This is a genomic window from Pseudonocardia sp. DSM 110487 (assembly GCF_019468565.1).
GTDB lineage: Bacteria > Actinomycetota > Actinomycetes > Mycobacteriales > Pseudonocardiaceae > Pseudonocardia.
On the sequence record NZ_CP080521.1, the window covers coordinates 2,044,526 to 2,099,531 of the forward strand.

Here is a 55,006-nt window from a genome sequence, read left to right on the forward strand (position 1 = left end):
GGCCAGTTGCGAGGCTTGACGGCTCAGGACCTCGAGGTTGGCACGCACATCGCTGTGGGCGGGGTCGAGAGCGACCTGCTCGGCCACCTCCGCGGCCTGCGACACCGCGTCGGCGAACGCGGTACGGGCGGCGTCCAGGCGTTGGGCGATGCGCTTGGCCGGCTCCTCGCGCACCCGGAACCGGAACCACGCCGGCTCGATCGAGTCGCCGACGATCGCCAGCCTGCGCACGGCATCGAGCTCGACGTCGAGCCGCTGTGCGATCTCGCCAAGCCACGTGCGCGCGGGCCCGGCCGGCAGCGCGTAGGTGATCCGGCGGAACCGCGCCACCGATCCCGCGCAGTGGCCGACGTACCCGTTCCAGTAGCGGGACAGGCTGGGAGGTGGGGCGGAGCGTCGGCGCACGGTGACAGAGTGCCGCATGGGTATTCGCCCCACCGCGGGGAGTGCTCGGCTGAAACGGACGAACCCCGGAACCTAACCGACGAACGCGCCGTTCGTCGGAACCAGGTGCGCCTCGGGTGTCTGCGCCGTGAGCGTCGACCTCGTGACGGACGCGGCGTGCGGGGTCAGCAACGAGGCCAGGTGCGCGGCGGCGTCCGTGAGCCGCTCGGCCGGGACGTCGGCACTCACGCGCTCCAGCATGAAGACCGCGGCGGCCGTGTCCTCCCGCACCCGCGTGCGGTGGGCGTCGCGGTGGTTCCAATGCCGGGTGAGCACCTCGGTGCCCTGCGCGTAGACGATCTCCCCGGCGGCGGGTGTCTCCAGCTCGTCGGGCTCGCCGAGGGGCGTGAACCCGTCGTCGACCGTGGCGGGCCGGATCTCCACGTGCGCGTCCAGCCGATCGAGGTCGAACGCGCCCGCCGGCACCGCGAACCGCACGGACGTGGCGTTGTAGGCGTCGACCGCGCCGTTGACGCGGGGGAGCCTGCCCTGCCGCACCAGGCGGCGCAGCAGCGCGTCGACGCTGGGACGGGTGCGGCGCGGGTTGGTGCCGAACGCGCGGTAGGCCGCGTGCCACGACGCGATCGCCGGGTCGTCCTCGGACCAGGTGATGGCACCGGCGGCGGCATCCGCCTCGGCGGCGGACAGCGCGGTCTCTGCCTCCGCCCACTGTGGAGCGTTGTCGAGGCCGGTGGCCACGACCAGCTCCACGCGCAGGTCGGGGAACCGGGCCTGGACATCGGTGTGCACGGCGAGGGTGGGCACGTGCCGACGCTACCGGGCCGCGCCTCGCAGCTCGTGGTGGCGGGCCTTGAGACCGGCGTCCTTGTTGAGCGGGTCGTGCGCCTCGTCGGGTTCGACGCTGTGCGCGATCCCGACGTCGTTGAGCACGCGGAACATCTTGACGAGGTGGGCGATGCGGGCCTCCTGTGCATCAACGGGGCGCTGTGCCCCGCTCGCCAGTGCCAGCGTGGCGTCGACGCAGCGCACCTCGCCGTGCAGGTCGGCCTGCTGCAGCACGTCGACCATCCGCCTGCGCAGCTCTGTCGGGGGTAGCCCGATCCACTGTGGGACCGAGCGCGCGTCGAGCGGGAAGAGGCTGCCGCGCTGCTCGAGGTAGATCAGCTCGACGGCGTAGAGGTGTCCGGTGGAGCAGTAGCGGCAGCCGTTGAAGAGCGAGATGAGGGTGCAGGCCAGATGGGTGCGCAGCGGGCCGAGGATGCGCAGCGTGCGTTCGTACCGTGGCATGTTGCGCACGAACCAGCCGAGCGCCGGCCATGCGCCCAGCCGGGCGACGATCGGAGCCATCAGGCGGGGCGGGAATCCCCACAGCTGTTGACCGATCCGCTCCAGCACGCGGACCGCGAATCGATCCGATCCACGCCCGGCCATGGCCCACTCCTGACTCACGGTGACGTGCATGTTACTCGCACGTGCACCTGCACGAGTGGCCTGTTTCGGTCCGTGATGAGCAGAATGCGCTGCGTGAAATGGCGGTAGAACGGTCAGGCCAAATGGCTCACCGCGCGGCGGGCGCCGATCCGGGCGGCGAGGTCGAACGCGTTGCGGATCGAGCCGGTGTTCGCCGCCCTGCGGCCAACGAGGTCGAACGCGGTGCCGTGGGCCGGCGTGCAGATGGGCACGCGCAGCCCGCCCGCCATGGTCACGCCGCCGTCGAAGCCGATCAGCTTCATCGCGATCTGCCCCTGGTCGTGGTACATCGTGAGGATCCCGTCGAACTCCTCCCGGCGCAGGAAGATCGTGTCGGACGGGAACGGGCCTGCCGCGTCCATGCCCTCGGCCTGCAGCTCCGCCACGGCAGGGGCGATGATGTCGATCTCGTGACGGCCGAACCGGCCGCTCTCACCGGCGTGCGGGTTGAGCGCGCAGACGCCGATGCGCGGCGCGGCGATGCCGGAGTCCCGCAGCACGGTGTGCAGCAGCCGTCCGGCGCCGAGCACGTTCTCGCGGGTGATGCCGTCCGCGACCTCGGCGATCGAGACGTGCGATGTGACCCGGGCCGTCCAGATCGTCGGCAGGACGTTGAGCTCGCAGGTGTAGGCCTCCGCCCCGAGGATCGACTCGAACCAGCGCAGCTCGTCCTTCTCCCGCATGCCCGCCAGGTGCAGCGAGGACTTGTTCAGCGGCGCGAACAGGATCGCGTCGACCTCGCCCGCGTCGGCCAGCCCCAGCGCGACCCGCAGGTTGCTCATCGCCCACCGCCCGCCCGCCTCGGTGGCGACCTTCCGTTCGAAGGTGCCGGGGCGCGCCGCCCCGTTGTCGTGCAGGCGGGGCAGGCCCGCCTCGCCGTAGGAGAACTCGACGCCCGCGTCGTCCTGCGCGTCTGCGAGCTCGCGCTCGTCGGAGATCAGCACGATGTCGGCCGTCTCCGTCGTACTGGGGTCGGCGAGCAGTCGGGCGACGAGCTCCGGGCCGATCCCGGCCGGGTCGCCGAGGGTGACGGCGATCCTGGGCTTGTCGGTCATGAGTTCCCTCCGGTCGGAACGGTTTCGCGGGTGCCGCGGCCACGGACGGCCGAGACGATCGGTGGGCCTGCCACCAGCGCCACCGCCGCCAGCAGGACGACGACGGCGGCGGGGCTCGTCAGCACGAGGCTCGCGACACCGTCGTCGCCCGCAAGCGCCGAGGTCTGCACGAGGGCCTTCTCGAACAACGGGCCGATCACGAGCCCGAGCACGAGTGGCGCAACGGGCAGGTTGAGGCGCTTCATCGCATAGCCCACCACACCGAACACGAGCACCACCCAGATGCTGAACATGCTGGTCTTCACCGAGTAGGCGCCGAGCAGGCTCGTGGCGATGATCAGCGGGTATAGGTAGGCGTAGCGCACGCGCAGCAGCTGCGCGAACACCGGCGCGAGCGGCAGGTTCAGCACCAGCAACATCAGGTTGCCGATGAAGAACGACACGAGCAGACCCCACACGAGCTCGGGCTGGTTCTCGAACAGCAGCGGTCCCGGCTGGATGCCGTAGACCAGCAGCGCGCCGAGCAGCACGGCCGTGGTCGCGCCGCCGGGCACGCCGAGCACCAGCGTGGGCACGAAGTTCGCGTTGGACGCGGCGTTGGTGGCCGCGTCCGGGGCGACGACGCCCTCGATCGCGCCCTTGCCCAGCTCCTTGCGGTGCTTCGAGAAGCGCTTCTCGGCGCCGTAGGCCATGAACGACGCAAGGGTGGTGCCCGCGCCGGGCAGGCAGCCCAGCAGGAAACCCACCACGGTGCCGCGGGCCGTCGGGGCGGCGGCGCGCCGCAGGTCGGCACGGGTGAGGAGCAGGTCCTTGAAGCGCGCACGGATCGGGGCGGCCATGCCGTGGTGGAGCTGGTTGAGCAGCTCGCCCAGCGCGAAAAGCCCGATCATCACCTCGACGAAGGGCACGCCGCCGAACAGGTCCACCTCGCCGAACGTGAAACGGGCGACGCCGCTGCCCACGTCCACGCCGATGCAGGCGATCAGGATCCCGCACAGGCCCATCGCCGCGCCGAGCAGCAGGTTCCGGCCGGAGAACACGACGATGGTGCTCAGGCCGAGGATCATGATCGCGAGCATCTCCGGTGGGCCGAAGTCCAGCGCCAGCCGCGCGAAGAACGGCGCGACGGCCACGAGCACCACGAGCGAGGCCATCGCGGCGACGAACGCGCCGAGCGCCGAGATGGCCAGCGCAGGCCCGGCGCGGCCCTTGCGCGCCATCTGGTAGCCGTCCAGCGTGCTGATCACCGACGACGCCTCGCCTGGCGTCGCGATGAGGATCGCGGTGATCGTCGCGCCGAACTGCGCACCGTGGTAGATCCCCGCGAGCATGATCAGGGCGGTGAGCGGCGAGAACGTCAGTGTGACGGGGATGAGGATTGCGACGCCGGTGGCCGAGCCGAGGCCCGGCAGGATGCCGATCACAGTGCCCAGCAGCACTCCGACGAAGCACCAGAGCACGTTCTCCGGCGTGAGCGCCGACTGGAACCCCAGCAGCAAGTTGTCGATCACAGCAGGCTCCAGACGGCCGGGTCGAACACGCCGTACGGGAGCGGCACCCGCAGCAGCACGACGAAGAGCAGGTGGCCGAGCACTCCGACCCCGGCGGCAACGCCCAGCGACCGCGGCAGCGGCTGGCGCTCGACCACGGCGCACAGGAACAGCGTGAGCAGCGCGAGCGTCGGCAGCAGTCCGGTGATCGGGATCAGCAGCGCGGCGGCGAGCATCGCCGCGAGCACGACGACCAGTTTGCGGCGGGTGCGTTCCGGATCGGGCTCCTCGACGCCCTCCACGACGCCGACCACCTCGTCGTCGCGCTCCGCGCCGGAGCGCACCTCCTGCACCACGAGCGCGACGCCCACCAGCACGAGCAGCAGCCCGGCCGTGCGCGGCAGCACGCCGGCGCCGATCGTGCCGTCGTCGCCCGACCAGTCGTAGGCGAACGAGCCGAGGAAGAACGCCGCGCCCACCGCGATGAGCACCACGCGGCTGACGAGCACCTCGCGCCGCGCCCTCACTTCTCGTCCTCCTCGCGGGGGAAGATCTCCTGCATCTCGCGGTCGTAGCCGTCGAGGAAGGCCGCGAACTCGTCGCCGCTGATGTCGGCGGGGATGAGCAGGTCCTTCGCCAGGTAGGACCGGTAGGTCTCCGACCGCATCGCCTCGTGGATGCGGGCGATCCAGTAGTCGCGCTGCACCGGGGCGATCCCGCCCGCGCCCAGCACCCCGCGCCACATGGTGACCTCGGCGTCCAGACCCTGCTCCTTCGCCGTAGGCACGGTGCCCAGCAGCGGGTCGTCGTAGCGCTGTGGGCTCATCGTGCAGAGCGCGACGAAGTCGCCGCTCTCCAGGTACGGCTTGGCCGCGGCCGCGCTCGCCGGTGCGATCGCGATCTGGCCGCCGAGCAGGGCGGTGAGCACCTCGCCGGTCGAGCCGTACGGCACAACGTCGATCGACGCCCCGGCCTGCGTCAGCTCGTGGACCACGAGCGCGTCGGCCCCGGTTTTGCCGCTCGACCCGGACACGACCCGCGTGCCGGCCGCGGCAGCGGCAACGACGTCGGTGCAGGTCCGATAGGGACTGTCGCGCGGTGCGACGACGATCCGCGAGTCCTTCGCGAACATGACGAGCGGCGTGAAGTCGCGGTAGGTGAACGGCACGTCGTAGACCAGCGGCAGCGTGTTGAGCGCCGTCTCGGCGACGAGCAGGGCGTTGCCGTTGCCCTCCTCGGACAGGAACGTGGCCCAGCCGACGGCCCCCGACCCGCCTTCCTTGTTCTCGACGTTGACGTCGAACCCGGCGTCGAGCTCGTTCAGCGCCTGTGCGATCACGCGGGCCGAGCGGTCGCTGCCGCCGCCGGGCGCGAACGCCACCAGCGCGGAGACCGAGCCCCTCGGGCGCCAGTCGTCGGGGACGGGTGGCCGGGCGCCGTAGAGCGCGCACCCGGAGAGCAGGACGGCCGCGGCCGCTGCCGCCAGCAGCCGCCCGAGCCGTCGGGGGTTGGGCGTCGACATCGTCGTCGGCCTTCCGATCAAAGATCCTATTTGATTCTTGGCCGACGGTAGGTCAGTGGCGGGCCGAGGGCAAGCGATCAGTCCAGACCGCGCGACCGGCTCGCGACCCCCGCAAGGTGCGCGCGCATCGCGGCGGCGGGCGCGGCAGGGTCGCCGGACTCGAACGCAGCGAGGACCGCCGCGTGCTCGGCGACGGCCTGGTCGACGTCGTAGATCTCGTGGTCGATCGTCTGGCGCAGCCGGTGGACGTGGGCGCTCAGCGATTCGGCCATCTGCAGCAGGTACCGGTTGCCGGACCCACGCATGATCACCAGGTGGAAGTTCCAGTCGGCGGCGAAGTACTCCCGCAGGTCGGTGAAGCCCGGCGGCGGCCCCTCCTGGCGCAGCCGCGTGATGCGATGCGCGCTGAGCACGTGGTGGGCGTGCGCGACGCGCAGGTCGGCCAGCAGGTCGGCGTGCCGGGCCACGGACTTCTCGACGGCGGCGAGCTCGATCGCCGCACGCGCGTCGACCAGCTCCTCCATCTGCTCGTCGGACAGCGGGTCGGCGACGCGGTAGCCCTTCAGCGCCACCCTGGACACAAGCCCGGTGTGCTCCATCTGTGCCAACGCCTCCCGGACCGGGGTGGGGGAGACGCCGAGCTGGCGGGCGAGCGAGTCGATGTTGAGCGAGCTGCCGGCCGGGCTCGACCCGTCCATGACGCGCTCGAGGAGCACCTCGTAGACGCTGTCGCGCAGCACGCGCCGGGCGACGGGCCGTCCCGCGGCGTTGGCGATGGCCGGATCTGCGCTCATGACGGGCCAGATTAGCGCAGCGCAAGCCCTGAAGGACGCCGTGCTGTTCCTATAGGATCGACGATCCTTAGATGGGCAGGACGTAGAGGCTGGCCGGGGTCGTGGCGACGGCGAGCGCGGAGAGGGCGATCGCCCAGCGGATCGAGCGGCGGATCGGCGGAGTCGTGCTGTCGAGGCGCGCGATGCGAAGGGCGATCGCGGTGTCCGCGGCCGCGATCGTTCCCGCGGGTGCGGAACGCGCGCCCAGCTCGTCGAAGCGCCGGAGCGCGGCCGTGAGCGGCGCGGGGCCGTGGCGGCGGGCGGCGCGGTCGTCGGCGCACATCTCCACGAGCAGCTCCACGGCCGCGGCCGCGCGGAGCACCGGGCGGATCGGCAGCACGCGGCGCATGGCGTGGAACGGCGCGAGGACGAGGTGGTGGTGGCCGCGCGCATGGGCGTGCTCGTGGGCGAGCACCGCGGCCAGCTCGTGCTCGGTCAGAGCCTCGACGGCACCGGTGCTGACCACCACGCACCCGGCGGGCCCCGGTACGTAGTAGGCCGCGGCGGCGGGGTGGTCGAGCAGGAGCGCGCGGCCATGTGGGGATTGAAACCGCGGGTCGGGTCGTCCGACGAGCCGCAACAACAGGCGATGGCGGGACCTCTGCCGCCACAGCTGCCACGAGCTGTGCGTCTGCGCGCCTACCGCCGCGGCCGCGAGGAGCAGGCCGGCGGCCACGGCGGAGACGTGCACTCCTGTGAGGGGCGGGGTCCGCCCCGTGGCGAGCGCGCCGAGTGCGGGGGCGATGCCGAGGCTGTACGGCTCGAGGCCGGCGCTGAGGAGTAGTCCGACCGCGCCGGTCACGGCGCTGACTGCCGTCGCGTGCCAGAGCAGCAGCGCCAGCCGCGGCGCGCGGACCTGCCAGCGACCCCTGGTAAGCGCCCACGCCGCGCCCGCGGCGATGGCGACGGTCGCGGCGTGGTGGACGACGTAGATCATCGGTCGGGTTCGTCGAGTGCGGCCCGCAGCACCTCCGCGTCGGCCGGGCTCACGGCGCGGGCGAAGCGCACGAGCGCGCCGTCCCGGTCGCCGGTACGGTCCAGCGCGCGCAGCATCAGCTCCGCGACGTAGTCGTCGCGCGAGGCCGCGGGGGAGTAGTGCCAGGTGCGGTCGATGTTGACGCGAGTGACGACCTGCTTGCGGGTGAGCCGTTCGAGCACGGTCTTCACGGTCGTGTACGCGAGCTCGGGGTCGCCGATCGAGCGCAGCACCACCCGCGCGGAGGCCGGTTCCTGGTGCGCCCACAGTGCGGTCATCACGTCCTGTTCGAGCTCGCCCCGTGCCCTGCCCACCGGATCATCCTCGCACCCCCTCCGTCGCACTTGCTTCTACATGTTGTAGTGCTACCTTTTGTAGCATGATTCGCACCCCATCCCCGTGCGGCCCGCCGCGCTGGATGTTCTTGCCGGACGGAGTCGACGGCTGGCTCGTCACCCGGTACGCCGACGCGCGCGCCGTGCTGGCGGACCCGCGCTTCGTCCGCGACCCGGCGCGGGTGGCCGGGCTGCGCGGGCTCCCGGCGCCCCGCGGCGGCCGGGCGCCGACCCTCCTGCACCTGGACGCCCCCGAGCACACCCGGGTGCGCAGGGAGGTGAACCCGGCGTTCACGGCCCGGCGGGCAGAACTGCACGGCTCGCTGATCGACGGGCTGGCGTCGACGCTTGTCGAGCGCTGCCAGGGATCGGGACGCGCCGACCTGGTGTGCGACCTCGCGGTGCCGCTCGCGGTGGCCGTGCTCTGCGAGGTCGCAGGCCTCCCGGCGGGGGACCACGCCCGGTTCGGCCCATGGGTCCGGCAGGTTCATCGGATCGACGGCGGGGCCGAGGCCGGCAGGCGGACCCTCGAGGCGATCGACGCGCTCGACCGCTACCTGCGGGAACGGATAGCCGACGGAGTCATGGGCGAGCTCGTGGCCGCGGAACGGCTCACCGAGGACGAGGTGCTCGCGCTCGGCCGTGACCTCCTCGTCGGTGGGTACGAGAGCACGGCGAACCTGATCTCCGGCGGGCTCGCCCTGCTGCTCGCGGAGCCGGACCGGTACGAGCGGCTGCGCCGTGATCCGGGTCTGGTCGACGCGGTGGTCGAGGAGTGCCTGCGCCAGGTGGCGCCGTTCCCGCTGCTGGAAGCGCGGTACGCGGCCGAGGAGGTGAAGATCGGGGGAGCGGTGTTCGCCCCCGGCGACGCCGTGGTGGTCGATGTTGCCGCGGCCAACCGCGACCCGGACCGGTTCGCCGCGGGGAGCGGCTGGGACCCGAACGGCGCCACCGGGCACCTGTCGTTCGGACACGGTGCACACCACTGCCTCGGCGCGGTGCTCGCCCGACGGGAGGCGCGGGCCGCGTTCCGGGCCGTGCTCGCCTTCTCCGACCTCCGGATCGACTGCCGGCCGGACGACCTCGTGTGGGAGCCCGGGTTCTCCCCGACGCTGCGCGCCTTGCCCGTGCGATTCACGCCCCGAGCCGATGCCTGATCTCCTCGCGTTCCCCGGGCCGGTGGCGTGCCTCGTCGTGCTCGTCCTGCTCGCGGTCGAGTCCGGCCTGCTCGTCGGGGTCCTGCTACCCGGCGACTCGCTGCTGTTCGGCGCGGGCCTGCTCGTGGGTACCGGCCGGATCGACGTGCCGATCGCCGTGCTGGCCGCGTCCGCGTGGCTCGGCGCCGTCCTCGGCGACGCTCTCGGGTACAGCATCGGCCGCTGGCTCGGCCGTCCGTGGGGCCACCGCGGCTGGAGCAGGCGGTTCGTCGATGCGGCCGAACGGATGTACGCGCGCCACGGCTGGTTCGCCGTGGTGATCTGCCGATGGTTCCCCGGCGTCAGGGCGGTCGTGCCGACCCTTGCAGGCGTCGGGCGGATGCACCTGGTCGCCTTCGCCCTCGCGAACGCGACCGGTGCCCTGCTGTGGGCCGTCGGGATGGTCCTGCTCGGCTACGCCGCGGCCGCGGTGCCGCAGGTGCGCGACGTCGCCCTCTGGGCAATGGCCGTGAGCATCGCGCTCACCGTCGCGTACGGCATCGCGGCCGCGGTGCGGGGCCGTCAGGCGAACACGTCGCTCACGTAGCGGGCGTGCTCGTGCTGCATCCGGTCCAGCCAGGCCTCGGCCTCCTCCGCGGACGCGCCCGCCACCTCGCGGTAGATCCGCACGCAGGTGTCGTAGACGGCGGGGGCCATGCGCCTGCCGTCGCCGCAGACGTAGAACGTGGCGCCCTGCTCGACCAGCTCGACGACGCGGTCGCGGTCGGCCCACAGCCGGTCCTGGACGTACGTGACCCCGTCGGTCGGGGCCTCCGAGTAGGCGGGGTGCACCTCGACGATGCCGTCGCGGGCCCACGTGCCGAGCTCGTCGCGGTAGAGGTGGTCGACGTCCGGGTGGTCGCAGCCGAAGAACAGCAGTGCGGGAGCAGGCGCGACGCCCTCGGCCTGCGCGCGCAGCGCCCTGTCCTGCAGGAACCCGCGGAACGGGGCGAGCCCGGTGCCGGCGCAGACCATGACGATCGGTGTCTCGAGGGACTCGGGCGGGTGGAAGCCGACGTTCGACGACCGGACGGTGACGGCCACCCTGGTGCCGGGCCGGGCCTGCGCCAGGTAGGTCGACGCGGCCCCCTCGAAGACGCCGTTGCCGGACAGGGCGGGGGCCTTGACCACGGCGAGGGTCAGCGTGACGTGGTCCGGGTTCCACTGCGGCGACGAGGAGATCGAGTACCGGCGCGGGGTGAGCGGGGAGAGCATCTGCAGGAAGGTCGAGAACGCGAGCTGGCTCGCCGGGTACCGCTCGAGCAGGTCCAGCACGCCGACCCGCTTGTCCAGCACGTCCGTCGTGTAGGCGGCGCCGGTGAGCGCCTCGAGCTCCTTCTTGTGCGGAGGGCACACGGTGGCGTCGGCGATCTCCGCGATCTGCGTGCGGGTGGCGGGCTGGGCCAGCTCGACGTAGCTGGACAGCAGCTCGCCTGCGCTCACCGGGGTGCCGGTGGGCAGGAACGTCCGCGTGCCCTCGCCGACCCGGATGACGACGTTGCTGTCGTAGGCGAGCCCGAACCGGGCCAGTGCCCGGTCGACGAGCGCCGCCGGGTTGAGCGGCAGGACCGCGAGGTAGTCGCCCGTGCGGTAGGTCATGTCCGCCGGGAGCGCGATCTCGACGTGCCGCTTGGAGCGCGCGTTCGGCGCGGACATGTCCACCAGCTCGCGGTTGGCGACCACGGTGCCCAGCTGCAGCTCGTTCTGGCGCAGGATCGGGTCGCGCACGGCGCCGACGAACTCGACCTCCAGCAGCGGGGACGGCGCCGGCGCCTGCGTGGTCTGCCCGAACTCCGCGCCGACGGGCCCCCAGAACCCCGCGTACCAGTCCTCGAAGTCGCCGAAGAAGTCGCCGCGCGCATTGGCCTCGCCGCGTTCGACCAGCCGCTTCGCGCCGGCCAGGGCAAGCTGCTCGTCGATGGCCTTCGGGATCGCCTGGTAGGTGCGGGCCCAGTCCTTGTTGCCGTTGCCGAACACCGCGTACCGGACCCCGTCGAGGGAGCCCGCGGGCAGGCCGTGCACCCACTGCACGAACGACCGCGCGTTGTCCGGCGGCTGCCCTTCGTACGAGGAACACACGATGATCACGGCGCCGTCGGTGGGCAGGTGGCCCGCGCTGCCGTCGAGGGTGTCCACGCCTCCGCTGTAGCCGCGGCGGCGCGCGTCGTTGGCGATGCGCTGGGCGAACGCCTCCGACGTGCCGGCGTTGGAGCCGTAGAGCACGCGGATCGGGATGCCGTTCGCCGTGGCTGCCGGGGCGCGTTGCCCCTGTGCAACCTCCTCCGAACGGCCGGCGTCGATGGTGGTGGCGCGGCGGCGGGCGTGGACGTAGAGGCCGTGGGGCTTGATGGTCAACGTCTGCTGGACGTCCAGCCGGTAGTTCGGGTCCGCCGCGGTGATGTCGAAGCGCTGCAGCATCATCGCGAGGAACAGCGTGGCCTCCTGCAGCGCGAACCCGCGCCCGATGCAGGAGCGCTGCCCGTTGCCGAACGGCTTCCACGCGTTGGGTGGCAGCTGCTCGGCCCGGTCGAAGGCGAACCGGTCGGGGTCGTACACCTCCGGCCAGTCCCACACCGCCGGGTCGCGGTGCAGCTGCGGGATCAGCACGAGCAGCGTCTCGTCCGTGCGGACCGGGTAGCGGCCGCCGATCACGGTGTCCTCGCGGGGCTGCACCGCGAACGCGGGCGCGGTGGGCCACAGCCGCAGCGACTCCTTCAGGATCCGGTCGAGGTGGTCGAGTTTCACCAGGTCCTCGAACCGGGGCGCCCGGTTGCCGAGCACCTCGTCGACGTGCGCCTTGGCCTTCGCCAGTACCTCCGGGTTCCGCAGCAGCTCGTAGATCGTGAACGTCAGCAGGCCGCTGGTGGTCTCGTGCCCCGCGATGAGGAACGTGACGAGCTGGTAGCGCACGTTCTCGTCCGATAGCCGTTCCCCGGTCTGCGGGTCGGAGGCCTCGAGCATCGTGTCGAGGATGTCGTGCTCACCGTCGGGCAGCGGGTGGCGGCGGCGATCGGCGATCAGCTGGTCGGCGATCTCGAACATCAGCCGCTTGTCCTCGTCGTACTGGTGGCGGGTGCGCAGCATCAGCTTGGTCTGCAGGGGAAGCCGCTCACCCCGCTCGCCCGACTCAACGAGTGACCGGACCATCGCCCCGACGAACGGGTGCATCTGGTCGCCGTACATGCTGTTGAAGCGGTAGCTGAACGAGCAGAGCGCGATCGTGTCGAGCGTGAGCCGGGTGGTGTTGTCGCCGACGTCGATGCGGTGCGCCGGGCCCTGCCGCTCCCACTTCAGCAGCAGCTGCTCGGCGATGTCGGTCATGCCGTCGAACATCGTCCGCAACGCGGCCGGGCCGAACGCCGGCATCAACACGCGGTGTGCCGCGCCCCAGTTCGGCTCCTGCGTCTCGGCCGTGAACAGGCCGTCCCCCGCGAAGTCGCGCACGTTCTGCAGCGACCGGTGCAGTTTCTTGTCGAACCGCCGCTCGTCGCACAGCTCGTCCACCAGTTCCTGGGAGCTCACCACCACCAGGTTCTCGCCGGGCAGCTCGAGGCGGTAGATCGGCCCGTACCGCTCCGCCAGCTCCATCAGGCCGAAGATGCCCTTGTCGGCATCGACGTCGATCAGGTTGCCGAGCAAGGGGAGCGGCCTTGGCTGCGGGATGAGCTCGGTCGGCGCGGACATCGGACGGAACCTCCGGACGGCGAGACGGTGTCACGGCCGAGTGTCCGGCGAACGAACGCCTCAGACTTGCCTTCAGGCGACAAGTGTTTACCTTTGTGCGACATGGGTTCAGTCGTTCGGGCCGCGGTGCTGCGCGGGTTCCCCGAGCTCGTCGACCGCCTCGGCGGCGACGGGAAGGCGGTGTTGGCGCGCGTCCGCGTGCCCGACGGCGCGATCGCCAGCGATGACGCACTGCTCCCCGCGCGGGCGGCCGACGCCGCGCTGGAGCTCGCGGCGACCGAGCTGGCGTGCCCGGATCTCGGCCTGCGGATGGCCGAGCAGCAGGACATCGGGGTACTCGGACCACTCGCCCTCGCACTGGAGAGCTCGCCCACCTTCGGGGAGGCGCTCGACTGCGCGAGCCGATTCCTGTTCGCCCACAGCCCCGGCTCCCGGGTGGACCGGATCCCGGATCCGGACGGGGTGGCCGGCGTGGTGGGGCTGCTCTACGAGCACGTCGGCGAGCCGCCGCGGCCACAGGCGGCCGACCACGCGCTGGGGCTCTTCCACCGGATCATCACGCAGCTGCACGACGGTTCCTACGGCCTGCGCGCGGCTCATCTCCCGCACCCGCCGATCGCGCCCGTCTCCCGCTACGCGGCGTTCTTCGGCGCCGATGTCCGGTTCGAGCGTCCCGCCGCCGTGCTGCGCGTCCCCGGCGGGCTGCTGGCCACACCGCTCCCCGGCGCGAACCGAGTGCTGCGCGACATCACCCTCGACTACCTCGCCACCCACTTCACCGGCCCCGGCCGGAGCGTCGGCGACGAGGTGCGGCTGCTGCTGACGCGGGCGCTGGGTACGTCCCCGATCACGATCTCCGCCGTCGCCCGCCTGCTCGCCATGCATCCCCGGACGTTGCAGCGCAGGCTGGCCGCCGAGTCGATCACCTTCGAGGCGATCCTCGACGACGTCCGCCGCGACGCGGCCCTGCGGCTGATCACCGAGACCGATCTTCCGCTGGCGCAGGTGACCGCCCTCGTCGGGCTCACCGAGCAGTCCGCCCTCAGCCGGGCGGGCCGCCGCTGGTTCGGGCAGTCCCCGCGCGCGCTCCGGCGGGGATGAGCGAGTACGCGCGATAAGCAAGTACGCGCGCCGCGTGGGGCCTTCGCAGAGCCCGCGGACCCTGCGAAGACCCCACGCAGCGCGCATTAACTCAGCAATTGAGCAGCTCCGGTTTCTGGTTCAACAGCTGCGCGCGGGGCGAGATGAATTCCTCGTACTCCGCGGTGGCATCCGGACGGAACAAGCCGACGCGGCAGCAGTTCTGGAATGCCAGCTGCACGCCGAAGTGGCGCTGCACGGCACCCCGCATGGAGTCGCTCCCGACCAGGCGGAAGACCTCACCCCAGGCGCGCTCGTCGGGCGGAACCTCCAGGTTCTGCGCGGACGGCGCGCCGCTCGCCTCCAGTTCCTTCGCCAGGCGCTCCACCATCGACCACGCGTATGGAAGTGACTCGCGGATGCAAGCCACGAATTCTTCGTCTTCGACTGTCCCTTCTTGAGCCTTCTCCAACAAGGCTGCCGGAACCGTCAGCGACACCGAACCTCCCGAGCTCGAGCGAACTGGACGCGGGCAAACGCTACGGCGTCCGACGGATCGTGAAAACACCCGATCAGGCGAGCTTCCGGAGCATGCACGAATTCGCACGTGGACTTATCCGACAGTCAGGACGCGTCCGTGATCCGTCGACGATCCTGCAGCTCATGCTCGCGGGCACGATCGACACGTACAGTCGGCCGCATGGCTGACACGGCGGGCGATCTGGTGATACGCGGGCGCCGGCCGGTGCGCGACCGCGCGCTGGTCATGGCGATCGTCAACCGGACCCCCGACTCGTTCTACGACCGGGGCGCGACGTTCGACGACGAGCCGGCGAAGGCCGCCATCGACCGGGCCGTCGCCGAGGGCGCCGACATGATCGACATCGGCGGCGTGGCCGCGAGCCCAGGGGACGACGTGGATGTCGAGGAGGAGATCCGCCGGGTCGTCCCGACCGTCGAGTACATCCGCGAGCGGTACCCGGACATCGTCATCAGCATCGACACGTGGCGGCACGAGGTCGGCGCCGCGGCCTGCCGGGCCGGTGCCGACCTGATGAACGACGCGTGGGCCGGGTTCGACCCCAAGCTGATCGACGTCGCCGCGGAGTTCGGTGCCGGCTACGTGTGCACCCACACCGGGGGCCGCGAGCCGCGCGCCGTACCCGTCCGGCCCGACTACGACGACGTCGTCTCCGCCGTCCTCGACTACACCGTGGAGCTCGCCGAGCTGGCCGAGTCCAGGGGCGTGCCGCGGGAGGGCATCCTGATCGACGCCACCGGGTTCGGCAAGAACACCACCGACCACCTGCAGCTGCTGCGTGCGGTGCCGCGGTTCGTGGAGACCGGGTGGCCCGTGCTCATGGCGCTGTCCAACAAGACGTTCGTCGGTGAGACGCTCGACGTCGGGCTCGGTGAGCGAATGGCCGGCACGCTCGCCGCCACCACCATCGCGGCCCAGGCAGGGGCCCGCGTCTTCCGGGCCCACGAGGTGGAGCCCACCCGGCACGCCCTCGAGATCGTCGCCAGCGTCTTCGACGGGCGGCCGCCCGCCATGGCGTCGGAGTGGATCGCCTGATGCGCCAGATCTGGCCGCCGCGGGAGGACGGCGAGCTCGACGACGAGCGCCTCGAACGGCTCTACACCTACCCGGCGAAGCGCTGGCTCTGCGTCAACTTCGTGTCGAGCGCGGACGGCGCCGTCTCGCTGCACGGGCGGGCGAAGGAGCTGTCCAACGAGCCCGACCAGCGGGTGCTGCGGCTGGGCAGCGACCTGGCCGACGTCCTGCTGGTGGGGGCGACCACGGCGATGGTCGAGGAGTTCCGCGGCGTGCACCCGGACGAGGAGACCGCGGCTCGCCGGGAGCGCCACGGACTCGCCCCGATCCCGCCGACGGCGGTGGTCACCACCGGCAGGTCCCTGCCGGAGGACGCGCCGGTCGTCACCGAGGCGGTCGTGCCCAGCTTCGTGATCACCACCGCGTCGGCGCCCGTGCGCAAGCGCGAGGCGTGGGCCGCGGCAGGCGCCACCGTCGTGATCGCGGGGGAGCGGGAGGTCGACCTGCGCATGGCGGTCGACGCGCTCACCGCGCACGGCCTCGAGCGCGTCGACTCCGAGGGCGGCGCGCACCTGTTCGGTGCGTTGCTCGCGGCGGATCTCGTCGACGAGCTGCGGCTCACCGTCTCGCCGACGCTCGTGTCCGGCGTCGTCGGCCGGATCGCCACCGGCGTCGAGATCGAGCCGGCCCGGCTCGAGCTGCTCTCGGTGGTCGCGGAGAGCGACACGCTGATGATGCGCTACGGCGTGCTGCGCTGATCCTGATCCACGGCGAGTGCCCTGCGGAAGAGCTCGCGCACCCCGGCCGAGAGCCGCTCGGTCTCGTAGGGCACGTCCTGGTGCCAGACGCGGTCGAACGCCAGGTGCAGGGCGCTGCAGAGCAGCATCGCCGTGAGCGGCGGGTCGGCCGTGTTGAACGCTCCGGCCTCGATGCCGCCTTCGATCACGTCGGTCAGGCTGTGGGCGAGGTCGCGCTCCGCGTGCACGCCCTTCGCGTCGTCGGGCAGGACCGGGTGGTGGAAGAGCACGTCGTGCAGCGCACGGTCGGCCGGGTAGTCGGCGAGCGCGGCGTCCACCCAGGTGTGGAGCCGGGCCGCCCAGCTCTCGCCCGCGTCCGCCACCCGGGCGTCGATGCGCTCCACCAGCCTCTGCTCGAAGTCGGCCTGCAGCGCGGCGAGAAGGTGTTCCTTCGAGTCGAAGTGCAGGTAGAAGGTGCCCTTCGCGACGCCGGCGCGCTGGGTGACGTGGTCGAGCGTGGCCGCGGCGACGCCCTTCTCGACGAACACCGCGAGCCCCGCGTCCAGCAGGTCGCGGCGGCGCTGCGCGGCGGGCTTGGTGCGCGGGCTGCCGGAGCGCTGCCGCGGCTGAGCTGGCAGGTCGGCTCGAGGCACGGTGCGATCGTAACGGCCGGGGACGGACGTCCATGATCGCGACGAGAAGGGGCGCCGGGGGCCGCTACGGCCGGCTGATGGCGCACCAGGCCGAACCGGGCATGGCGTCCGCGTGAGTCGCCTTCGTCCATCCGTCTCATCGTCGTCGGATACCGGTTCGCTCGGGCCGAAGGGGGAATCCGCTGCCCGTGGGCATCACCGTCCTGGTCAATGCGGGCCCGTGGCTCGCCGTGCCGCCGCCGGGTTACGGCGGGATCGAGAACGTGGTGGCGGCGCTCGTCCCGGAGCTGCGCAAGCGCGGCGTGCGCGTCGTGCTGGCGACGGTCGGAACGAGCACGCTGCCCGTCGACGAGCGCATCGGCGTGTTCGACGACGGGCAGTTCGCCCAGCTGCAATGCCCGTTCAACCGCGTGATGGGGGTTGCGGCGGCACACCTGCACCGGGTGGTGACCGAGCTGCGCCGGCGCGATGACATCACGCTCGTGCACGACCACCAGGAGGCGTTCGGGCCGACGGTGCTCGGTGCGCTCGGGCGGGACGCGCCTCCGGTGCTGCACACCCTCCACTGGGACCTGGGCAAGCATCCCGCGCTGTACGGGTCCATCGAGGGTGGCGGCGGGCTATGGGTGAACGGGGTCTCGTTCGCGCAGCTCGCCCGCGCACCTCGGGCGCTGCGCGCGCTCAGCGTCGGCCATGTGCACCTGTCCACCCCGCTCGCGGTGGACGCGGAGCGCCGGCCGGCGCCCCGCAAGGGTGACCACCTCGTCGTGCTCGGCCGGGTCACCCGGTACAAGGGGCAGGACGTGGCCGCCCGCATCGCCCATCGCACGGGCCGGGACGTCGTGCTCGCCGGCCCGGTCGGCCCGTGCCACCGCCCCTGCGAGGTGGCCGGCGCCGACGGCGACAACCCGGACGTCCGGTACTGGCGGGACGACGTCCAGCCGCTGGTGGACGGCGACCGCGTGCGCTGGATGGGCACCGTCGCAGGCGCGGCGCGGGACGAGCTCGTCGCCTCCGCCGCCGCGGCGCTGTTCCCGATCGACTGGGACGAACCGGGCGGTACCGCGGTGGTCGAGTCACTCGCGCTGGGCACGCCGGTGGTGGGGTACCGCCGCGGCTGCCTCCCCGAGCTGGTGGAGCACGGCCGTACCGGCTTGCTGGTCGACCCCGGTGACGAGGACGCGCTCGCCGCCGCCGTCGACGTCGCGGGCCGGTTGGATCCGGGCGAGTGCCGCCGGGAGGCCGCTCGCCGCTTCACGCCGGCCCGGATGGCAGAGCGCTACCTGCGGCTCTACGACAAGGTGCTGACCCGCGCCGGCCGTGCGCCCGTCAGCGCGGCGACGGTACCCGCGGGTTGACGACGGGCGCGCCCAGCGCGCGCAGCGCCGCGTGCATCAGCACCTCGTTGGCCGTCAGCACCGGCTTTCCGAACGCCTCCGCGAGCGGTTCGATGAGGTCGTAGGTCGGCACGTTGGTGCAGCAGACGAAAACCGCGTCGGCGTCCTCGTGATCCCGCACCCGCTGCCGCTCCGTCGCCTCGGCGAGCCGGGTAGTCGTGACCGCCTGCACCTCGTGGTCGGCGAGGAAGCCGGCCAGCTTGCGGGTGAGCGCGTCGCCGAACGGGGTCACGAGCGCCAGCCGGCGCAGCCCGAGGCGCCGCAACCCGTCGACCAAGGCGCCCGAGGTCGTGCAGGTGGCAGGCGCGCCGGCGCCGAGCATCGCCTCCCGCAGCGCGCCTTCCCCCGCCCTGCCGTTCACGAAGCTGCCTGCCGCGCACGTGTAGGCGACGACCTCCGGTCCCGGCGAGAGCAGGTCACGCGTGGCCCGCTCCACGGCACGCGGGTCCGCGAGTGCCCTCGCCCTCCCGACGTTGATCTCGCGGGCCGCGACGGGCAGGCGGGTGACGTGGAGCGACACGTCTTCGGGGACCCAGCGCCACAGCTCGCGATCGAGCCCGAAGTCGAGCGGCACGATCATCCCGATCCCGCGCTGGCGCGGAGGATCGACCGGCTCTGCCACGCGCTGCTCCAGCATCACCATCCGGGGTTCCCGCCGGCCACGGCCCTACTCGTCCACCGGGATTGACGGCTGTTCTGTACCTAAAGTATCTTTGCGCGCAAACATACTTTGTGGAGGTACACGTGACCATCCTCGTCACCGGAATGCACGGCAGCATCGGGAGCCGGGTCGCCACGAAGCTCGTCGAGGCCGGTCACCGGGTACGCGGCTCGAGCCGCACGCCCTCGTCCGCTCCCGCGGGCGTCGAGCCCGTGCGGCTGGATCTCACCGAGCCGCGCGGCGCGGCCGAGGTGCTGGACGGCGTCGAGACGGCGTTCCTCTATCCGGTGCGCGGGGGTTCCGTGGACGCGTTCCTGGAGGCCGCCCGCAAGGCCGAGGTCCAGCACGTCGTGCTGCTGTCCTCACCCGCGTCGTACGAGGTGCACGAGCACGACCGGATCATCGGGCTCGTGCACCGCGCCGTGGAACGCGCAGTGCAGGAATCCGGGCTGAGCCACACCGTGCTCTACCCGAGTTGGCTCGCCACCAACGCGCGACGGGACTGGAGCGAGCAGATCCGCACCAGCGGGCGGGTCGGGATCGCCCACCCGGACGCCCAGGTCAACCCGATCCACATCGACGACGTCGCGGAGGTCGCCGCCGATGTCCTGACGCGTCCCACGCACCGAAGCCGGATGCTCGTGCTCACCGGGCGGGAGTCGGTGTCCCAGCGCGGCATGGTCGACGTACTCGCCGAGGTGCGCGGCGCCCCGATCGCGATCGACGAGCTCACCCGCGAGCAGGCGCTGGAGCGACGCCCGGAGTGGATGCCCGAGGCGGTGCTCGAGGTGCTGCTGGACGTCACCGCCGCGGCCGTCGGTGTGCCCGCGACCGTCACGAACATGGTCGAGCGAGTCACCGGACACCCCAGTCGCACGTTCCGGGAGTGGGCGATCGCACATCGCGACGCCTTCCGCTGAGGACGATCCGGACACTTTGCCGTCCTCCTCGACGTTCTCCGGTCAGGCAACGGGAGGAGATCGGGATGTCCGCGATCGGAACACTGCTCGGCACGGTGCTGCTGCTCTTCCAGATCGTGCTGGTCGCACGGGCAGTGGTCGACTGGGTCGGGGTCTTGTCATCGGGCCCCGAACCCCAGTGGCGCCGCACCGCCCAGCGCGTCACGCACGCCGTCACCGAACCGGTGCTGGCTCCGGTGCGCAAGGTCCTGCCGCCGGTCCGCTTCGGTTCCGTGGGCATCGACCTGGCATTCATCGTGGTCTTCTTCGGCGCGGTCGTACTGCGCCAGATCGTGCTCTGGCTCTGACCCGTCACGACGCAGCGGTGGCCGCGGTTGCCGCCGTACGGAACGTGGCGGCCGCGACTGCGGTAGCCAGCAGGGTGAGGGCCGCGCCGAGCAGTGTGGCATGGCCGAATCCGGTGAGGTAACGACCTGCGTCGACGGCCACCGCGTGGTCGGCGAACTCGGGCGCGCTCGCCGCGATGATCGACCCGAAGATCGCGGCGCCGAGGCTGCCGGAGATCATGAGGACGGTCTGCTGGAGACCGGCGACCCGGCCTGCGACCGCGGGTGGCGCCGCGCTGATCGCGACCTCCACTGCCGTGGGTTGGGCGAGGCCGATCCCGAGGCCCATGGGCAGTACGCAGGCGAGCACGACGGGAAGCGGGGCGTCGGCGCCGAATGCGGACAGCCCGCACAGGCCGGCGCACAGCAGACCGAGCCCGCCGATGATGGGTAGGCGAGGGCCGTAGCGGCGGTTGAGGAGGCCGCTGGCCGGTGCGCCCACCGCGATGAGCCCGATCAGCGGCAGCAGCCCTGCGCCCGCCGCGACCGGCGTGAGCCCGCGGATCTGCTGGAGGTAGAGCGCGTAGTAGAACGCCGTGCCGAAATGCGCAAGGCCCGCCGCCATGATCACGGCCAGTGCGACGGTGAGGCGAGGGGTCCGGACCACGTCGGGCGGGAGCAGCGGGTCGCGCGCGCGGCGCTCGCGGAGGCCGAACGCGACCGTGAGGACCGCCGCGGCGGCCAGTGCGGCGAGAGGTACCGCGGACGACCAGCCGTCGACCTGGGCCCGGGTGATGCCCGCGACGAGCGTGAACACGGCGCAGGTGAGCAGGGCCGCGCCCGCGGCGTCGAACCGGGACGGGTGCGGGTGGCGGGCGTCGCGCGTGGCCGAGAGGAGCACGAGGGTGAACGCGAGGGCGCCGATGGGCACGTTCACGAAGAAGATCGCCCGCCAGTGCACGTACTGGACCAGCACGCCGCCGATGAACGGTCCGGCAAGGACGGCGACGGCGAGGCCGCTGCTCCACAGGCCGATGGCGACCTTGAGCCGTTCGGGGGTGAAGGCGTGCCGGAGCAGGGCCAGCGAGCTGGCGGCGAGCATGGCTCCCGACGCGCCCTGGAGCACACGCAGCGCGATGATCCACGACACCGACCCGGACAGGCCGACCAACAGCGAGCTGATCACGAACCCGGCCAGCCCGGCCATGAAGACGCGACGGTGGCCGATCCGGTCGGCGAGCGCGCCGGCCGGGACCAGTGCCATCGCCATGGCCAGCATGTAGCCGACGGTCAGCGCTTCCAGCGCCGGGAGACTGGCGTGCAGGTCGTGGGCAAGCACGGGGTTGGCCACCGCGAGTGCGGTGGCGTCGATCCCGTCCATCATCCCCGCGAGCGCGGTGGCGGCCAGCACCAGCCACGCACCACGCGTGACCGGTGCTGGTCGCATGTCCTGGTATTGGGACATCAGCGGCCCGGTATCGGCGCGCCTGCGGGCATGCCCGCGGCCACGTAGTCGTCGTAGAGCGGCTCCCACGGCTCGGCAGTGGCGCTGTGCGGCCCGTCGGCGATCGCCCCGGAGACGTGCTTGTCCAGTTCGGCGAGGCAGACCGTCCAGCCTGCTGCGTTGCGGGCGGCCGCGTCGCGCGCGCTCAGCACGTTGACGAACGTCAGCGTGCATCCGCCGGTGCCGGTGGGCTCGAGCCGGAAGTGCAGCTCGTCGGCGCCCCACGTGTAGGTGAGCAGCCGGGGCGGGTCGAACGTCACGATCCGGCCCGAGCTCGGCTCGACGTTCGGGTCTTCGCTGAACTCGATCGCGCCACCGGCGCGGGGCTCCAGCGACACCTTGGCGGGGAACCAGTGGGCGAGCTCGCCCGGTTCGGTGATCGCCGACCAGACGCGCTCGGGTGGGTGCCGGTAGGTGCGCTCGAAGCGGACCGCCGGCCGGCCGTCGAAATCGACGAAGGTTCCGTGGTCTGTCATAGCACCGAGCATGCCGCTTCAGGTATATAACTGTCAAGGCAAGTAGGGGCGAGAGTGCGGGCTCCGATCCCACGTGGACTGAAGCGAGGCTGGTGCCGGCCGGGCGAGCGGATTGATGCCTGCCACGTCGTCGGCGAGCGCCACCGGGATCATCACGGCGAGCGTGACGGCCACCGCTGCCGCCGCCACGAGCAGTTCGGTCGCTCGGAGGCCGGTGGTGGCGATGATGGTCCCCAGCACACGTTCGCGCACGTCCGCGGGGAGCGGCGGGGCGGGTAGGTCGAGGGTCCTCATGCCTGCTGATGGCCGGCACCGCCATGGTCGTTCCGAAGTGCGGCTCAGCGCCCCCTTCAGGGCGTTTCACCTTCACCTCGGATCGATCATTGGCGGTTGATCGCTGTGGGATGACGATGAACGCCCTCGGCGGGGCAATTCGCCGCCTCTCGGATGGATCATGAGGCACTGATCGTTGCGGGATCGCCCTAGTGCCCTGGTCGGGGCGCCTGCCCGGATCTCGGCAGAATGCATGGGTGACCACGAGCAAGGGGCGACGGGCGCCTGCCCCGAACGAGCGGCAGCGCGACCCCGAGCGCACCAAGGCCCGGATCCTCGAGGCCGCCACCGCGGAGTTCGCGGCCAAGGGGCTCGCCGGGGCCCGGGTGTCCGAGATCGCCGCGCGCGCCGGGGTGAACCAGCAGCTCATCGCGTACTACTTCGACAGCAAGGAAGGTCTGTACCGCGAGGTGGGCAGGCGGTGGCGGGCCTACGAGGCCGACGCGATCCCCGACGACACGCCCCTCGCCGAGATGATCAGGCGGTACGTGCTGGCGAGCGTCGAGCGGGGCGGGCGGCTACTGGCTTGGGAGGGGCTCGCCGACACCGGCGAGGACGACGAGGAGACGCGGGAGCGCGACGCCCGGCTCCGCCACGAGGTGGAGGCGATCCGCGAGCGCCAGCGGGCGGGCGAGATCGACGACCGGTTCGACCCGGCAGCGCTGCACCTCATCACGATGAGCGCGGCCAACGCCCTCGCCGTCTACCCGCACCTTGCCCGCGGCCTGTTCGGTGTCGACGCGAGCTCACCCGAGCTGGTGGAGCGCTACGCCGAGCAGCTCGCGCTGCTGATCAGCAGTCTCGGAAACACCAGTAGTGCACCTGCGGGAAAGAGCTGAGTGCAAGGTTCTTGCATTTCCGCGCTTTCCTTGCGAATTGCGAATGCGTCATGGAGATTCGAACCGTGGAAGGGCACGGGCACGGACATGGGCACGGGCACTCGTTCCGGGGGCGGGTGCGGGAGGTGTTGCGCCCGCACAGCCATGACGCCGCCGACTCGATCGACGCGGCGCTCGCGGCGAGCGCCGACGGGATCCGGGCACTGAAGATCAGCCTGCTCGTGCTGGGGGCCACGGCGCTTGCGCAGCTGGTGGTCGTGGCGCTGTCCGGCTCCGCCGCGCTACTGGCCGACACGATCCACAACTTCTCCGACGCGTTGACGGCGGTGCCGCTGTGGGTCGCGTTCGTACTCGGCCGCCGCGCGGCCACCCGCCGCTACACCTACGGCTACGGGCGCGCCGAGGATCTCGCCGGGGTGTTCATCGTGGCGATGATCGCGCTCTCCGCCGTCGTCGCCGGCTACGAGTCCATCCACCGGCTCCTGGAGCCGCGGCCCGTCGAGAACGTCTGGGCGGTGCTCGCCGCCGGGGTGATCGGGTTCGCAGGCAACGAGCTCGTCGCGGTCTACCGCATCCGGGTGGGGCGGCGCATCGGTTCGGTGGCGCTGGTGGCCGACGGCCTGCATGCCCGCACCGACGGCTTCACCTCGCTCGCCGTCGTCGCGGCCGCGCTCGGCGTGCTCGCAGGCTTCCCGCTGGTCGACCCGATCGTCGGGCTGCTGATCACGGTCGCGATCCTCGTGGTGCTGCGCGGCGCGGCCCTCGACATCTACCGAAGGCTGATGGACGCCGTCGACCCTGCCCTCGTCGACACCGCCGAGACCGCCGTCCGCGCCGTTCCCGGCGTCGTTGCCGTGGAGGAGCTGCGGCTGCGCTGGTCGGGGCACCGGGTGCGCGCCGAGGTCGGGATCGCCGTCAACGCGGGCCTGGACGTCGTCGCGGCCCACGACATCGCCACAGCCGTCCAGCACCGGCTGCTGCACGACGTCCCGAGGCTCGTGGCGGCCACGGTGCACGTCGGTCCGGACAGCGCGGGCGACCACCACGCCGCCATCGCCCATCACCCCGGTGCGCTGGAACCGGGAGGCATCGCGCGCTGAAGGGTCAGTCCCAGCTAACCGGGAGCCGCCACACGCCGTACACGGCCGCGTTCTCGCGGAGCGGGATGTCCCTGGCCGGTTCGGCCAGACGCAGGGAGGGGAACCGCTCGAACAGCGCTCGGTAGCCGATGCGCAGCTCGATGCGGGCGAGTTGTTGTCCGAGGCACTGGTGCACGCCGTGGCCGAACGCGAGGTGGCGGCGGGCGTTGGGTCGTTCGAGGCGGATGCGGTCGGGTTCGGGGAACTCCGCGGGATCCCAGTTGGCGGCGGGCAGCGACAGCGTCACCGTCTCGCCTTCGGCGACCGGCCGGCCGTCCAGCTCCACGTCCTCCAGGGCGGCCCGGCTGGGCGCACCGAGATGGACGATCGACAGGTAGCGCAGCAGCTCCTCCACAGCGGTGTCGGTGAGGCCGGGGTCGGCGCGGAGCGCGGCGAGCTCCTCGGGGTGCAGCAGGAGCGCGAACGTGCCGAGGGCGAGCATGTTGGCGGTGGTCTCGTGGCCGGCGACGAGCAGGATGAGCGCGATGTTGGCCAGCTCCTCGTCGGTCAGCTCCGCCTCCCGGATCAGGCCGCCGAGCAGGTCGTCGGCCGGTCGGGCTCGCTTGGTACGCACCAGCTCGCGCAGGTACTCGGTCAGCCGGCCCATTGCCGCCGTGACCTGCTCCTGCGTGCTGTCCAACCTGACCATGGCGGTGGACTGCTGCTGGAAGAACCCGTGGTCGGCGTACGGCACGCCCAGCAGCTCGCAGATCACGAGTGAGGGGATCGGCAGTGCGAAGGCCTCCACGAGGTCGATCGGCGGGCCGGCCGCGGCCATCCTGTCCAGGCACTCGTCGACGATCTCGCCGACCCGCGTCTCCAGCACTCTCATGCGGCGGACGGTGAACTGGCCCGTGAGCAGCCGCCGGTAGTGGGTGTGCCGCGGCGGATCCATGTTGATGAACCAACCCGGGGCAGCCGGCTGCCGGGGACCACCTGGGCGCGCGACGGCCCCCAGCGCCGAGTGCTTGAGCTCCGGGCGGGTGCTGAAGCGGGCGTCGGTCAGCACGGTGCGCGCCGCGTCGTAGCCGGTGACCAGCCAGCCGATGTGACCGTCGGGGTAGGCCAGCGCGGTGACGGGATCGTCGGTGCGCAGCCGCGCCAGCTCCGCGGGTGGGTCGTAGGGGCAGCCGGGCGTGCGCCCGGTGGGCAGGGTGACCGGGGTACGTCCCGGGTGCTGGGCCGCTGACATGGATTTGAGGGTAAGCTCTCATTTGAGGGTTGTCTATCACTATCGGTCGCAGTGGACAATGAGCGCCGTGACCAGCACGCGGGGCGCTGCCGGGCTTCGGGAGCGCAAGAAGGCCAGGACCAGGACCGCGATCCAGCGAGAAGCCCTGCGGCTGTTCGGCGAGCAGGGCTACCACGCCACCACGGTGGAGCAGATCGCCGCGGCGGCCGATGTCGCGGCGGCCACGGTGTTCCGCTACTTCCCCACGAAGGAAGACCTCGCCGTTCTCGACGACTACTACTCGCTGGCCGAGGCGACCGCCCGGTCGCTCGCGGCGCAGCCGGCCGACCTGCATCCCGTTGCCGCGATCCGAGCCGCCGTGCGCGCGGTGTTCGAGGGCCTGTCACCGGAGGAGCGCGCCGCCCGCCACGAGCGGGACCTGCTGATGGTGACGGTCCCCGAGCTCTGGTCGGCGAACCTGGGGTTGATGCTCAAGGGCAGACGACTGCTGCGTGAGGTGGTGGCGGAGCGCGCCGGCCGGGGCCAGGACGATCCGGAGCTCCGGGTGCTCGTCGACGCGGTGTTCGGCGTCGGCCTGGGGGTGCTGTTCGACAGCGCGGATGCCGAGGGCGCGGACCCCTCGGGTCGCATGGACGAGGCCCTCGCCCGGTTGGAGGCCGCCCTCGGGTGAGCGGGGGTTCTCCCCACCCCCGGGACGCCGGTGCGCTCCAGAGATCTTCCCCCTCGGCGCGACCAGCATTGGCGGAGTCGCACACGGCCCGCTCCAGCTGGGGGATCCCTTGTCCATCACCGTCTCAGAGGTCCGGTCGTGGCACCGGCCGCTCATGATCATGGTGGCCGCTATGGCCTGCCTCGTCGCCGTCGCGGGTGTCGGCCTCGTCGTCGACGACCGCCAGCTCCTGAACGAGTCGATCTGGGCGAAGCCGTTCAAGTTCGGGGTGTCGTTCCTCCTCTACGGCGCGACGCTCGCCTGGATGCTGCCGATGCTGCGCAGGGCCCGCCGCACCATGTGGACGCTCGGCACCGTCTTCGCCGTCACCGGGCTCGTCGACGTCGCGTTCATCGCGATCCAGGCCGCGCGCGGCACGTACAGCCACTTCAACACCAACACCGACACGTTCAACGCGGTCGGCCAGGAGGTCTTCAAGTCCGGCGTGATCGGGTTGTTCGGCGCGAGCCTGCTGATCGCCGCCATGCTGCTGTTCCAGCGGGTCGGCGAGCGGGCGCTCACCTGGTCGCTGCGCGCGGGGATCGCGCTGGCCGTGTTCGGGATGGGCGTGGCGTTCTTCATCGCGGGATCGAGCGAGGGTGCCCGCACCGTCGAGGACGCCTACGGCCGGCCGGTCACGCTGTCGGGGGCGCACGGCGTCGGCGCGCCCGACGGTGCCGGGATGCCGATCACGAACTGGAGCACCGTCGGCGGTGACCTGCGCGTCCCGCACTTCATCGGACTGCACGCCATCCAGGTCTTCGTGCTCGCCCTGCTGGTGTTCACGGCCCTCGCGGCCCGGGTGACGTGGCTGCGTAGCGAGCGCGTGCGCGCGCAGCTGACCGGCGTCGTGATCCTCGGCTACACCGGGATCTTCGTCATCACGGCCTGGCAGGCGCTGCGCGGGCAGTCGCTCGTGCACCCCGACACCGCCACGTGGGCCGCGTTCGGGGCGACCGTGGCCGTGACCGCCCTGCTGGCGCTGCTCACCGTCGTGACCGCGCGCCGACGGGTCTCGTCCGGGGGCCGGCACGCGGTGGCCCGCCGCGAGTTCGCACTACACGCCGGATGAGCCGTGGACGCGGCCGACCAGCTCCCGTCGGCTGCGCACCCCGGCCTTGGCGAACACCGACTTGAGATGGGTCTGCACGGTGAGCGGTGAGATGAACAGGCGCTCGGCGATCTCGCGGGTGCTGCAGCCCTGCAGGACGAGCTCGACCAGCTCGCGCTCCCGTGCGGTGAAGCCGTACGCGGCGGAGATGAGCGGGGCGATCGCCGTCGGGGGCGTGGCCTGGATGACGACGGCGACGTGCCCCGGTTGCCCGCCGGTGGCGGGGGCGGCGTGCATCGACACCCATCGACCGGACGCTCCGACGAGGTTCACGCCGGTTCCCGTGTCGGTGCGGGCCCGCTCGGAGAGTGCGAGGACGGCGAACGGGAGCGGGTCGTGGGCCGGGTCGCCGGTGCCGAGCTCCTCCAGCCACCACCGTGCCGGCTCCGTGATCGACACGACCTGGCTGCGCTCGTCGAGCAGGAGGACGCCGGGCCACAGTGCAGCCCCGGCGCCGGACGACCGGGCGCGGACGCCTGCGGTACGCAGGCCCCGCCCCAGCAGAGAGGCGAGCTGGTGTGCGAAGTCCCGCTCGTCGAGGGTGAAGTCGCGAGGCGCCTCCCGGAACAGGGACAGGCTGCCCCAGCACGCACCGTCGATCACGAGCGCGGTGCGGAGCTCGCCCAGAACGTTGTTGGGACGCAGCAGCTCCCGGTAGCGCACGCTGCGGTCCGGCCGGCCACCCGTCGCGTCGGTGAGCACACCGCTGTGCCGCTTCCCGCGCGCCAGCCTGGCGTGTGAGTTGTAATCGTCGGGCAGGAACGCGAACCGGGCCACGCTCTCGTCGGCCGCGGGCATGTTCCTGGCCGCGAACCCGGTCTCGATCAGGGTGGCCGGGTCCATCGTGTGCCAGCACGCCGAGTCGTGGGGCAAGGCCGCGGCGAGCAGGGCGGTGGCCTCGTCGATGAGCTCCGACGATCCCAGGCCAGTGCCGACGAGTTTCGTCATCCGGTCGAACGCCCGCTCGCGGGTGCGGTGGTTCACCACCGCATGGTCACACGGGCCGCTCCCTCGGGAGAACACCAGGAAAGTGGTATGGCTGCCCACCGCCGCTCGTCCATACCGTCGCCGTCATGTCGATCAGAGAAGCTGAGACGGCGGGCGTCAGGTGCGTCCGGGCCGCGGACGGCGACGCCTTCTGGGTGGTGGGCGACACCTACACGGTCAAGGTGCCCGCGCAGATCACCGGCGGGGCGTACGGCCTGGTGGAAGCCTCGGTGCCACCGGGAAGCGGGCCGCCACCGCACCAGCACACCCGTGAGGACGAGGCGTTCTACGTCCTCGACGGGCAGCTCGAGTTCACCGCGGGTGAGCAGACGGTACTGGCCGGCACCGGCGACTACGTCTACCTACCGCGAGGCAACGTGCACCGCTTCACCAACCCCGGCGTGTTCCCCGCGCGTGCGTTGATCCTCGTCTCGCCCGGCGGTTTCGAGGGGTTCTTCCGCGACGTCGGCATTCCCGCCCGCTCTGGCGAGCCTTCCCCACCGTTCAACCCGGCCGACGCACCCCGCATCGCCTCGATCTCGGCCGGCTTCGGCGCCGAGATCCCCATGTGACGACAGGAGCCGAGCATGCCGAACGCCCAGACCGTCTTCCGCGCCGTCGACTCGATGGACCCGGCCGCAATTGTGCCCCTCCTCGCCGAGGACGCCCGCATGCGGTTTGGCAACGCCGACCCCTTCGTGGGCCACGAGGCCATCATCGCCGGAGCCACCGCCTTCTTCGGCGCGATCCGGAAGATCCGGCACTCCGTCCGCACCGTCTGGACAGTCGGTGCCGACACCATCGCCGAGACCGACGTCACCTACACCCGGCACGACGGCAAGGACGTCACGATCCCCGTGGTCTCGATCTGGCGCGTGGACGTGGACGACCGGATCGAGGACTACCGCGTCTTCTACGACGTCAGCCCGGTCTTCGCGCCGGGGTGAGATCCACATGAACCCCGTGGCGATCACAACCCCAACTTGTCGTGTAAAGCGCGGGCGCCGGGGTCGGTGAGGTCCAAGACGCGGCGCCTGTGGGTCGGCCTGACCCACTCGCGCTCGAGAAGCGCGTTGAGCAGCGCCGCCCCGAGGCGTCCGCCGAGGTGGTGGCGCTGCTCGCTCCAGTCGAGGCAGAAGCGCAGCAGCGGACGCCGGGAGGGCTGGGCGCGGAGCTGGTCGAGGTCGACGCCCAGGGCGTCGAGCACCGGCTCCGCCTCTTGCCCGAGCCGGTAGGGGTGGTCCGGCAGTGGCGCGGAGAGGGCGTCGCCCTCGCGGCGTCGGGTGTCGGGCACGCCGTCGGTGGTCTCGAGGGCACCGCGTTCGACGAGCGCAGCGGTGACCTCGACGCCGGCTCGCCCGGCGAGGTGGTCGTAGCAGGTGCGGGCGTTGCGCAGCGCGGCGGCGCGGGTGTGCTGGCGCAGTGACCGGATCGGCTGCGTGGGGGCGAGGGTGGCGAGCGCTTCGAGCGCCTCGGCGACCTCCGGGCGGGCGAGCCGGTGGTAGCGGTGCCGGCCCGACTGCTCGACGACCACGAGGTTCGCCTCGCGCAGCTGGGCGAGGTGGGCGCTGGTCGCCGAGGGCGACACACCCGCCTCGTCCGCGAGCACGGACGCGGCGAGCGCCCGCCCGTCGGCGAGTGCCATGAGGATGCGCGCCCGTGCGGGATCGCCGAAGAGCCGCGCGATCGCCGCGACGTCCCGCTCACCGATCACCTGGGTCATGGATCCAGTCTCGCCCGCCGACACTTCGGCCGCCGGTGAAGTGTCGGCGGGTCACCCTGGACCGATGGCTGTGCTTGCAGTGATGTGCGTAGGGATGTTCCTGGTGCTGCTCGACGTCACGGTCGTCAACGTCGCGCTTCCGTCGATCGCGAGCGGGCTGGGCGCCGACCCCGCGGCCACCGAGTGGATCGTCGACGCCTACGCCGTGGCCATCGCCGGCCTGCTGCTGGCTGGCGGCACCGTCGGCGACCGGGTCGGGCACCGCCGCGTGGTGCTCGCCGGGCTCGGGATCTTCGGGGTGTCGTCGGCTGCCTGTGGGCTGGCGACGGGGTCCGGCACCCTGATCGCGGCGCGTGCCGTGCAGGGAGTCGGGGCGGCCCTGCTGCTGCCCGGCAGCCTTGCGGTGATCACCGACGCCTTTCCCGACCGCGCCGCCCGAGCGAAGGCACTCGGGATCTGGGCGGGCGTGTCGTCGCTGGCGTTGCCGGCCGGGCCGCTGCTGGGCGGGTTCCTCGTGGCGTCCGGCGGGTGGCGGCTGGTCTTCCTTGTCAATGTCCCCGTGGTGCTCGCGGCGCTGGTCGCCGTGCCGCGGCTGGTCTCCGTCGGCGCCGGCCGGCCCGGACAGCGCTGCGACACCCCGGGCACCGTGCTCGCCGCGCTCGGGCTGGCCGCCGCCCGTGTTCACCGTCATCGACGCGGGCGAGCACGGCCTGCGCCCCCTGACGGTCCTGAGCGCTGTCGCGGCGGTGGTCTGCGTGGCGGCGTTCGTGGTGCGCGAGCGGTACGCGGGCGCCCCCATGCTCCCGCTCGACCTGCTGCGCCGGCCGGCCTTCGTCGGCCCGAACGTCGCGGCGGGCGCGATGAACCTCGTCGTCAACGGGCTGCTGTTCGTCACGACGCTGTTCCTGCAGGGCGTCCAGCACCGGGGGCCGGTCGCCGCGGGCGTCGCTCTGCTGCCGATGTTCGTGCCGCTGGCGTTCCTCGCGCCGGTGGCCGGGCGGCTGGCCGCTCGGTTCGGTCCCCGCCCGCCGCTAATCGGCGGGGCGCTGGTCGCCGCGCTGGGTGCCGCTGGGTTCGCGTTGGTCCAACCTGCGAGCGGCTACCTGGCGCTCCTTCCGGCCCTCGCCGGGATCGGGATCGGCGCGGGACTCTTCACCGCCCCTGTGGTGACGGCCGCGATGTCGGCCGTGCCCGCCGAGCGGTCCGGGCTGGCCAGCGGCATCAACAACACCGCGCGGCAGACCGGCACCGCGCTCGGCGTCGCGATGTTCGGCGCCGTCGCGGGCAGCACCGCGAATCCCGACTCGTTCGTCCACGGTGTGCACGTGCTCGCCGGGTTCGGCGCGGCGGTGTGGGGTGGCGTCACGTTCGTCGTCGCGTCGTCGCTCAGGCGATCGTCACCGACATCGACCCGATCCGGCTGATCGTCATGTCGAGACGCTCGCCGGGGGCGATCGGCCCGACGCCGGGCGGGGCGCCGGTGAACAGCACGTCGCCGGGCTGCAGCGTCATCACCGACGACGCGTAGGCCACGATCGCCGGCACCGGCGTGAGCATGTCCCGGGTGTTCACTTCCTGCCGGACAGTGCCTGCGCAGGTCAGCCGGATGTCGAGATCAGAGCCGTCGCCGATCTCGTCGGTGGTGACGAGCCACGGGCCGAGCGGGCTGAAGCCGTCGTAGCTCTTGCGGCGGGAGCGGTCGGCCGCGCTGCGCACGGTGATGTCCAGCCCCGCGGTGAAGCCGAGCACGGCGTCCATGGCCTTCTCGACCGGGATGTCCTTGCCACCGCTGCCGATCACGACGACCAACTCGGACTCGTGGTGCACCTCGTGGCCCGCGGCCACGGCGTCGGGCGGGAGCGTGATCGTGGCGCCAGGGCCGACGATCGAGGACGGCGCCTTGAGGAAGACGTCGAAGTTCATCATCCAGGCCTCGACGCCGCCGAGCGTGCGCTCCTGCACGTCGTGCATCTCGGTGACGTGCTCGCCGTAGTTCATCGCCGCGGCCAGCACCTTCGACGGTCCGAGGACGGGGGCACGCAGGACCACGTCGGCGAGCGGGCGCGGCGGGCCGGTCCCGGCCGCCGCGCGGAGCGTGCCGTACAGGGTCGCGAAGTCCCGGCACAGGCCGCGCCACCAGCCCGCGGTGAGCGGGTCGGGGTCGTGCGGGCCGGGCAGGGCGTCGGTGACGTCGACGATCGTCTCGTCGGCCGTGACGACGCCGAGCCGGTTGTCGTCGAAGAGGGCGAGCTTCACGGCGTCTCCCGCGGGGTGAACGCGGAGGTGACGGTCTGCGGCGCCGGGAGCGCCTCTTCCCGGTAGAGGCCGAGCGCGCGCAGCACGGGCGCGTCGGAGAGCACGAACAGCTCCGCGGGCTCGTCGGCCGCGTGCTCGGCGGCCGCCCACGATGGCACGGCGAACATGTCCCCCGGACCCCAGTCGAAGCGCTGCCCCTCGATGACAGACGATCCGTGGCCGCTGAACACGACGTGCACGGCGTTCCCGGTGCGGCGCACCGGCAGGCTCCGTCCCCGGATCCGCTGCGCCGAGCACGCGAGCGTCGGCATGACGCTCGCGCCGGTCTCCGGGTCGGCGTACTCGACCGATACCAGCGGCTCGTCCGATGCCGCGGCCAGCCGGTCGAGCCGCGCGGCGGTGTCGGCCCACCGGTACACCATCAGCTTCGAGTGGGCCGGGCTGAGCGCGCCGGTCACGGCGCCGTCGGCGTAACGGGTGCCGCCGGCGTAGGCGCGTTCGGAGGCGTTGTGCTCGGCGGGCTCCGGCTGGTTCTCGCCCGGCCCGGGGTAGGGCTCGAAGAAAATGCTGTCGAGCGCGGCGACCATCGGCAGGTCGAGCCCGTCGAACCAGAACATCTCCCCGTCGCCGCCGTTGACGTGGTCGTGCCAGTTCATCGACGGCGTGAGCACGAGGTCGCCGGGGTGCATGTCGCATGCGTCGCCGTTGACGGTCGTGTAGACGCCCTCGCCCTCCAGCACGAACCGGATCGCGCCGGGGGAGTGGCGGTGGGCGGGCGCGGTCTCGCGCGGGCCGAGGCACTGCAGCGCTCCCCACAGGGTGCCGACGGCGTAGGGCAGGCCGTCGAGCCCGGGGTTGCGGAGGCTGAGCACGCGACGTTCGCCACCGCGCTCCACCGGCACCAGCTGGATCGCGCGGCGGGCCAGTGGCTTCATCGCGGCGGCCGACCACAGCCACGGCACCGCCCGCGGCCGCGGGGTCGGGGTGAGCAGCTGCTCGGTGATCGTCCACAGCGGCTGGAGGTCGACGGCGTCGAGGTCGCGGTAGAGCTCCTCCAGTTCGGTGTCCACTCGAGTGGTCATCCGACTTCCTCCCTCTCGACGGGTGGCGTGCCGATCCCGAAGCGCCGCACGCTCTCCAGCAGCGACACGCGCCTGATGTATGCGCGGGCCCGCTCGGGGTCGGCCGCGATCGCTCGCATCTCATTCTGGTGCTGGCGCCGCACGGCGTCGTCGGTCTCGCGCAGCCGGTCGGTGTTGCGCTGGGTGTCGGCCTGCACGTACTCCACCGCCACCGTGCGCCGGACCCGGTCGTACGTCGCCAGCTCGGCCTCGACGTCGACGTCCGGTTCCGTCGCGATGCGGGCGAGGCGGCGCGCGGCGTCCATCGCGTCGTGGACGCCGGAGTTGAGCCCGACCCCGCCGATCGGGGAGTTGATGTGGGCGGCGTCCCCTGCGAGCAGCACCGGGCCCACCCGGAACGCCGCGGCGACCCGCTGGTGCACGCCGTAGACCTGGTGGTCGATCACCGGGTAGCCCGGCGCGTAGGGCGCAACGGCCTGCAGCCTGCGCTGCAGCCGCTCGGGGTCGATCGCCTCGTCCGCCGAGTAGCCCGCGGGCACGGGCCACACCACCCGCCACGACTCGGGCGTGCGGAGGATGAACAGCCACTCGCGGGGATCGGCGATGTAGTTGACGTGGCCGAGGTCCGGCACGAGCTCCTGCAGGTCCACCGGTGTGCTGGTGATCGCGAACCGCTCCGGGTAGGTGAACCCGTCGAACGCCACGCCGAGTGCCGAGCGCACCGTGCTGCGCGGCCCGTCGGCGCCGATGACGTACGACGCGTGGATCACGTCGGCCCCGTCCGGGCCGCTCACCGCGAGGCGGACGCCGTCGCGGCCGATCGTGAGACCGGTCAGGCGGGTGCCGAACCGCATCCGCACCCGTTCGTCACCGGCGAGGCGCTCGGCGAGCATGCGGACGAGGTGCTGCTGGTTGAGCTGCAGCCGGTACGGGAAGCGGGTCTCGTCGGCGAGCAGCCCGAAGTCGAACTCCGCGACCAGCCCGTCGCGGCGGTCGCGGAACTGGTACGTGGGCACGACAAGGCCCTCGGCGTGCATCCGGCCGGTGATCCCGATGGTCTCGAGCAGTTCCAGCGTGGCCGCGTGGAACGTGCTCGCCCGCCAGTCCGGCTGGGGGCGCGGCGAGAGCTCGACGAGGACGACGGGCAGGTCGGCCGCCGCCAGCGCGGCCGCGGCCGTCATGCCGACGGGGCCGGCGCCGACCACCGCGATCGGCCGGTCCCGGCTCACCGGCGCGGCGGTCGCGGAGTGCCAGCTCATGCACCGAGGCTAGAGGGGAATTCCATCAGCAGAGAAGCGGATCGACCGGAGTTCCGCCATATCGAACATGTGGTCTCGATACGGGCCGGCGCTGGGGCGCCGGCCCTACTCGACCACCGGGAAGCCACTGCGCCTACCAGGTGACCGGGAGCTCGTGGACGCCGTAGACCGAGGCGTCGTGCTTGAACTGGATCCGGTCCAGGCCGGTGGCGAGCGCGAGCGTGGGGATCCGCTTGTAGAGGGTGCTGTAGACGACCTGCAGCTCCACCCGGGCGAGCGGCTGGCCGACGCACTGGTGCACGCCGAAGCCGAACGCGACGTGGTGGCGGGCCTCGCGGGTGAGATCGAGGCGGTCGGGGTCGGGGAACGCGTCGGGGTCGCGGTTGCCGATGTCGTTCGGCATGATCACGCCCTCGCCCGCCTTGATGGTGCGGCCCGCGACCTCGATGTCCTCCAGCACGGCGCGGCGGCGGCCGTTGTGGGTGATGTTCAGGTAGCGCAGCAGTTCCTCGACGGCGTTGGCGACGAGCGCAGGGTCGTCGGACTCGCGGAGGAGGGCGAGCTGGTCGGGATGCTGCAGCAGGGCGAGCGTGCCGAGAGCGATCATGTTCGCGGTGGTCTCGTGCCCGGCGATGAGCAGCAGGATCCCCATCTGGGCGGCGTCCTGCCGGGTCAGCTCCCCGGCCTCGACGCGCCGCGCCAAGCCCGACAGCACGTCGTCGCCGGGATGGGCGAGCTTCTCGCCGACGAGGCGGTCCAGGTAGCCGAACAGTGCACCCGTGGCCGCTGTGCGCTCCTGCGCCGTCGCGTCCCGCTTGACGATGACCTTGCTGTTGTCCTGGAAGAAGTCGTGGTCGGTGTACGGCACGCCGAGCAGCTCGCAGATCACGAGCGATGGCACCGGCAGGGCGAACGCCTCCATCAGATCGACGGGCTTCGGCCCGGCGAGCATGTCGTCGATCAGGTCGTCGACGATCTTCTGGATCGCCGGGCGCATCGCCGCCACGCGCTTCGTGGTGAACGAGGCCGTCACCATCCGCCGCAGCCGGGCGTGCTCGGGGTCGTCCATCAGGATGAAGCTGATCTTCGAGCCGCCGCCGTCCGCCGCGACGGCATTCGGGTAGCCGGGGGTGGCCGGGTCGGCGCTCACCCGCGCGTCGGCGAGCACGGCCCGCTGGTCGGCGTAGCGAGTGACGAGCCACGCCGTGCGGTCGCCGTCGACGCCGACCTCGACCAGCGGTCCCTCCTCCTGCAGGTCGCGCAGCTGCGGCGGCGGGTCGAACGGGCAGCGCGCCGCCCTGGTCATGGGGAACTGGGGAATCTCGGTGGTCATCTCTTCTCCTCCGGGAATCAGGTGAGGGCGGGTGCCGGGAGCGCGTCGACGACGTCCTGTCGCCGGAGGCGGGTCTGCTTGGGCATGTTCCAGCCGAGGACGCCGGTGACGGTGCCGTTCCGCTCGTAGCGGGCGACGAAGCGGCGGCCGGCGAGGTTCCCCTCGACGACGCTCACCTCGGCGCCTGCCGGGAGCACGCCGTGGATCTGGAGCTTGGCGTCGAACTGGTCGGTCCAGACGTACGGGACGGGGGTGTAGGCACGGTCGGCGCCGAGGATGTTGGCGGCGACGAGGCCGGCCTGCTCGGTGGCGTTGGTGCGGTTCTCCAACCGGACGAGGGCGGCGTGGGCCTCGTGGTGGAAGCGGGCCACGTCCCCGACCGCGTAGATGCCGTCGGCGGCGCGGCAGCGGGAGTCGCACACCAGTCCGTCGGCGAGGTGCAGGCCGCTGCCGGTGAGCCATCCGGTGACCGGGGTCGCGCCGATGGCGACCACGACGAGGTCGGCCGGCAGTACGGCGCCGCGGTCCAGGCGGACGCCGATGACCCGCCCGTCCTTGCCGACGAGCCCGGCCACGCCGGTTCCGAGTCGCAGGTGGACGCCATGTGAGGTGTGCAGATCGGCCAGCAGTCCGCCGACCAGGGGGCCGATCTGGCCTGCCATGGGCGCCGGCTGCGGCCCGGCGATCGTGACGTCGAGGCCGAGCGTGCGCGCGGTGGCGGCGATCTCGGCGCCGAGCACACCCTCGCCGACCACGACCAGCCGTGACGCGGCCAGCAGGTCGGCGCGCAGCGCCACCGCGTCGTCGAGGGTGCGCAGCACGTGCACCCCGGCCAACCCCTCCTGACCGGGAAGCCTGCGCGGGGACACCCCGGTGGCGACAACCACGGCGTCGGCCGACAGCTCGCGCCCGGACGAGGTGTGGACGGTGCGCGACGCCACGTCGAGGCCGACGGCGGGGTCGGCGAGGACGAACTCGGCGTCCAGCGCGACCAGCGCCTCCGGGGTGCGCAGCTGTGCGCGGTCGGGGTCCCAGGCCCCGGCCAGTACCTGCTTGGACAGCGGCGGCCGGTCGTAGGGCAGGTAGTTCTCGGCGTCCAGCAGGGTCAGCCGGCCCGCGTAGCCCTTGCGGCGCAGCGCCTCCGCGGTCGACAGCCCGGCCGCGGAGGCTCCGACCACGAGCACGTGCCGGGGCACGCTCACGCGGCGCCGCTCAGCATGATCGCGGCCGCCGGGCACACGCTCGCGGCCTCCCGGACCGCCGCGTGCAGCTCCGGCGCGGGCGCCGCGTCGAGCAGGATCACGATCCCGTCGTCATCGCCCTGATCGAACACGTCGGGCGCGACCAGCACGCAGGTGCCCGCCCCGCAGCACTTGTCCGTGTCGACTTCCACCTTCATGGCCCTGCCTCCGATCCCTCGCCGAGGTACGTCCTCGGGCTGCCCTCAGTGAAGCGCTTCGGCAGAGCTAAGTCAAGCGACTGATTTAAATCGGACGAACTGCTCACCCGTCCCGGTCCGGCTCGAACCCCGCCGGATGACACCCGGATGAGCCGCGGCACATCGGCGTTAGGAAGCCGTCAAGGTGCCGGCAAACCCCCGATCGGGGGTCGCATCCTTGCGGCCGCCGCGACCGAACGGGTCGCGGCAGAGGAGGACCTTCAATGGCCGATCTGGCCTACGCGCTGCTGCTGATCGGCGGCTTCGCCCTGCTGCTCCTGATGGTGCGGGGGTTGCAGCGCCTGTGATCGTCGAGAACGTGATCGGCGGGCTGCTCGCGGCCGCGCTGATCGTCTACCTGGTCATCGCACTCGTTCGACCGGAGCTTTTCTGATGACGGAGCGCTTCTGATGTCCGTGACGACGGCCGGGCTGCTGCAGCTCGGCGTTCTCCTCGTGCTCCTCGCCGTGGTGTACATCCCGTTCGGGAACTACCTCGCGGCTGTCTTCACGAGCGGCAAGCACTGGCGGGTCGAGAAGGCCGTCTACCGGGTGGTCGGCGTCGACCCCGACGCCGAGCAGCGCTGGACCGGGTACGCCGCCGCGCTGCTGGCGTTCTCGTTCCTGTCGATCGTGCTGCTCTACCTGCTGCAACGGCTGCAGGGACTGCTCCCGCTGAGCCTCGGCCGCGGGGCCGTCGAGCCCGGCATCGCGTTCAACACCGCGGTGTCGTTCGTGACGAACACGAACTGGCAGTCCTACGTGCCCGAGACGGTGATGGGTCACCTGGTGCAGATGGCCGGCCTGACCGTGCAGAACTTCGTGTCGGCCGCGGTCGGCATGGGGGTCGCGGCGGCGCTGGTGCGCGGGTTCGTCCGCGCGTCGAGCGACCGGATCGGCAACTTCTGGGTCGACCTCGTCCGCGGCACCGTCCGCGTGCTGCTCCCCCTCTCGTTCGTCGCCGCGATCGTTCTGGTTGCGCTCGGCGTCACGATGAGCCTGCGGGCGGGAGTCGACGTCACCGGCGTGGACGGGGCGCAGAGCACGATCGCGCTCGCGCCGACCGCATCGCAGGAGGCGATCAAGGAACTCGGCACGAACGGCGGCGGGATCTTCAACGCCAACTCGGCGCACCCGTTCGAGAACCCCAACGGCGTCTCCAACATCCTGGAGATCTTCCTGCTGCTCGTGATCCCGGTGTGCCTCACCCGCGCGTTCGGCGTGATGGTGCGCGACACCCGCCAGGGCCACGTGCTGCTCGCGGTGATGGGCGTGCTGTGGGGCGGCCTGCTCGCCGTCGCGTGGTGGGCGGAGACGCACCCGAACGGCCCGGCCGCACTGCTGGCGGGGTCGGCGTTGGAGGGCAAGGAGGTCCGCTTCGGGATCCCCTCGTCGGTGCTCTTCGCCGTCTCCACGACCGGAACGTCGACGGGCGCGGTGAACTCGCTGCACGACAGTTACACCGGCCTCGGCGGCGGCGTCGTCCTGCTGAACATGCTGCTCGGCGAGGTCGCGCCGGGCGGGGTCGGTGCGGGCCTGTACGGGATCCTCGTGCTCGCGGTCATCGCCGTGTTCCTCGCCGGCCTCATGGTCGGGCGCACGCCGGAATACCTGGGCAAGAAGCTCGGCCGCGCGCAGGTGACGGCGGCCGCGATCGCGATCCTCGCGATGCCCACCGTCGTCCTGCTCGGCACGGGGGCCGCGCTCGCCCAGCCGGGCGAGCTCGAGTCCGCCCTGGCCAACAGCGGCGCGCACGGGCTATCCGAGGTGTTCTACGCCTACGCCTCGGCCGGCAACAACAACGGCAGCGCCTTCGCCGGGCTGACCGTGACGAGCCCCTTCTTCCAGTCCACCCTCGGGCTCGCGATGCTGTTCGGCCGGTTCGTGCCGATCTTGGCGGTGCTCGCGCTGGCCGGCTCGCTCGCTGCGCAGAAGCGCGTGGCGCCCGGCGCCGGAACGCTCCCCACGAACGGGCCGCTCTTCGGCGTGCTCGTCGGCGGCACGGTCGTCCTCGTCGCCGCCCTCACCTTCTTCCCTGCTCTGGCCCTCGGGCCCATTGCGGAGGCCTTGGCATGACCGTCATAGAAGAACGCTCGATCGTCGAGCGCCGCGAGCTGCACGCGCAGCGCACCGGCCGCACCGTCACCGCCGGCGCGTTCTCCCCGCGCCAGCTCTGGCAGGCGGTGCCGGACGCCTTGCGAAAGCTCGACCCCCGCACGCAGCTGCGCAACCCGGTGATGTTCGTCGTCTGGGTCGGATCGGTGCTCGTCACCGAGCTCGCGATCGCGCAACCGAGCGTGTTCGCGTGGCTGATCGCCATCTGGCTGTGGCTCACCGTGCTGTTCGCCAACCTCTCGGAGGCCGTGGCCGAGGGTCGCGGCAAGGCGCAGGCCGAGAGCCTGCGCCGCACGCGGACCGAGACGGTCGCCCGCAGGCTCCTGCCCGACGGGACCGAGGAACACGTCCCGGCTCCGACGCTGCGCATCGGCGACCGGGTCGTCGTGGAGGCAGGCGAGGTCATCCCTGGTGACGGCGACGTGGTGGAGGGCATCGCCACCGTCGACGAGTCGGCCATCACCGGCGAGTCGGCCCCGGTGATCCGCGAGTCGGGTGGCGACCGGTCCTCGGTGACCGGCGGCACCACCGTGCTGTCCGACCGGATCGTCGTGCAGATCACCACCGCGCCGGGCGAGTCCTTCGTGGACCGCATGATCGCGCTCGTCGAGGGTGCGGAGCGGCAGAAGACCCCCAACGAGATCGCGCTGACGATCCTGCTGTCGACGCTGACGATCATCTTCCTGCTCGCGGTCGTGGCGCTGCAGCCGATGGCCGGCTACTCCGGCGCCCAGCAGTCGTTGATCGTGCTGACCGCGCTGCTGGTGTGCCTGATCCCGACCACGATCGGCGCGCTGCTGTCGGCGATCGGCATCGCCGGCATGGACCGGCTCGTCCAGCGCAACGTGCTCGCCACCTCGGGACGGGCCGTTGAGGCCGCGGGGGACGTCGACACCCTGCTGCTCGACAAGACCGGCACGATCACGTTCGGCAACCGGCGCGCCACGGCGCTGCATCCGGCCCCCGGCACGACCGCGGCGGATCTCGCGGCGGCGGCCCGGTTGTCGAGCCTCGCTGACGAGACCCCCGAGGGGCGCAGCATCGTCGAGCTGTGCGCGCAGGATCACGACCTGCCCCCGGAGGAGGAGGTGGCCGGCGAGTTCGTCCCGTTCACCGCGCACACGCGGATGTCCGGGCTCGACCTGAACGGTCGCAGCGTCCGCAAGGGCGCGAGCTCGGCCGTCGCGCAGTGGACGGACGCCGGGTTGCCGCCGGAGGTCAGCGCGACCGTGGACCGGATCAGCGCCGACGGCGGCACGCCGCTCGTCGTCGCCGAACGGGACAACGGCGTGGCCCGGGTGCTCGGCGTGATCCAGCTGTCCGACGTGGTCAAGCCGGGGATGCGCGAGCGGTTCGCCGAGCTGCGGGCCATGGGCATCCGCACCGTGATGATCACCGGGGACAACCCGTTGACGGCACGCGCGATCGCGGAAGAGGCGGGGGTGGACGACCACCTCGCAGAGGCCACGCCCGAGGACAAGATGGCCCTGATCCGCAAGGAGCAGGAGGGCGGGCGCCTGGTCGCCATGACCGGTGACGGCACCAACGACGCGCCGGCGCTCGCCCAGGCCGACGTGGGCGTCGCGATGAACACCGGAACCGCCGCGGCCAAGGAAGCCGGGAACATGGTCGACCTCGACTCGGACCCGACCAAGCTCATCGACATCGTCGAGATCGGCAAGCAGCTGCTGATCACGCGGGGTGCGCTGACCACGTTCAGCATCGCGAACGACCTCGCGAAGTACTTCGCGATCCTGCCGGCGATGTTCGCGGTCCTCTACCCGCAGCTCGGGACGCTCAACATCATGCGGCTGGCCACACCGGAGTCGGCGATCCTGTCCGCGGTGGTGTTCAACGCGCTGATCATCGTCGCGCTGATCCCCCTCGCGCTGCGCGGCGTGCGCTACCGCCCGTCGACCGCGGCCCAGCTGCTGCGGCGCAACCTGCTGATCTACGGCGTGGGCGGCGTGGTCACGCCCTTCGTCGGGATCTTCCTCATCGACCTGCTCGTCCGACTCATCCCCGGGATCTGAAGATGTTGACCATGCTCAACCGCCAGATGGGCGCCGCGCTGCGGATGCTCCTCGTGGCGACCGTCGTACTCGGCCTCGCCTACCCACTGGCCGTATGGGCCGTGGCACACGTGCCCGGCCTCTCGTCGCGGGCGGAGGGCTCGATCATCTACAGCGCCGACGGCACGCCGGTCGGGTCGACGCTGATCGGGATCGACCCCGTGGCCGCGGACCCGGCGAACGACCCGTACTTCCACACCCGGCCGTCGGCGTCCGCTGAGGACGTGCTCGGCCCCGGCGACCCCTCCACGTCCGGCGGGTCGAACAAGGGAGGCTTCGACGAGGACCTCGTCGCGGCCGTCGAGCAGCGGCGCACCGTGATCGCGGAACGAGAGGACGTGGACCCCGACCAGGTGCCGGCCGACGCCGTCACGGCTTCGGCGTCCGGCGTCGACCCGCACATCTCCCCGGAGTACGCGGAGCTGCAGGTGCCTCGGGTGGCCCGCGTGACGGGCCTCGGCGAGGAGGAGGTGCGGCAGCTGGTCGCGGGGAGCACACAGCACGCGGTGCTGGGGATCTTCGGTGCCGACGGCGTGAACGTCACCGAGCTGAACCTCGCCATCGCGCGGTAGAGAGAAGATTGCGGCATGGGCAAGCGTGGCGAGCTGAGGATCTACCTCGGTGCGGCGCCCGGCGTTGGCAAGACCTACGCCATGCTCGGCGAGGCCCGGCGGCGCAGGGACCGCGGCACGGACGTGGTCGTTGGCCTCGTCGAGACCCACGGCCGCAAGAAGACCGCCGCGCTGCTCGAGGGCCTCGATGTCGTCCCCCGGCGGGAGCTTGCCCACCGGGGGGTGACCCTCACCGAGCTCGACGTCGACGCCGTCCTCGCCCGCAAGCCGCAGGTCGTGCTGATCGACGAGCTCGCCCACACCAACGTCCCCGGTTCGCGCAACGCCAAGCGCTGGCAGGACGTCGAGGAGCTCCTCGACGCCGGGATCACCGTGCTGACCACGCTCAACGTGCAGCACCTCGAGTCGCTGAACGACGTCATCGAGAAGATCACCGGCAGCCGGCAGCAGGAGACGGTGCCCGACGAGGTGGTGCGCAAGGCCGGGCAGGTCGAACTGGTCGACATCACCCCCGAGGCGCTGCGGCGGCGGCTCGCGCACGGCAACGTCTACGCGCCGGAGAAGGTCGACGCGGCCATGGCGAACTACTTCCAGCCGCGCAACCTCACCGCGCTGCGGGAGCTGGCGCTGCTGTGGGTGGCCGACCAGGTCGAGGTCGCGCTGCAGCGCCATCGCGCCGACCAGCGCTCCACGGATGTCTGGGAGACCCGCGAGCGGGTCGTCGTGGCCCTGACCGGCGGCCGGGAGAGCGAGACGGTCTTGCGCCGCGCGGCCCGCATTGCGAAGCGGTCCGGCTCGGCGGAGCTGTTCGCCCTGCACGTGCTGCGCGGCGACGGGCTCGCCGGGGCCACGGCCGCGGCACTGGCCAAGCTGCGGCGGCTCGCCGAGGACGTCGGCGCCTCGTTCCACACGGTCGTCGGCGACGACGTGCCGGCCGCCCTGCTCGACTTCGCCCGTGGCGTGGACGCCACCCAGCTGGTGATCGGCACCTCGCGGCGCTCCCGGCTCGCCCGCGCCGTCGACGAGGGCATCGGTTCCCGGGTGGTGCAGGACTCGGGCCCGATCGACGTGCACATGGTCACCCACGACGAGGCCGGCCGCGGCCTGCGGCTGCCGCGCCGCTTCAGCGCGGTGCCGGTCACGCGCCGGGCGATCGGCTGGGCGCTGGGCGTCGTCCTCCCGGTGCTGGCGACGGGGATCGGGGTCGTCGGCCGTGACCTCTTCGACCTCTCCACCGACGTTGTGCTGTTCTTCCTCGCCACGGTCGTCGTCGCGTTGGTCGGTGGGCTCGGCCCCGCCCTGCTCGCGGCCCTCGCCGGCGCGACGCTGCTCAACTTCTTCCTGACGCCGCCGCTCTACACGTTGACGATCGCCGAGCGCGAGAACGTGGTCATGCTCGTGGCGATGGTGATCACCGCGGTGCTCGTCGCGCTCGTCGTCGACCGCGCCGCCCGCCGGGCCCAGCAGGCCGCGGCGGCCGGCGCGGAGGCGGCGCTGCTGGCGTCGTTCTCCCGGACGGTGCTCACCCGGCCCAAGCCGCTCGCGCGGCTGCTCGACCGGGTGCGCGAGGCGTTCGGCATGACCACCGTGGCGATACTGGAACGCGTCGACGACCAGTGGGTGATCTCCGCCTGTTCGGGCCCGCCGGACTGCGGGAAGCCCGAGCATGCCGACGTCGACGTCGCGGTGGAGCCGGACGTGCACCTCGTCGCGCGCGGGCGCACGCTGCCGGCAGCGGACCGGCGGTTGCTCGAGGCGGTGGCGGGCCAGGCGCTGATCGCTCTGCGCAACCGGCAGATCGCCGACGAGGCCGCCGAGGCACGGCGCCGCGCCGACGCGGTCGAGCTGCGCAGCGCGCTGCTCTCGGCGGTCGGGCACGACCTGCGCACGCCGCTGACCTCGATCAAGGCCGCGGCCGGGACCCTGCGCGACGGTGACATCCGGCTCTCGAGCGAGGATCGCGGCGAGCTGGCCGCCACCATCGAGGAGTCCGCCGACCGCCTCACCGGCCTCGTCAACAACCTGCTCGACTCCTCGCGCCTCGCCACCGGCGCCGTCACCCCCGACCTGCGGCCCGTCGGCTACGACGACGTCGCGGTGCTGGCCATGCGCGGCCTCGACGGCGCGGGTCGCGTCGAGCTGGAGATCGACGAGCGCCTGCCGGAGGTCCTCGCCGATCCCGGGCTGTTGGAACGGGTCGTCGCGAACGTCGTCGACAACGCGCTGCGCCACGGGCGGGGCGCACCGGTCGTGTTGCGGGCCAGCGCCCACGCCGACCTCGTCGAGCTGCGGATCGTCGACTCCGGGCCAGGCGTATCCGTCGCGGACTCCGAGAAGCTCTTCGCCCCGTTCCAGCGTCTCGGCGACCGCGACCACAACGGTCTGGGGCTCGGCCTGAGCGTCGCGCGGGGTTTCACCGAGGCGATGGGCGGCACGCTCACCGCGGAGGACACGCCCGGCGGCGGGCTCACCGTCGTGGTCAGCCTGCCAGCTGCGCAGTCGACGGACGTGGCGTCGTGACGGCCGTGCTGGTCGTCGACGACGACACCCAGTTGCTGCGCGCCCTTCGGATCCACCTCGCCGCACGGGGCTACGAGGTGCACACCGCCGTCACCGGTAAGGCGGCGGTGCGCGCGGCCGAGGAGCACGAGATCGACGTGGTCGTGCTCGATCTCGGGCTGCCCGACCTCGACGGCACCGAGGTGATCACCGCGCTGCGGGCGTTCACGACCGTGCCGATCATCGTGCTGTCCGCACGGGCAGACTCCGGCGACAAGGTGCGCTCGCTCGACCGCGGGGCGGACGACTACGTGACCAAGCCGTTCGGCGTCGACGAGCTCATGGCGCGGCTGCGCGCCGCCGTCCGCCGCGCCGCGACCGTTCCCGAGAACGGCCCGATCGACGCGGGTGAGCTCACGATCGACCTGGCCGCGAAGATCGTCCGCCGGTCGGGGGAGGAGGTGCACCTCACGCCGACCGAGTGGAGCCTGCTCGATCTCCTCGTGCGCAACCGGGGCAGGCTCGTGGGCCGCAAACAGCTGCTGCGGGAGGTCTGGGGGCCGGTGGAGCGCAAGGAGACCAGCTACCTGCGCGTGTACATGGCGCAGCTGCGGCGCAAGCTGGAACGCGACCCGGCCCACCCGGAACACCTGATCACTGAGGCGGGGATGGGTTACCGATTCCGGGCATGACGTCGTCCGGGATCCGGAGCCGGGTGAGCACCGCCCGGTGATCGCTCCCGGCGATGTCCCGCACCTCGAACGTCTCGGCGACGATCGGGTCGGTGGCGAGCACGTGGTCGATCTGCGGTCCCAGCCAGCCCGGCAGCCACGTCGGCCAGGTCGGCGTCAGGCCATGGCCGCGCTGGGCCGCCGCGTCCCCGCACCCGGCCATGGCCGACCGGAACACCGAGTGGTCGAGCGTGGCGTTGAAGTCCCCAGCGATGATCGCCGGCTGGGGCCCGGCACACCACTGGGACACCAGGCTCACGTCGGACCGCCACTGCGGCACGTCCCCGCGGCGTGGGGCGAGGGTGTGGAACGCGACGAACCGCAGCTCCCCGAGGCCGCCGCCCTCCAGCTCGACGCGCGGGAACGGGGTCGCGATGTAGGTGCTGCTGCGCACGTCGCCGAGACGGTCGGCGACGACCGCCGTGACGCCGCCGAGGTCGCCATCGGGCTCCCCGACCGCGGTGACCAGGTGGTAGCCCAGCGGCTCGACCAGCGGGGCCAGCTTCGAGCGGAACGTCGTGCTCGCCTCGACGAGCGAGACCAGGTCCGGGCGCTCGTCGCGGATCAGCGCGGCGACCTCGCCGACGTCCGCACCGCCGCTGTAGGTGTTGAACGCGGCGATCGTCAGCGTGTGGCCGCCCGCGCGGACCGGTGTCGTCGACACGGCCCTCGGGGCGATCATGCCGGCCGCGACCACCAGCACGACGACCACGCCAGCGGCGGCGAGCACGGCCCCGCGCACCCGCCGCGCGAGCACCAGCAGCACCGGCACGAGGATCACCAGCCCGACCAGCAGGTACGGGCGGAGCGCGACGAGCTGCGCGAACGGAGTGACCACGTCGAGCCCGACCAGATCGGGCAGCGTCAGAAGGGCCACTCCTGCCACGAACAGCAGCGCCATCCAGCGGGATCCCAGCCGGCGATGCGGCCGTTCTTGCGTCACGAGCCGATCTTTCCCATGCCACCTGAATGGACGCTGAGGTCCGGCCCGGATGTCAGCAAGGCCACTTTGCTGACAGTGGGCGGGGCAGAGCGGCGGGGACGATCGCGGCCAGTAGCACGGCCGGGAGCAGGAAGCCGATCAGCGGGTCCGCGTGGTAGATCGGCGTGAACACCACCGGGCTCAGCGCGCCGCCGCCGAATCGCAGGGCCTGCACCACTGATACCGCGCCTCCGCGGTTCTCCTCCCCGCCGAGGACGAGCGTGTTGACGCCGACGAGCACGAGCTGGGTGGCCACGCCACCCACCGCCCACGCGAGCGCGACCATCCAGAGCGCGGGGAGCACCCCGACGGCGGTGACGGCGAGTGCACCCAGCCCGGCTCCGGCGAGTACGCCGGCGCGCGTGCCCATCCGGTCGACGCCGCCGCCCACGAGCCGGGCGGTGAGCATCCCGGCCACCCCGGCGGCGGTGAGCACCAGCCCGCGCTCCCCGGCACCGGCCCGGAACTGCTCGTCGAGCCGCAGCGCCACGAGGAAGCCGAGGCCGGCGAGGCAGCCCCAGCCGAGCGCAGCGGCCAGGCCCGCGCGGAGCACGGCCGGCCGCAGCGCACTCCGCAACCCAGGCGGCCTGGTCCCTGCTTCCGCCGGGATCCCGATCAGGGCAAGGGCGGCCGCCACCACCGCGACGCCCGCGAAGGCCAGCCGCCAGTCGGCTTCGGCCACGAGCCCACCGAGCAGCGGCGCCGACGTCGCCCCCGCCGCCTGCAGCGCCCCGAACCAGCCCAGCGCCCTGCCCAACCGGTCGCCCGCCACCGCGGCGGCGAGCGCCGCCATGAGCAGCGGGGTGGTGAACGCGTTCGCCGTGCCCAGCAGCGCCGTGGCCGCGAGGAAGAGCGGAAGCGTCGGTGCGAGCACGCAGGCCAGCGCGGCGAGCGCGTACACCCCGTACGCGGCGACGACGGTGCGCCGCCTGCCCCACCGCTCCCCGAGCGTGCCCGAGACGAGCATGACGGCCGCGAACGGCAGCATGTACGCGGTGATCGACAGCGCCGCGGTGCCCGCAGGCACTCCGAAGGCGGCGCCGAGCTCGGGCAGCATCGCCACCGTGAGCCCGCCGCCGAACGGACCGAGGAACCCACCTGCGTAGATCCCGGAGCGCGCGAGCGGGTTCATGCGAGCCGCTCGGCCAGCATGAGCGTGGGCAGGTTGGTGTTGGCCGATGGGATCGACGGCATGATCGAGGCGTCGATGATCGACAGTCCCTCGAGCCCGTGGACCCTGCCGGTGCCGTCGACCACGGACTGTGGGCCGTCGGCAAGCCCCATGCGGCAGGTGCCGATCGGGTGCTGATAGCTGCCGACGTTCTGGAGAACCGGTTCGGGTCCGTCGACCCCGAGGTGCCTCGACAGCCGGTGGGCGAGCCGGGCGCCTTCGGCGAGCTGCTCCGCGTCATCGGGCTCGCGGAGGTGGCCCGGGTCGATGCGCGATGGGCCGGCCGAGGTCAACCGCAGCGCACCCCGGGACCGCGGCGTCATGAGCGCGACCAGCAGGGTCAGGGTGTGCGGCTCGTCGGCGGTCGGGCCGCTGGGGAAGACCTGGATTCCGGCGTTGGTGGTGAGCAGGGACTGGCGCGGCGGGTCCGCGACCGAGAGGCCGTCGGCGTCGTACTGCAGCCGCAGCAGCGGGTGGTCCTGCAGGTTGCGGCCCACGCCTTGCAGGTCGTGCTCGACGGGAACGCCCAGCGCGGCCAGCTCGTCCGCGGGCCCGATGCCCGAGCGCAGCAGGAGGGTGGGGCTGCCGAACGCCCCCGCGCACAGCACGACCTCGCGGGCCCGGATGCGGTCGCCGCCGCGCAGCTGCACACCGGTCGCCCGGCCGTCCTCGACGAGGACGCGCTCGACGGGTCGCTCGGCATGGATGGTCAGGTTCGGCCGCTCCCGGGCGGCTCGCAGGTAGGTCAGGGTCGTGGACTGGCGCACCCCGTCGACCTCGTTCAGCGGGAGCGGACCGGCCCCGACCGCGCCGGGCGCATTGTGGTCGGCGATGCGCTCGTGGCCCAGCTCCTCACAGGCCCGCAGGAACGGCGCCTGGTCCGCCCCGGGCGGGCGGCGCACCGGGATCGGCCCACGGTCGCCGTGCCATGGCTCGTCCGGGAAGTCCAGGTCGCGCTCGAGCCGGACGAAGGCGGGCAGGACGTCCGCGAACGACCATCCCCACGACTCGTAGACCGTGGGGTCCCCGCGCAGCGCCATGACGTTGTTGGTGGCCGAGCTGCCCCCGACGATCCGCCCGGCGAACAGGGGGACGCCCGACGTGTCCGTGTAGCCCCAGTCGTAGCCGGTGCCGGTGGGGTCGGCGGCGTCGAGGATCTCGCCCGGCTGGGCGGCGGTCTCCGATCCGAAGTCGGGGCCCGCCTCGACGAGGACGACCCGGCGTTCAGCTTCTTCTGACAGCCGAGCCGCGACCACACCGCCCGCGGACCCGGCTCCGATCACGACGACGTCAGCGTTCATGGTCATCGGCTACCCCGTCGGTGAGCAGGAGAAAAGACCAACTTGAGACCCGGTGATACGGTTTGCGTCTCATGGAGCTCAGGCACCTGCGGTCGTTCATCGCGGTCGCCGAGGAGCTGCACTTCGGCAGGGCGGCCCGCCGCCTGCACATGGCGCAGTCACCGCTGTCCCAGCAGATCCAGCGGCTGGAGCGCGAGCTCGGCGTGCCGCTGTTCCGCCGCAACCGGCGCAAGGTCGAGCTCACCGACGCGGGCCTTGCCATGCTCGATCACGCCCGTCGCGCGCTCGACCACGCCGAGCGCGCCGCGAGCACCGCGCGGGCGGCGGGAACCGGCCGCGCAGGCCGCCTCGACGTCGGGTTCCTGGCCACCGCGGCGCTCGCCCTGCTCCCCGCCGTGCTGCCGCCGTTCCGGAAGGCGGCACCCGATGCCACCCTGCGGCTGACGGAGGCGGGCAGCCAGGACCTGCTGCGGGCGCTGCACCGCGGCGAGCTCGACGTGGCCTTCACTCGCCCGCCGGCACCGGCCGCCGAGCTCGCTTCCACGGTTGTGTGGCGCGAGCCGGTAGTCGCCGTGCTCCCGGCGGGCCACCCGCTCTGCGCCGGGCCTGACGTGCACCTCGCCGACCTGCACGGCGAGGCCTTCGTGACGTTCCCGCGCTGGTCGGCGCCCGAGTTCTACGACCATCTCGTGGCCGCGTGCCATGACGCCGGCTTCGCCCCACGCGTCGTCCAGGAGGCGCTCGCGATGCCGACGGTGGTCGGGCTCGTGGCCGCCGGCCTTGGCGTCGCGCTCGTGCCCGGCGGCATCCGCCACCTCGCGCTCCCCGGTGTCGCCTACCGCGACCTGCGGGGCGAGCCGGCACACGCCGAGATCGCGATGGTCCACCTGGCGGGAAACGACCGTCCCCTGCTGCAGGTCTTCACGAGCACGGTCCGCGCGATCCCGACGGTCTGACTCGCCACCGCTCACGCACCCCATGCGTAGGTGGCAGGAACCGTCCACCTCGTCACCGGCGCCTGTTGCAGGCGGTGCACCGACAACATGCAGCCCGCTACACGGAGCCACGCGGCGTTCATCACCAGCCGCTACGGTGGGACACGCCACGACAGGACGTGCCCCCGGGGTGCCACGGACGACGACACGGCGGGGGCCGCGAGCCAGGAGGCGGGCCGGGGATGGGCGACGACAGCGGCCGGATCGGAGCGACGGCCCGGATGATCCGGCGGCGTCGCGGGATGTCCCTGAGCGCTGCCGCCGGTCTCGCGGGCGTCAGCAAGGGCTACCTTTCCAAGCTGGAGAACGGCAAGGCGAGCTTCACCCGGCGCGGGCTGGTGGAGGACCTCGCCGCCGCGCTGGGGTGCTCCCCGATCGACCTGACCGGGCTACCGGCGGTGGCGCCGGACCGGCGTTCGATGGCGGCGGCGTCCGCGATCCCCGGCCTCACGGCGGCGCTGCACGACACCACGCTTGACGACGTACCCGAGGTGCCGACGCGTCCGTTGGCCGAGCTGGTCGACCTCGCGGATCGGGCGAATGCGGCCGCGGACCAGGTGCGGTACGAGATCGTCTCCGGCAGCGTGCTCGGGGACCTCATCACCGAGCTGCACGTGATCGGCGCCCGAGGTGACGGGGACGAGCGCCGGGAGGCGCTGCGCGCGCTGGTGACCGCGTGCATTGTGGCGCGGTCGCTGGCCTACACGATGGGACACGGCGAGCTGGCGGTCACCGCAACCCGTCGGGGATGGGACGCGGCGCGGCGCCTGGAGCGCGGAGACCTCGCATCGCTAATGGCGATGGGCCGCGCGATCAGCCTCAACCGGGTGGGTGCGCGGCATCGGGCCGGGGTGGTTCTCCGTGAGGCGCTCGGCGAGGCACAGGAGGCACCCGGGCCGACCGCGCGGGACACCTCGGCGGCCGAGGCACGCGGGATGCTGCACCTCACGGCGGCGCACCTCGCGGCCCGCGACGGCAACGTCGGTGACGCTGAGACGCACCTCGGCGAGGCCAGCGCGCTTGCCCGCTTTACCGGCGAACGCAACTTCATGCTCTACCACTTCGGGCCGTCGAACGTGGGCGCATGGGAGCTGGCGGTGGCGGTCGAAACCGACCGTGGACCAGAGGCGGCGGAGAAGCTCGCACCGGTGATCGACTTGAACACCCTCGGGTCGCCGGACCGCGTGGCGGCCGTGCACTTCGATCTGGCGCGCGCGTTCGCACAGGCTGAGGGCGCCCGCGACGCCGAGGCGTTGCGGCACATCGACAAGGCGGACCGGGTGGCGCCGGTGCGGATACGGCAGGACCCGCTTGCGCGGGAGCTGATCGAGCTGCTGGACCGGCGCGCGCGGCGCCGGGTGTGGGAGCTGGACTCGCTGAAGAACCGCGTAGGCATCGCCTGATCGTCTCCGCGCCACTGAGCGTTTCCACGCAGGAAACCCTTCGCTCGCGATCCCTCGTAGCTTTCTCCGGGTGATCAGGCCACTACTCGCCGCGATACGCGGACTCCGGGAACGCCAGGCAACGCCGGCTCGCCGTGATGGGCGCGACCTGTGAACCCGGCGGCGGGCGACCCCGCCCCGAGCGCGGCCGCTATCGCACTGGCGCCTATGGCAGAGGTGTGGCAACGGCTGCTCGCCGAGCACGTTCCCGACCGGCAGGGCAGGTGCACGATGTGCCGGTGGCAGACCCGGTCGGCCGACCGGTGGCCGTGCGCCGTCTATTGCCTGGCGGACGCGGCGCGTCGTGTCGCTCAGCACGTACACAGAGCTCAGCAAGGCCGCGTCCAACTCGAAGGACTATGACCATTGGCATTCGGATGGGGATCGTCGGCCGTATCCGTGGTGGTGACCGTCGTCGGCTCCAACGGGGCCGCGCCGGCCATCTACTACTCGAGTCTCTCCGTCGGAGACACGACAACGATCGCAGTGCCGGAGGGCACCACCGCGGTGATCCTCTCGGCATGCCCGCCAGCGGGTTCATCTCGGTGAGCGCAGACAAAGGCAAGCAGGAACAGATCGCGCCTGAGGGAAGGGAAGAAGGAGATGACTGTGTCCGTCGAACAATTCGCCGCTGACCCGCTCGCTCCGGTGAGCGCGCAACTCAGGGCCGGGCCCAGGCCTGTGATCAGCGGGAACGTGACATGAGCCGCGTGGGTGCGGCTGATGTCACGCTTCGGTCGATCATGGTCCGGGTTCCTGGGGTGGCCGGGGTGGGAACGGGACCACAGCCGGTCGCGTGGCACGCCGCCCGGGGCGGTCTCGTCGTGAACGGGCGTGCCCCTCGTCGGGGACGGCGCGTCAACGAAAGGCGCGGCTCCGCGGCCGCACCCGGGCGTGTTCCGCGGAACGCACCTGCGAGCCGTGATCAGCAGATCGGCGCACAACGGCCGAGATCCGCCGGTGAGCGCGTCAGCCAGAAGAGGTGTGTCTCCGTGCGGATCAGGCCGGCTCGAGCGCATCGGACAGTCGCGCTGCCGCTGCGAGGAGGGCGTCGCCGTAGAGCGCGCCGGGGCCGGCTTCGCCGACCCGCACCACCGGCGCCGCGACGCACACCGCTGCGACCGTCTCCCCGCCCGGCCGGCGGATGCCGGCGCTGACGGAGCAGAGACCGGGCGTTCGCTGGGAGATGCTCTCGACCCAGCGGGCGACCGGCTCGGTCAGGACGCGGGCCGCCGACCCGCCGGCCGTGAGCGGCAGGAGCGTGCCGACCGGCACGGACGCTCGCAGCTCGGCGGGGGAGTCGACGCTGGCCAGGCACAGCCGGTGCTCGCCGCGGCGGACCCAGATCTGGGCGGTCTCCCCGGTCTGCTGCTGCAGCTCCGTCAGCACCGACCCGGCCACGTGCTCGAGGTAGGGCACGGCGAACCGGTGCCCGAGCTGCAGCCGGCCGTCGTCGTCGCGGCTGAGGAGGCCGTGGGCCATCATCGACCCGACCAGCCGGTGAGCGGTGGGCACGGACAGTCCCAGGTGGCGGGCCAGCTCGGACGCCGTCATCCGGCGGGTCTCGACGGCGTCGAGCACGGCAACCACCCGGTCCAGCACCCCGACGCCGGTGGAGCGGATCACCGGCCCGGTCGCGGCGCCAGCCAGCGGATCGATGCCCACCGCGCCAGCGTAGGGCGCGGTCACATGGCGGCCCCTCCCGTGGCCGCACTATGTGTATCGGCGAGCTGCCGGTAGACGGCTGCGTTGGCGCGGTTGTGCTCGACCTCGGCGTCGCTCAGCTCGCGACGCACCTTGCCGGGCACGCCGGCCACCAGCGACCGCGGCGGGATGACTGCCCCCGCGGGGACGAGCGCGCTCGCCGCCACCAGCGACCCTTCGCCGATGACCGCCCCGTTCAGCACGGTGGCGTTCATGCCGATCAGGCAACCGTCCTCCACGGTGCAGCCGTGCAGCACCGCCCCGTGGCCGACGCTCACGTCGTCGCCGATCCGGGCCGGGAAGCCCGGGTCGGCGTGCAGGACCGCACCGTCCTGGATGTTGCTGCCGGCACCGACGGTCACCGACTCCATGTCGGCGCGCAGCACCGCGCTGTAGAAGACGCCGCTGTCGGGCCCGATGGTCACGTCGCCGACGACGGTGGCGGTGTCCGCGAGCCAGGCCGACGGGTCGACGTGGGGAGTGCGGTCACCGAGGGAGATCAGGCGCATCCCGTGATGAAACCTCACGACAGCGCGGGCGCGATGAGCGACGTGACGAACAGGACCAGCGCGCCGCCCAGCCGGTTGGTGAGCGCCGCGAACGGCATGAGGTGCAGCCGCCCCGCGGCGCTGAGCACCGACACGTCGCCGCTGCTCCCGGTGTCGGCCATCACCAGCCCCGGCGTGATCGCGGCCTCGACGAAGTGGAACTTCACCAGCCAGCCCAGCAGGCCCGAGGTGAGCGTGGCGACCAGCACCGTGACGATCGTCAGCCCGATGAAGAGCGGGCTGCTCAGGGCGGCCAGCACGTCACCGATGTCGATGTAGGTGACGCTGACCGCAACCAGCAGGGCCGGGACGAACAGCGAGAGCACCAGGTCGCCCCACTGCGTGCTGGCCTCCTCCAGCTCGCGGGGGAGCAGACCGAAGATCTTCACCAGCGCGGCCGCGATGATCGTCCAGGCGTAGGGGTGCAGCGCGGGGAGGACACCCCCAGCGAGGTGGCCGAACACGAAGAGCGCCGCGGCGACCAGCAGGCCCTGGCCGAGCGCGACGAACGTGGCGGCGTCGCGCGTGACGGCGGGCGCGAAGTCGTCCGCGCGACCCTCGACCCGCAGCAGCTTGCCGTGGCCGTTGAACCCCACGAACAGCTGGCGGCGCTTGCCGAGCCCGTTGTAGAGGCCCGCGACGAGGATGCAGATGATGTTGGCGACGACGACCGCGGACATCAGCTGCCCCATGAACGCTGCCGCGTCGTTCCCGGTGGCCGCGGCGTACATCTGCGACATCGGCACCGCGCCGACGCCGAGGCCGCCTGCCATGATCGGGGCGGCGATGAAGAGGATCGCCTGCACGAAGCCGAATCCCAGCGCGGCGCCCAGCAGGCCGATGAGCAGGAACGTCGCGACGAGGCAGCCGATGAGCGGCACCGCGAACCGCGGCCCTGCCTTCAGCAGCAGCGCCCGCGGCATGCCCAGGATGCTGCCCGCGATGATGGTGATGACGAGGAAGTCGAGGAAGCCGCTGTCCTCGACGAACCCGGACACGACCTCGGCGGCGGTCTGCGGGAAGAGGCCCGCGAACAGCAGGATCGCCGGCACGAACGTGCAGAGGATCGTGGGCAGCCCGAAGTCGCGCAGCACCGGCACGCGCTGACCGACCGTCATCAGCAGGCCGCCGACCAGCATCGTGACGGCGAAGCCGGACAGCAGCGACGAGGGCAGCGATCCGGTCAGCGCGGCGGTGAG

General features: G+C 72.3%; 55 protein-coding genes and 1 pseudogene (2 of these 56 cut by a window edge). 24 read left to right on the plus strand and 32 right to left on the minus strand.

All coding sequences use genetic code 11. From position 1 onward, the window contains the following. From K1T35_RS09290 to K1T35_RS09335, 10 genes are all read right to left on the minus strand, one after another. On the minus strand, positions 1–405 hold the 5' portion of the coding sequence (locus K1T35_RS09290; RefSeq protein WP_220259753.1) for a hypothetical protein. The gene continues 72 nt to the left of window position 1, outside the view; the window shows 405 of its 477 coding nt (coding positions 1–405); the start codon lies at positions 403–405; its stop codon lies off the left edge, out of view. 72 nt (positions 406–477) lie between these two features. Beyond that, entirely contained in the window at positions 478–1,209 is a 732-nt protein-coding gene (locus K1T35_RS09295) for a B3/4 domain-containing protein (protein ID WP_220259754.1), read from the minus strand. Between the two features lie 9 nt (positions 1,210–1,218). Continuing rightward, positions 1,219–1,836 carry a hypothetical protein gene (locus K1T35_RS09300; protein WP_220259755.1) on the minus strand — a complete coding sequence of 206 codons (618 nt, stop codon included), beginning with the start codon at positions 1,834–1,836 and terminating at the stop codon, positions 1,219–1,221. A gap of 113 nt (positions 1,837–1,949) precedes the next feature. After that, positions 1,950–2,930 carry a 4-hydroxythreonine-4-phosphate dehydrogenase PdxA gene (locus K1T35_RS09305; protein WP_220259756.1) on the minus strand — a complete coding sequence of 327 codons (981 nt, stop codon included), beginning with the start codon at positions 2,928–2,930 and terminating at the stop codon, positions 1,950–1,952. Then, positions 2,927–4,441 carry a tripartite tricarboxylate transporter permease gene (locus K1T35_RS09310; protein WP_220259757.1) on the minus strand — a complete coding sequence of 505 codons (1,515 nt, stop codon included), beginning with the start codon at positions 4,439–4,441 and terminating at the stop codon, positions 2,927–2,929. Before K1T35_RS09310 ends, K1T35_RS09305 begins: the two co-directional genes overlap by 4 nt. Next, positions 4,438–4,947 carry a tripartite tricarboxylate transporter TctB family protein gene (locus tag K1T35_RS09315; protein ID WP_220259758.1) on the minus strand — a complete coding sequence of 170 codons (510 nt, stop codon included), beginning with the start codon at positions 4,945–4,947 and terminating at the stop codon, positions 4,438–4,440. The genes K1T35_RS09310 and K1T35_RS09315 overlap by 4 nt, the downstream gene beginning before the upstream one ends. Further along, entirely contained in the window at positions 4,944–5,942 is a 999-nt protein-coding gene (locus K1T35_RS09320) for a tripartite tricarboxylate transporter substrate binding protein (protein WP_220259759.1), read from the minus strand. The genes K1T35_RS09315 and K1T35_RS09320 overlap by 4 nt, the downstream gene beginning before the upstream one ends. A gap of 77 nt (positions 5,943–6,019) precedes the next feature. Continuing rightward, positions 6,020–6,736, minus strand: a complete 717-nt coding sequence (locus K1T35_RS09325) for a GntR family transcriptional regulator (RefSeq protein ID WP_220259760.1) — start codon at positions 6,734–6,736, stop codon at positions 6,020–6,022. Positions 6,737–6,803: 67 nt separating this feature from the next. Then, entirely contained in the window at positions 6,804–7,712 is a 909-nt protein-coding gene (locus tag K1T35_RS09330; protein ID WP_220259761.1) for a M56 family metallopeptidase, read from the minus strand. Then, the gene (locus K1T35_RS09335) at positions 7,709–8,065 is read right to left on the minus strand and encodes a BlaI/MecI/CopY family transcriptional regulator (RefSeq protein WP_220259762.1); all 357 of its coding nucleotides are present in this window, start codon (positions 8,063–8,065) and stop codon (positions 7,709–7,711) included. Before K1T35_RS09335 ends, K1T35_RS09330 begins: the two co-directional genes overlap by 4 nt. 65 nt (positions 8,066–8,130) lie before the next feature. Between K1T35_RS09335 and K1T35_RS09340 the strand changes: the two genes are divergently transcribed. After that, positions 8,131–9,243, plus strand: coding sequence for a cytochrome P450 (locus K1T35_RS09340; RefSeq protein WP_220259763.1), 1,113 nt, complete (start codon positions 8,131–8,133; stop codon positions 9,241–9,243). Then, the gene (locus K1T35_RS09345) at positions 9,236–9,829 is read left to right on the plus strand and encodes a DedA family protein (RefSeq protein WP_220259764.1); all 594 of its coding nucleotides are present in this window, start codon (positions 9,236–9,238) and stop codon (positions 9,827–9,829) included. Before K1T35_RS09340 ends, K1T35_RS09345 begins: the two co-directional genes overlap by 8 nt. Here the strand turns inward: K1T35_RS09345 and K1T35_RS09350 are convergent. Continuing rightward, entirely contained in the window at positions 9,805–12,966 is a 3,162-nt protein-coding gene (locus K1T35_RS09350) for a bifunctional cytochrome P450/NADPH--P450 reductase (protein WP_220259765.1), read from the minus strand. The two genes, K1T35_RS09345 and K1T35_RS09350, sit on opposite strands and share 25 nt — an antisense overlap. Positions 12,967–13,068: 102 nt before the next feature. On the opposite strand from K1T35_RS09350, the gene K1T35_RS09355 reads away from it, so the two are divergent. Continuing rightward, entirely contained in the window at positions 13,069–14,067 is a 999-nt protein-coding gene (locus K1T35_RS09355; RefSeq protein WP_220259766.1) for an AraC family transcriptional regulator, read from the plus strand. Positions 14,068–14,158: 91 nt separating this feature from the next. Here K1T35_RS09355 and K1T35_RS09360 read toward each other — a convergent pair whose 3' ends face one another. Then, a complete protein-coding gene (locus K1T35_RS09360; RefSeq protein WP_220259767.1) occupies positions 14,159–14,545 on the minus strand; it encodes an SCO5389 family protein in 387 nt (128 codons plus the stop codon). A gap of 201 nt (positions 14,546–14,746) precedes the next feature. Here K1T35_RS09360 and folP point away from each other — a divergent pair, with 201 nt between their 5' ends. Further along, complete coding sequence (gene folP / locus K1T35_RS09365) at positions 14,747–15,622, plus strand: dihydropteroate synthase (protein WP_220259768.1); 876 nt, start codon at positions 14,747–14,749, stop codon at positions 15,620–15,622. Then, positions 15,622–16,359 carry a dihydrofolate reductase family protein gene (locus K1T35_RS09370; protein WP_220259769.1) on the plus strand — a complete coding sequence of 246 codons (738 nt, stop codon included), beginning with the start codon at positions 15,622–15,624 and terminating at the stop codon, positions 16,357–16,359. Before folP ends, K1T35_RS09370 begins: the two co-directional genes overlap by 1 nt. On the opposite strand, the gene K1T35_RS09375 is transcribed toward K1T35_RS09370, so the two are convergent. Next, positions 16,341–16,991 carry a TetR/AcrR family transcriptional regulator gene (locus tag K1T35_RS09375; RefSeq protein ID WP_220259770.1) on the minus strand — a complete coding sequence of 217 codons (651 nt, stop codon included), beginning with the start codon at positions 16,989–16,991 and terminating at the stop codon, positions 16,341–16,343. The genes K1T35_RS09370 and K1T35_RS09375 overlap by 19 nt on opposite strands. Positions 16,992–17,179: 188 nt before the next feature. On the opposite strand from K1T35_RS09375, the gene K1T35_RS09380 reads away from it, so the two are divergent. Beyond that, positions 17,180–18,349, plus strand: a complete 1,170-nt coding sequence (locus K1T35_RS09380) for a glycosyltransferase (protein WP_220259771.1) — start codon at positions 17,180–17,182, stop codon at positions 18,347–18,349. Here the strand turns inward: K1T35_RS09380 and K1T35_RS09385 are convergent. Further along, positions 18,321–19,031, minus strand: coding sequence for a hypothetical protein (locus K1T35_RS09385; protein ID WP_370645333.1), 711 nt, complete (start codon positions 19,029–19,031; stop codon positions 18,321–18,323). The two genes, K1T35_RS09380 and K1T35_RS09385, sit on opposite strands and share 29 nt — an antisense overlap. 101 nt (positions 19,032–19,132) lie before the next feature. Between K1T35_RS09385 and K1T35_RS09390 the strand changes: the two genes are divergently transcribed. Together K1T35_RS09390 and K1T35_RS09395 are read left to right on the plus strand one after the other, a co-directional pair. Then, complete coding sequence (locus tag K1T35_RS09390) at positions 19,133–19,969, plus strand: SDR family oxidoreductase (protein ID WP_220259772.1); 837 nt, start codon at positions 19,133–19,135, stop codon at positions 19,967–19,969. A gap of 65 nt (positions 19,970–20,034) precedes the next feature. After that, positions 20,035–20,316, plus strand: coding sequence for a YggT family protein (locus K1T35_RS09395; RefSeq protein ID WP_220259773.1), 282 nt, complete (start codon positions 20,035–20,037; stop codon positions 20,314–20,316). 4 nt (positions 20,317–20,320) lie between these two features. Here K1T35_RS09395 and K1T35_RS09400 read toward each other — a convergent pair whose 3' ends face one another. From K1T35_RS09400 to K1T35_RS09410, 3 genes are read right to left on the minus strand one after another with little or no spacing between them, the layout of a single operon-like run. Further along, on the minus strand, positions 20,321–21,760 hold the full coding sequence (locus K1T35_RS09400; protein WP_220259774.1) for an MFS transporter: 1,440 nt from the start codon (positions 21,758–21,760) through the stop codon (positions 20,321–20,323). Further along, on the minus strand, positions 21,760–22,275 hold the full coding sequence (locus K1T35_RS09405; protein WP_220259775.1) for an SRPBCC family protein: 516 nt from the start codon (positions 22,273–22,275) through the stop codon (positions 21,760–21,762). Before K1T35_RS09405 ends, K1T35_RS09400 begins: the two co-directional genes overlap by 1 nt. 33 nt (positions 22,276–22,308) lie before the next feature. Then, positions 22,309–22,569 (minus strand): hypothetical protein, encoded by a 261-nt coding sequence (locus tag K1T35_RS09410; RefSeq protein ID WP_220259776.1) that lies wholly within the window; start codon positions 22,567–22,569, stop codon positions 22,309–22,311. A gap of 236 nt (positions 22,570–22,805) precedes the next feature. Here K1T35_RS09410 and K1T35_RS09415 point away from each other — a divergent pair, with 236 nt between their 5' ends. Both K1T35_RS09415 and K1T35_RS09420 read left to right on the plus strand, forming a co-directional pair. Beyond that, positions 22,806–23,447 carry a TetR/AcrR family transcriptional regulator gene (locus tag K1T35_RS09415; protein WP_220259777.1) on the plus strand — a complete coding sequence of 214 codons (642 nt, stop codon included), beginning with the start codon at positions 22,806–22,808 and terminating at the stop codon, positions 23,445–23,447. 50 nt (positions 23,448–23,497) lie between these two features. Next, positions 23,498–24,547: a cation diffusion facilitator family transporter gene (locus K1T35_RS09420; RefSeq protein ID WP_220259778.1), complete on the plus strand. Its 1,050-nt coding sequence runs from the start codon at positions 23,498–23,500 to the stop codon at positions 24,545–24,547. Positions 24,548–24,551: 4 nt separating this feature from the next. Here the strand turns inward: K1T35_RS09420 and K1T35_RS09425 are convergent, their stop codons facing one another. Beyond that, positions 24,552–25,778 carry a cytochrome P450 gene (locus K1T35_RS09425; protein WP_220259779.1) on the minus strand — a complete coding sequence of 409 codons (1,227 nt, stop codon included), beginning with the start codon at positions 25,776–25,778 and terminating at the stop codon, positions 24,552–24,554. A 58-nt stretch (positions 25,779–25,836) separates the two neighbouring features. Between K1T35_RS09425 and K1T35_RS09430 the strand changes: the two genes are divergently transcribed. Continuing rightward, positions 25,837–26,448 (plus strand): TetR/AcrR family transcriptional regulator, encoded by a 612-nt coding sequence (locus K1T35_RS09430; RefSeq protein ID WP_220259780.1) that lies wholly within the window; start codon positions 25,837–25,839, stop codon positions 26,446–26,448. 109 nt (positions 26,449–26,557) lie between these two features. Further along, complete coding sequence (locus K1T35_RS09435; protein WP_220259781.1) at positions 26,558–27,559, plus strand: hypothetical protein; 1,002 nt, start codon at positions 26,558–26,560, stop codon at positions 27,557–27,559. Here the strand turns inward: K1T35_RS09435 and K1T35_RS09440 are convergent. Next, positions 27,545–28,582 carry a helix-turn-helix transcriptional regulator gene (locus tag K1T35_RS09440; RefSeq protein WP_220259782.1) on the minus strand — a complete coding sequence of 346 codons (1,038 nt, stop codon included), beginning with the start codon at positions 28,580–28,582 and terminating at the stop codon, positions 27,545–27,547. The two genes, K1T35_RS09435 and K1T35_RS09440, sit on opposite strands and share 15 nt — an antisense overlap. 89 nt (positions 28,583–28,671) lie before the next feature. Between K1T35_RS09440 and K1T35_RS09445 the strand changes: the two genes are divergently transcribed. Continuing rightward, the gene (locus K1T35_RS09445; protein WP_220259783.1) at positions 28,672–29,157 is read left to right on the plus strand and encodes a cupin domain-containing protein; all 486 of its coding nucleotides are present in this window, start codon (positions 28,672–28,674) and stop codon (positions 29,155–29,157) included. 15 nt (positions 29,158–29,172) lie between these two features. Then, positions 29,173–29,532 (plus strand): nuclear transport factor 2 family protein, encoded by a 360-nt coding sequence (locus K1T35_RS09450; RefSeq protein WP_220259784.1) that lies wholly within the window; start codon positions 29,173–29,175, stop codon positions 29,530–29,532. A gap of 23 nt (positions 29,533–29,555) precedes the next feature. On the opposite strand, the gene K1T35_RS09455 is transcribed toward K1T35_RS09450, so the two are convergent. Continuing rightward, the gene (locus K1T35_RS09455; protein WP_220262493.1) at positions 29,556–30,299 is read right to left on the minus strand and encodes a helix-turn-helix transcriptional regulator; all 744 of its coding nucleotides are present in this window, start codon (positions 30,297–30,299) and stop codon (positions 29,556–29,558) included. 103 nt (positions 30,300–30,402) lie between these two features. On the opposite strand from K1T35_RS09455, the pseudogene K1T35_RS48750 reads away from it, so the two are divergent. Both K1T35_RS48750 and K1T35_RS48755 read left to right on the plus strand, forming a co-directional pair. Then, positions 30,403–30,804 (plus strand): annotated as a pseudogene (locus K1T35_RS48750) (MFS transporter); the annotation flags it as partial. A gap of 181 nt (positions 30,805–30,985) precedes the next feature. Beyond that, on the plus strand, positions 30,986–31,732 hold the full coding sequence (locus K1T35_RS48755; RefSeq protein WP_255621730.1) for an MFS transporter: 747 nt from the start codon (positions 30,986–30,988) through the stop codon (positions 31,730–31,732). Here the strand turns inward: K1T35_RS48755 and K1T35_RS09465 are convergent. The 6 genes from K1T35_RS09465 to K1T35_RS09490 form a co-directional block, all read right to left on the minus strand. Beyond that, positions 31,695–32,564, minus strand: a complete 870-nt coding sequence (locus K1T35_RS09465; protein WP_220259785.1) for a fumarylacetoacetate hydrolase family protein — start codon at positions 32,562–32,564, stop codon at positions 31,695–31,697. The genes K1T35_RS48755 and K1T35_RS09465 overlap by 38 nt on opposite strands. Continuing rightward, entirely contained in the window at positions 32,561–33,646 is a 1,086-nt protein-coding gene (locus tag K1T35_RS09470; RefSeq protein WP_220259786.1) for a cupin domain-containing protein, read from the minus strand. The genes K1T35_RS09465 and K1T35_RS09470 overlap by 4 nt, the downstream gene beginning before the upstream one ends. Further along, a complete protein-coding gene (locus K1T35_RS09475; RefSeq protein ID WP_220259787.1) occupies positions 33,643–34,905 on the minus strand; it encodes an NAD(P)/FAD-dependent oxidoreductase in 1,263 nt (420 codons plus the stop codon). Before K1T35_RS09475 ends, K1T35_RS09470 begins: the two co-directional genes overlap by 4 nt. A 133-nt stretch (positions 34,906–35,038) precedes the next feature. Next, complete coding sequence (locus K1T35_RS09480) at positions 35,039–36,238, minus strand: cytochrome P450 (RefSeq protein ID WP_220259788.1); 1,200 nt, start codon at positions 36,236–36,238, stop codon at positions 35,039–35,041. Between the two features lie 17 nt (positions 36,239–36,255). Next, positions 36,256–37,440 carry an NAD(P)/FAD-dependent oxidoreductase gene (locus K1T35_RS09485; RefSeq protein ID WP_220259789.1) on the minus strand — a complete coding sequence of 395 codons (1,185 nt, stop codon included), beginning with the start codon at positions 37,438–37,440 and terminating at the stop codon, positions 36,256–36,258. Continuing rightward, entirely contained in the window at positions 37,437–37,637 is a 201-nt protein-coding gene (locus K1T35_RS09490; RefSeq protein ID WP_220259790.1) for a ferredoxin, read from the minus strand. The genes K1T35_RS09485 and K1T35_RS09490 overlap by 4 nt, the downstream gene beginning before the upstream one ends. A gap of 343 nt (positions 37,638–37,980) precedes the next feature. Between K1T35_RS09490 and K1T35_RS09495 the strand changes: the two genes are divergently transcribed. Genes K1T35_RS09495 through K1T35_RS09520 form a run of 6 tightly spaced genes read left to right on the plus strand, consistent with a single transcriptional unit; the run spans position 37,981 to position 45,625 of the window. After that, positions 37,981–38,070 carry a potassium-transporting ATPase subunit F gene (locus tag K1T35_RS09495; protein WP_220259791.1) on the plus strand — a complete coding sequence of 30 codons (90 nt, stop codon included), beginning with the start codon at positions 37,981–37,983 and terminating at the stop codon, positions 38,068–38,070. A 16-nt stretch (positions 38,071–38,086) separates the two neighbouring features. Beyond that, a complete protein-coding gene (gene kdpA, locus K1T35_RS09500; RefSeq protein WP_220259792.1) occupies positions 38,087–39,751 on the plus strand; it encodes a potassium-transporting ATPase subunit KdpA in 1,665 nt (554 codons plus the stop codon). Next, positions 39,748–41,823, plus strand: a complete 2,076-nt coding sequence (gene kdpB, locus K1T35_RS09505) for a potassium-transporting ATPase subunit KdpB (RefSeq protein WP_220259793.1) — start codon at positions 39,748–39,750, stop codon at positions 41,821–41,823. The genes kdpA and kdpB overlap by 4 nt, the downstream gene beginning before the upstream one ends. Positions 41,824–41,825: 2 nt before the next feature. Next, complete coding sequence (locus K1T35_RS09510) at positions 41,826–42,434, plus strand: potassium-transporting ATPase subunit C (protein ID WP_220259794.1); 609 nt, start codon at positions 41,826–41,828, stop codon at positions 42,432–42,434. Positions 42,435–42,449: 15 nt separating this feature from the next. Beyond that, positions 42,450–44,954 (plus strand): DUF4118 domain-containing protein, encoded by a 2,505-nt coding sequence (locus K1T35_RS09515; protein WP_220259795.1) that lies wholly within the window; start codon positions 42,450–42,452, stop codon positions 44,952–44,954. After that, entirely contained in the window at positions 44,951–45,625 is a 675-nt protein-coding gene (locus K1T35_RS09520) for a response regulator (protein WP_220259796.1), read from the plus strand. Before K1T35_RS09515 ends, K1T35_RS09520 begins: the two co-directional genes overlap by 4 nt. Here K1T35_RS09520 and K1T35_RS09525 read toward each other — a convergent pair. Genes K1T35_RS09525 through K1T35_RS09535 form a run of 3 tightly spaced genes read right to left on the minus strand, consistent with a single transcriptional unit; the run spans position 45,588 to position 49,124 of the window. Beyond that, entirely contained in the window at positions 45,588–46,607 is a 1,020-nt protein-coding gene (locus tag K1T35_RS09525) for an endonuclease/exonuclease/phosphatase family protein (RefSeq protein WP_220259797.1), read from the minus strand. The two genes, K1T35_RS09520 and K1T35_RS09525, sit on opposite strands and share 38 nt — an antisense overlap. Before the next feature lie 52 nt (positions 46,608–46,659). After that, positions 46,660–47,778 carry an MFS transporter gene (locus tag K1T35_RS09530; protein ID WP_220259798.1) on the minus strand — a complete coding sequence of 373 codons (1,119 nt, stop codon included), beginning with the start codon at positions 47,776–47,778 and terminating at the stop codon, positions 46,660–46,662. Next, positions 47,775–49,124: a GMC family oxidoreductase gene (locus K1T35_RS09535; protein ID WP_220259799.1), complete on the minus strand. Its 1,350-nt coding sequence runs from the start codon at positions 49,122–49,124 to the stop codon at positions 47,775–47,777. The genes K1T35_RS09530 and K1T35_RS09535 overlap by 4 nt, the downstream gene beginning before the upstream one ends. Positions 49,125–49,189: 65 nt before the next feature. Between K1T35_RS09535 and K1T35_RS09540 the strand changes: the two genes are divergently transcribed. Beyond that, positions 49,190–50,074, plus strand: a complete 885-nt coding sequence (locus K1T35_RS09540) for a LysR substrate-binding domain-containing protein (protein ID WP_220259800.1) — start codon at positions 49,190–49,192, stop codon at positions 50,072–50,074. A 221-nt stretch (positions 50,075–50,295) separates the two neighbouring features. After that, complete coding sequence (locus K1T35_RS09545) at positions 50,296–51,516, plus strand: helix-turn-helix transcriptional regulator (protein WP_220259801.1); 1,221 nt, start codon at positions 50,296–50,298, stop codon at positions 51,514–51,516. Positions 51,517–52,554: 1,038 nt separating this feature from the next. Here K1T35_RS09545 and K1T35_RS09550 read toward each other — a convergent pair. The 3 genes in view from K1T35_RS09550 to K1T35_RS09560 are tightly spaced (at most 20 nt apart) and all read right to left on the minus strand, a layout consistent with a single transcriptional unit that may run on beyond the window. After that, entirely contained in the window at positions 52,555–53,220 is a 666-nt protein-coding gene (locus K1T35_RS09550; protein WP_255621731.1) for an IclR family transcriptional regulator, read from the minus strand. 20 nt (positions 53,221–53,240) lie between these two features. Beyond that, a complete protein-coding gene (locus K1T35_RS09555) occupies positions 53,241–53,768 on the minus strand; it encodes a gamma carbonic anhydrase family protein (protein WP_220259802.1) in 528 nt (175 codons plus the stop codon). A 14-nt stretch (positions 53,769–53,782) separates the two neighbouring features. After that, positions 53,783–55,006 carry the 3' portion of a 2-hydroxycarboxylate transporter family protein gene (locus tag K1T35_RS09560; protein WP_220259803.1) on the minus strand. The gene runs 96 nt beyond the window's last position, so the window shows 1,224 of its 1,320 coding nt (coding positions 97–1,320); the start codon falls outside the window, past its right edge — the gene reads right to left on this strand; it ends in the stop codon at positions 53,783–53,785.

What these genes read in the sequence shown, in the direction of transcription:
- K1T35_RS09300 (WP_220259755.1), bottom strand. Translation starts at nt 1,836, where the DNA reads ATGGCCGGGCGTGGATCGGATCGATTCGCGGTCCGCGTGCTGGAGCGG.
- K1T35_RS09305 (WP_220259756.1), bottom strand. Translation starts at nt 2,930, where the DNA reads ATGACCGACAAGCCCAGGATCGCCGTCACCCTCGGCGACCCGGCCGGG.
- K1T35_RS09320 (WP_220259759.1), bottom strand. Translation starts at nt 5,942, where the DNA reads ATGTCGACGCCCAACCCCCGACGGCTCGGGCGGCTGCTGGCGGCAGCG.
- K1T35_RS09325 (WP_220259760.1), bottom strand. Translation starts at nt 6,736, where the DNA reads ATGAGCGCAGATCCGGCCATCGCCAACGCCGCGGGACGGCCCGTCGCC.
- K1T35_RS09330 (WP_220259761.1), bottom strand. Translation starts at nt 7,712, where the DNA reads ATGATCTACGTCGTCCACCACGCCGCGACCGTCGCCATCGCCGCGGGC.
- K1T35_RS09340 (WP_220259763.1), top strand. Translation starts at nt 8,131, where the DNA reads ATGATTCGCACCCCATCCCCGTGCGGCCCGCCGCGCTGGATGTTCTTG.
- K1T35_RS09345 (WP_220259764.1), top strand. Translation starts at nt 9,236, where the DNA reads ATGCCTGATCTCCTCGCGTTCCCCGGGCCGGTGGCGTGCCTCGTCGTG.
- K1T35_RS09350 (WP_220259765.1), bottom strand. Translation starts at nt 12,966, where the DNA reads ATGTCCGCGCCGACCGAGCTCATCCCGCAGCCAAGGCCGCTCCCCTTG.
- K1T35_RS09355 (WP_220259766.1), top strand. Translation starts at nt 13,069, where the DNA reads ATGGGTTCAGTCGTTCGGGCCGCGGTGCTGCGCGGGTTCCCCGAGCTC.
- folP (WP_220259768.1), top strand. Translation starts at nt 14,747, where the DNA reads ATGGCTGACACGGCGGGCGATCTGGTGATACGCGGGCGCCGGCCGGTG.
- K1T35_RS09370 (WP_220259769.1), top strand. Translation starts at nt 15,622, where the DNA reads ATGCGCCAGATCTGGCCGCCGCGGGAGGACGGCGAGCTCGACGACGAG.
- K1T35_RS09385 (WP_370645333.1), bottom strand. Translation starts at nt 19,031, where the DNA reads ATGGTGATGCTGGAGCAGCGCGTGGCAGAGCCGGTCGATCCTCCGCGC.
- K1T35_RS09395 (WP_220259773.1), top strand. Translation starts at nt 20,035, where the DNA reads ATGTCCGCGATCGGAACACTGCTCGGCACGGTGCTGCTGCTCTTCCAG.
- K1T35_RS09400 (WP_220259774.1), bottom strand. Translation starts at nt 21,760, where the DNA reads ATGTCCCAATACCAGGACATGCGACCAGCACCGGTCACGCGTGGTGCG.
- K1T35_RS09405 (WP_220259775.1), bottom strand. Translation starts at nt 22,275, where the DNA reads ATGACAGACCACGGAACCTTCGTCGATTTCGACGGCCGGCCGGCGGTC.
- K1T35_RS09410 (WP_220259776.1), bottom strand. Translation starts at nt 22,569, where the DNA reads ATGAGGACCCTCGACCTACCCGCCCCGCCGCTCCCCGCGGACGTGCGC.
- K1T35_RS09420 (WP_220259778.1), top strand. Translation starts at nt 23,498, where the DNA reads ATGGAGATTCGAACCGTGGAAGGGCACGGGCACGGACATGGGCACGGG.
- K1T35_RS09425 (WP_220259779.1), bottom strand. Translation starts at nt 25,778, where the DNA reads ATGTCAGCGGCCCAGCACCCGGGACGTACCCCGGTCACCCTGCCCACC.
- K1T35_RS09430 (WP_220259780.1), top strand. Translation starts at nt 25,837, where the DNA reads ATGAGCGCCGTGACCAGCACGCGGGGCGCTGCCGGGCTTCGGGAGCGC.
- K1T35_RS09445 (WP_220259783.1), top strand. Translation starts at nt 28,672, where the DNA reads ATGTCGATCAGAGAAGCTGAGACGGCGGGCGTCAGGTGCGTCCGGGCC.
- K1T35_RS09450 (WP_220259784.1), top strand. Translation starts at nt 29,173, where the DNA reads ATGCCGAACGCCCAGACCGTCTTCCGCGCCGTCGACTCGATGGACCCG.
- K1T35_RS09470 (WP_220259786.1), bottom strand. Translation starts at nt 33,646, where the DNA reads ATGACCACTCGAGTGGACACCGAACTGGAGGAGCTCTACCGCGACCTC.
- K1T35_RS09475 (WP_220259787.1), bottom strand. Translation starts at nt 34,905, where the DNA reads ATGAGCTGGCACTCCGCGACCGCCGCGCCGGTGAGCCGGGACCGGCCG.
- K1T35_RS09480 (WP_220259788.1), bottom strand. Translation starts at nt 36,238, where the DNA reads ATGACCACCGAGATTCCCCAGTTCCCCATGACCAGGGCGGCGCGCTGC.
- K1T35_RS09490 (WP_220259790.1), bottom strand. Translation starts at nt 37,637, where the DNA reads ATGAAGGTGGAAGTCGACACGGACAAGTGCTGCGGGGCGGGCACCTGC.
- kdpA (WP_220259792.1), top strand. Translation starts at nt 38,087, where the DNA reads ATGTCCGTGACGACGGCCGGGCTGCTGCAGCTCGGCGTTCTCCTCGTG.
- kdpB (WP_220259793.1), top strand. Translation starts at nt 39,748, where the DNA reads ATGACCGTCATAGAAGAACGCTCGATCGTCGAGCGCCGCGAGCTGCAC.
- K1T35_RS09510 (WP_220259794.1), top strand. Translation starts at nt 41,826, where the DNA reads ATGTTGACCATGCTCAACCGCCAGATGGGCGCCGCGCTGCGGATGCTC.
- K1T35_RS09515 (WP_220259795.1), top strand. Translation starts at nt 42,450, where the DNA reads ATGGGCAAGCGTGGCGAGCTGAGGATCTACCTCGGTGCGGCGCCCGGC.
- K1T35_RS09530 (WP_220259798.1), bottom strand. Translation starts at nt 47,778, where the DNA reads ATGAACCCGCTCGCGCGCTCCGGGATCTACGCAGGTGGGTTCCTCGGT.
- K1T35_RS09535 (WP_220259799.1), bottom strand. Translation starts at nt 49,124, where the DNA reads ATGACCATGAACGCTGACGTCGTCGTGATCGGAGCCGGGTCCGCGGGC.
- K1T35_RS09540 (WP_220259800.1), top strand. Translation starts at nt 49,190, where the DNA reads ATGGAGCTCAGGCACCTGCGGTCGTTCATCGCGGTCGCCGAGGAGCTG.
- K1T35_RS09545 (WP_220259801.1), top strand. Translation starts at nt 50,296, where the DNA reads ATGGGCGACGACAGCGGCCGGATCGGAGCGACGGCCCGGATGATCCGG.
- K1T35_RS09555 (WP_220259802.1), bottom strand. Translation starts at nt 53,768, where the DNA reads ATGCGCCTGATCTCCCTCGGTGACCGCACTCCCCACGTCGACCCGTCG.